Origin of the sequence: Actinoallomurus sp. NPDC050550, assembly GCF_040655075.1 — a bacterium.
Lineage (GTDB): Bacteria > Actinomycetota > Actinomycetes > Streptosporangiales > Streptosporangiaceae > Actinoallomurus.
On record NZ_JBFAJC010000020.1, the window covers coordinates 1 to 56,665 of the forward strand.

The following is a 56,665-nucleotide window of genomic DNA, read 5'->3' on the forward strand; positions in this document are numbered from 1 at the left end:
CGGTTGAAGACGTTCGTGGTGCCGCCGTGTGAGCCGGGGGTCTTCTTCTCCGTCCGCTTCCAGAAGCCGGTCGACCTGTTCGTCCCGAATTCGTACTACGTCGATGGTCCGGGCGGTGACATGCAGGTCTGGATCAGGCGGGTGCATCTGGTCCGGCTCCACGTCGAGCTCGAGAAAGAAGTGGGCGTCGATTTCAACATTCAGAACTTCATCGCACGCATCAGGAAGAACCTCCGTCCGGAGATCGAAGAAGAACACTCCGTGGAAAGCGGTCACCAGTACACCACCCACGTCAGCAAGGGAATGATCGGGCATCTGCGGTACCGGGTGTTCGGTCTCCGGGTCGGCTTCGACCAGTGGCGGATCTTCCACAACTGCGGCCGGCTGCGGGTCAACTCCGGCGTCGCGACGTTCCCGACGATCCGGGAGGGGTGGATGTTCTGGGAGACCAAAGGCTGGCCGAAGGCTGAAAAGCACGCCGTAACGGGTGCTCCTAAGGCCCGTCAGAACCGTCTCTTCCGTGAGGTGACCCAGGGGCACCGCGGGCTGCTGCGCCGTCATATCGCGGGGGGCGCAGGCGCCCACCGGTGATCCGAGCCTGATGACCGTCGGTACGGTATTTCCCGGCGGGAAACCGCCTTTCACAGGAAAGATGCACCATGCGCAATTTTCGGATAAACGGCGCGGTCCCACCCTCGATGGCGAAGAGGGTGACGGTTTCGGTCGCGACCGGTTCTCTGGGCGTTATTGTTGCCGCGGCCGTCTCCTCGCTCGCCCCCGCGACCGCGTCCCCAGGGGGCCCGGCGGCCGCGGCCGGTCAGGACCCGTGGCCCGACACTCATGAGCCCGGTGCGAGCGCGTGGCCGAAGGTGCGCAAAGCGCTTCACCGCCATCATGGGGCGCAGGCGATCATCCCGAGCCGGACGAGGCGCGCGACGCCCACGCCGAGCCCGTCCGTGACCACGACCTCGACGGCCACCACCAGCCCGTCGCCTACCGTGACCGCGTCGCGTACCGTGACCGCGTCGCGTACCGTGACCGCGTCGCCCAGTGTGTCCGCGTCGCCCAGTGTGTCCGCGTCGCCCAGCGCGTCGGCGTCGGCCTCCAGTACCGCGGACGGGATCAATGTCGCGGTCGGTGCGTCGCCCAGTGGGACGGTGACGCCGACGCCGACGGCCTTCCCGATCCCTCATCGTCCGCGGTTGAAGACGTTCGTGGTGCCGCCGTGTGAGCCGGGGGTCTTCTTCTCCGTCCGCTTCCAGAAGCCGGTCGACCTGTTCGTCCCGAATTCGTATTACATCGATGGTCCGGGCGGTGACATGCAGGTCTGGATCAGGCGGGTGCATCTGGTCCGGCTCCACGTCGAGCTCGAGAAAGAAGTGGGCGTCGATTTCAACATTCAGAACTTCATCGCACGCATCAGGAAGAACCTGCGGCCTGAGATCGAAGAAGAGCACACGGTAGAGAGTGGTCACCAGTACACCACCCACGTCAGCAAGGGAATGATCGGGCATCTGCGATACCGGGTGTTCGGTCTCCGGGTCGGCTTCGACCAGTGGCGGATCTTCCACAACTGCGGCCGGCTGCGGGTCAACTCCGGCGTCGCCACCTTCCCGACCATCCGGGAGGGCTGGAGGTTCTGGGAGACCAGAGCCTGGCCGAAGACCGCGAAAGCCGCTAAGGGCGGCGCACAGGCCAGGGGCGCACCCTCGACCCGCGGCATGAAGGCACGCATGCCTTCCGTCGAGCATCAGGGCCCCGGAGCGCTGCCGACCACGAAGAAGTACCCGAGCGCCACCGCGGGTACCCGCCGCTGACCGTGGCCTGACCAACATCGATACGGCCCTCGCCGACGTCCTGTGGGCGAGGGCCGTATCCGTGCGAGGTGGTCGACTCCGGAGTCTGCTCACCGCCCGGACGGCAGCAGCCTGACGATCAGCGCGGTCACGCAGCAGATCGCCGCGGCGATGACGAGGCTCACGGTGAAGGCCGCCGTGTGATGGCCCGCGCCGAGCACGCCGTAGTACGCCGCCCCGACGACCGCCACCCCGATCGCGCCTCCGGACTGCAGGGCGGTCGACACGACGCCCGACGCGGAGGCGGCGTGCCGGTGACCGACCTCCGACAGGGCCACGGCGGCCAGCGGGGAGAGCAGCAGTCCCATGCCGACGCCCGCGACGACCAGCCCGGGGATGAGCCATCCGGCGTTCCCCTGGGTGCCGGTCTCCGCGGCGGTCGCGGCGAGCAGGCCGTATCCCGCGGCCATGGTCAGGGCGCCGACCGCCAGGACCCGGTGGCCGAGCCGGGCCGCGGCCCTGGCCGCCAGGCTGGAGGACGCGAAGTAGCCCACGCCGAGCGGCACGAAGATCAGACCCGATCGGAGGGCGGACAGGCCGTGGCCGTCCTGCAGGTAGAGCGCCAGCACGAGGAAGAACGACGCCACCGCCAGCTGGCTGACCAGCGCGAGGCCGGCCCCGACGGCGAAGGACCGCCCGCGGAACAGTGGGAGGTGGATCAGGGCCCGTTCGCCGATCCGCCTCTGGTGGAGGACGAACACCGCCAGCACGACCGGCGCGGCGCCCAGGCAGAGCCAGGTCCACAGCGGCCAGCCCTGCTGCCGGCCCATCACCAGGGGAAGGACGACCAGGACCAGGCCGGCCGTAACGAGCGTGGCGCCGACGGGGTCGAGACGGGTGCCGTTTCCGGCCCGCGACTCGGGCACCATCCGAAGGGCGGCCGGCACCGCGACCGCGCCGATCGGCACGTTGATCAGGAAGATCGTCCGCCAGCCCAGCCCGGCGACGTCGGCGTGGATGAGCAGCCCGCCGATCAGCTGCCCGAACACTCCGCCGAGGCCCATCGCCAGCCCGTACGCGTTGAACGCCCGGGCGCGGTGCTCCCCGACGTAGACCGTGTTGACGATGGCCAGGACCTGCGGCATCAGCAGGGCGGCCGCCGCACCCTGCACGACACGCGCGCCGATCAGGAGGCCGGCGGTCGGGGCGAGGCCGCACGCCAGCGACGCGAGCGTGAACAGGCCGAGGCCGAGGACGTACATTCGCCGCCGCCCGTACAGGTCGCCGAGGCGCCCGCCCGTGATCAGGCCCGCTGCCAGCGCCAGGCCGAACCCCGCGACGATGAACTGGATCGCGGCCGGTCCGGCGTGCAGGTCCCGCTGGGTCGCCGGGATGGCCACGTTGACGATGAAGAAGTCGAGGGTGGTGATGAACGTGCCCGTCAGCAGGACCAGCAGGGGCGCCCATCCGGGGGCCGCCGTCCTGTGGTGGACCGGGCGTTCCAAGGTCGTCGTCATGCGGCAACCTTCGCGTGCGGGAGGTCATCTGGTCGATTACCTGACAGGTAGCGGCGTTGACAGCGGTTCGACGGCTCCTTACGCTCACCAAGCGGGCGCTAGGTTGGGTGGAGGTTCTGCGTGGCGGCACTGGCCAGTGACATCGGAGGCACCTTCACCGACGTGGTCCTGGTCGCGGACGGCCGCGTCCACGTCGCCAAGACCCTGACGACCCCGGACGATCCGACCGAGGGACTGCTGCGCGGCGTCCGCCGCGTGCTCGCCGACGCCGGGGTCGCGCCCGGGTCCGTCGACCGGTTCACGCACGCGACCACCCTCGCCACCAATGTCATCCTCGAGCGCCGGGGCGCCGCCGTCGCGTTCGTCACGACGCGCGGCTTCCGCTCGATGCTCGCGCTCGGCCGCCAGGCGCGCGTCGAGGAGGAGCGGTACGACCTGGCGTTCTCGCCGGGCGAGCCGCCGGTTCCCCTGACGCACACGTTCGAGGTGCCCGAACGCCTCGCCGCCGACGGCACCGTCCTCACCCCGCTCGACGAGGATGCCGCGCGGCGGGTCGCCGAGCGGATCGCGGGACTCGGTGTCGCGGCCGTGGCGATCTGCCTGCTGCACTCCCACGTCGATGACGTGCACGAGCGACGGCTGGCGTCCCTCATCGCCGAACGGCTCCCCGACGGCACGCCCGTCGTCATCTCCTCGGAGGTCTGGCCGGAACTCGGCGAGTACGAACGAGCGACGACCACACTCATGTCGGCGTACGTCGGCCCCGTCATGGCCGCCTACCTCCGCCGCCTGCGCGACCGCCTGAGCGAGCTGGGCATCACCGCGCCGGTGCACGTCATGGAGTCGGCAGGCGGCGTCCTGCCCGCCGAACTGGCCGCCTCCCGCGCAGTCTACACGATCGAGTCGGGCCCGGCGGCCGGCGTCGTCGCGGCGGCCCGGGAGGGCGCGCGCCGCGGGCTGACCGACCTGATCTCCTTCGACATGGGCGGCACGACCGCCAAGGCGGGCCTCGTACGGGGCGGCCGCCCGGGCGTCACCCACGAGTTCCAGGTCGGCGGCACGGGCAGCTTCGGCGGACGGCGGCCGGGCACCGGCGTGCCCATCAAGGTCCCGGCGATCGACCTGGCCGAGGTCGGTTCGGGCGGCGGCTCGATCGCCTGGGTGGAGTCCGGCACGCTCCGGGTCGGACCGCGCTCCGCCGGCGCCGCACCCGGCCCGGCGTGCTACGGGCGGGGCGGCACGCTGCCGACGGTCACCGACGCCGACCTGGTCCTCGGATACCTCGACCCGGAAGGCCTCGGCGACCTCCGGCTCCGCCCCGACCTCGCCGAGGAGGCCATCGCCCGGCACGTCGCCAAGCCGCTCGGCGTGGAGGTCGTCGAGGCGGCCGCGGCGATCCACGACATCGCCGGCGCGCAGATGGGCACGGCGGTGCACGTCGTCACCGTCCGGCGCGGCATCGACCCGCGCGGCTTCACGCTCGTCGCGCTGGGCGGCGCGGCCCCGACCCATGCCGTCGGCCTCGCGGAGCGGTTCGGAATCCGCCGGGTACTCGTGCCCGCCCGCTGCGGCGTCGGGTCGGCCGCCGGACTGCTCCACGCCGACCTGGCCATCGAGCGGTCGCGGACCTTCCTGGCACGGACGGCCGACGCCGACCCGGCGGCGCTCGAGGCCGTGCTAGCCGACCTGGAGACGGCCTGCCGTGCCGATCTCGGCGTGCGTGATGCTGGCGGCCGTGCCGATCTCGGCACGTGCGGCGCGGGCGGCCGGGTCGTGCGCTCCGTCGGGCTCCGGTTCGCGGGGCAAGCGCACGCCTTCACCGTCGAGCTGGTCCCCGGACCGGTCACCCGCGAGACCGTCGACGCCGCCGTCGCGGAGTTCTACGCGCGGTACCGCGAGTCGTACGGCATCGACCTGCGCGACCCGGCGGAGCTCACCGTCGCCCGGGCGCGCGTGTCCCTGCCCGCCGGCGCGGCGGACGTCCGCGCGGCGGACGCGCCACGGCCGGCTCCGGACCGCGTCCGGCGGGTGTGGTTCGAGGGAGCCTTCCGTGACGTCCCGGTGCGCGAACGGGCCGCCTGCGCCGCCGGGGAGCGGTTCACCGGGCCGTGCGTCATCACCGAGCCGCAGGCGTCGCTGCTCGTGCCGCCCGGCTGGACCGGCCTGGTCGACGAGCACGGCGCCGTGTCCGTGGAGAAGGGAGACCGTAGGTGACCGATGACCTGACCGCGGAGATCCTCCGCAACGCCCTGCGCGTCGCCGCCGAGGAGGCGAGCATCGTCGTGGTCCGCTCGGCGTACTCCACCTTCATCGTCGAGGGCGCGGACGCGGCGGCGGCCGTCCTCGACGCGCGCGGGCGCCTGGTCGCGCACTCGCTGTCCACCGCGCTCATCCAGTGCGCGAGCCTGCGCAGCGCCCTCCCGTACGTCATCGACGCCTACCCGCTCGACACCATGAGCCCGGGCGACGTCTTCTGCCTCAACGACGTGTACCAGGGCGGGGTCCACGCCAACGACCTGCTGGTCTTCCGGCCGGTTTTCCTCGACGGGACACCCGCCTACTTCACCGGCACGCTCATCCACGTCGCCGACCTGTCGGGCCTGTCTGCCGGCGGCATGGCCAGCGACGCCACCGACGTGTTCCTCGAAGGACTGCAGCTGCCGCCGGTCCGGATCGCCACCGCCGACGGCTGGGACGACGGCCTGACGCGGGTGCTCGCCGCCAACAGCCGCACCCCCGACAGGCTGCTCGGCGACCTGCGGGCACTCGTCGCGGGCGTCAACGTCGCCGCCCGCCGCCTCGAGGAACTCGCCACCGGACCCGGCCTCACCGCAGGCCAGGACCTCAGCGACGGACAAGACCTCCGCGACGGTCGGGGACCCGTCGGAGGCCAGGACCTCGCCATCGGCCAAGGACTCGGCGGAGGCCAGGGCCTCAGCGACAGACAAAACCCCCCTGACGGTCAGGGACCCGCCAGAGGCAAGGGCCTCGCCATCGGCCAAGGACTCGGCGGAGGCCAGGGCCTCAGCGACGGACAAGACCTCGGTGACGGTCAGAGACTCGGCGATGGTCAGGACCTCGTAGCAGGCAGGGGCGTCGGCGACGGTCAGGGCCTTGCGGCCGGTCAAGGGATCGGTGCCGGTGAGGGCCTCGCGGCCGGGATCGACGCCTATCTCGCGCACACCGAGAAGCGGATGCGCGCGGAGCTCGCGCGGCTGCCGAAGGGCACCTACGAGGGCGAGTACGCCGTCGAGGACGGGGACGAGCGGCACTGGATCCGTGTCGCTGTGACCGTCCACGGGGACGGGGTGCTGGTCGACTTCACCGGTACCGACCCTCAGGTCCCGAAGCCGGTCAACTCGGGCTTCTCGCAGACGCTCGGCGGCGTGCTGTACGCGCTGCGCTGCTTCGTCGACCCGTCGCTGCCGATGAACGAGGGCTGCTTCGCGCCGGTCGACGTGCGGATGCCCGAGGGAAGCCTGGTCAACTGCACGAAGCCGTACCCGGGCGGGGGCCGGTGGGGGACGGTCGCCGCCGCCGAGGAAGCGATCTTCGCGGCGCTCACGCAGGCGCTGCCCGGTCGCGGCGCGGCAGCCTCCGGCATCCTGCAGGCCTTCAGCCTCAGCGGCGCCACGAGCCCGTGGCTGCACATGGCGTTCGAGCTCGGCGGCATGGGCGCGCGGTACGGACGGGACGGGCCGGACGCGACAGGCGCGCTGTTCGGCGGCGGCCGCAACATCATCCCGCAGGTCGAACCGATCGAGGCCCGGCTGCCGGTTCGGGTCGAGGAGGTCACGCTCATCCCCGACTCCGGGGGACTCGGTCGCCGACGGGGCGGGCTCGGCACCCGTACGGTCATCCGGGTGCTGGAGGACGCGCGGGTCGACACGCGCGGCGACCGACTGCGCCACCCGCCCGCCGGAGCTGCGGGCGGCGGGCCCGGCCGGGCGGGCGGCTACCACCGCGAGCGCCTCGACGGGACCCGAGAACCGCTCCCCGCCAAGGCGACCCGCTCACCGTTGCGCGCGGGCGAGGCCCTGGTCGTCGAGACGTCCGGCGGCGGCGGATACGGCGACCCGGCCGAACGCGACCCCGAGGCCGTACGGCGGGACCTCCTCGACGGCAGGGTCACGCGGTGAGGTTCGGTGTCTCGCTCGGTCTCGTGCACGTGGGCGTCCGGTGGGAGCTGTTCGACGGGAGGGTCATCCGGTGAGATTCGGCGTCCCCCTCGGTCTCGTGCACCCGGGCATCTGGCGGGACCTGACCGTCGAGGCCGACCGGCTCGGCTTCGAGTCGGTGTGGATGCCCGAACACCTGGTCTTCGCGACCGATCTGTCGACCGCGACGTACCCGGGGACGGACCGGCCCGGCATCGTGCCGTCCACGCCGCTGTTCGACGCGCCCGCCTATCTGTGCGCGCTGGCCGCCGTCACCGAACGGGTCCGGCTCGGCACGGCCGTGCACCTGTTCGCGCTGCGTCATCCGTTCGTGAGCGCACGGGCGTTCGCGACGCTGGACCACGTCTCCGGCGGGCGTGCCATCGCGGGGGTGGGCGCCGGATGGTACGCGGGGGAGTGGGACGCGGCCGGGATCGACTTCGCGAGCCGGGGGCGGCGGCTGGACGAGGCCATCGACGTGGCCCGCCGCCTGTGGACGGAAGACGTAGTCGAACACCACGGAGATTTCTACGACTTCGACGAGGTCGCCTTCGAGCCCAGGCCGCACGGCATCCCGATTCTCGCGGGCGGCGAGTCACTCGCCGCGCTGCGCCGCGCGGCCACGCGGTGCGACGGGTGGATCAGCATGCCGCACACCGTCGAGTCGATCCGTCCGCAGCTCGACCGGCTCCGCAGTCTCCTCGCGGAGCGGCCGCACGACCGCCCCTTCGAGATCACCGTGCACGCGTACGAGCTGTCCGGCCCGGACGAGGTCCGTGCGTGGGCCGAACTGGGCGCGGACCGGCTGATCGTACGGCCCTGGACGCGCACCGGCGAGGCCCTCGGCGCCCTGAAACGCTTCGCCGAGCAGTACGAGCTCGGCGGCCGCTGATCCGCCGAGGTAGGCGGCGCCAGGGCGCCTGGAATCGCGTCAGCCGCTCTTCGGGCGCGACCAGCCGGTCGCCTTCCACGTGAGCGCGTACGAGGAGGCCGACCTGCCGACGAGCTTCATCAGGACGACATGGTCGTCGTTCATGAAGCACATCTCCGCGCCCTGGTGCAGGCCGCTGAAGGAAGGCCCGCCGCTCGCGGGCTGCCGGGTCACCGCCGTCTCGCAGGCGGCCCCGTCCAGGTCGCCTGTGACCATGGCGACCTCGCCGGAGTGCACCTGGATGTAAGGAGAGCCCAATCCGCAACCGAGGTACTCCAGCGGCATGCCGGCAGCGCCGGCCACGTCGGTCGTGACCGTGGGCCCCTCCTCGTCGAAGTCGAAGCCGTCGCTGAAGCAGCCCCCACCGGGCAGCGTGAACCGGACGTCGGTGAACTCCCGGCTGTATCCGGGCGTGGGCGCCGGGGTCGGGGCGGCCGCCGGGGAGCCGCCGCTCCCGATGACGGATGCGCCGGAGGCGGGCCCGCGTGCGGTCGTGGGGCTCATGCCGGGGTGACCCGACCCTGATGCGAGCGCGCCGACGACGACGGCGGTCAGGACGACGGACGCCGCAGCGATGCCGACGGCCGCCGCCGTGGGCATCCCACGTCTCGGCGGGGGACTCGCCACCGGCAGGGTGGCGGGCGACGCGTGCAGCGTGACCGGCGACGACGCGGGCGGCATGACAGCCGACGACGCGGCCGGGGCGGCAGGCGATGACGTGTGCGGGGCGGCAGGCGACGACGCGTGCGGGGTGGCGGCCGACGGCTGGGGTGAGGCGAACGGAGCCGGGCGTCCACCGGCCGCCCCGGGGACGGGCGTCGCCGGGCGCTCCTCCGGCGGCCGTACGGGATCATAGGCCGGGAGCGTCGCGGCGAGCGCGTCCGGCAGCCAGGATCCGGCGAGATCCGGTGTCGGATCGCCGGACTCGGCGCGCGCCACCTCCATGATCTCCGCCAGGTCCGGGCGCGTCTCCGGATCCTTGGCGAGGCAACGAGCGGCCAGGTCGCGAAGCGCGGGAGGGCAGCCGTCGAGGTCCGGAGGCTCGTTGAGGATCCGGTACAGCAGAGCGGCCTCGAGACCTTCGCCGAACGCCGGGCGGCCGGTCGCCGCGTACACCGCCAGCTGGCCCAGCGCGAACACGTCGGTGGCGGGCGTCGCGGGCCGGCCCCGGACCTGTTCGGGGGACATGAAGGCCGGAGTCCCGACACGCACCCCGGGGCGTGTCACCGCCGTCACGTCGGCGGCCCAGGCGATCCCGAAGTCGATCACCCGGGGACCGTCGCTGGCGAGGAGGACGTTCGAGGGCTTGAGGTCGCGGTGGATGAGGCGCGCGGCGTGGATCGTGGACAACGCCTCGGCGACCGCGCCGGTCAGCCGGAACACCATGGGCGCCGCGAACGGACCCTGCCCGGCGACGGCCTGCTGCAACGAGGGGCCCGCGACGTAGGCGGTGGCCATCCACGGTGTGGGCGCGTCGGCGTCCGCGTCGACGACCGTGGCGGTGTACAGGCCCTGGACGCGTTGCGCGGCGGCGATCTCCTGCCGGAACCGGCGCCGGAACTCCTCGTCCGCGGCGAACTCCGGGCGGACGACCTTGATGGCGATGGCCCGTCCTCCGGGCGTGAACGCCAGATACACGTTTCCCATCCCGCCGGCGCCCAGTCGCGCGTGCAGCGGATAGGAGGCGACCATCCGAGGGTCGCCCGGCCCCAACGGGGAGAATCTGGAATCCACGCGCGCCTTTCAACTGGAGTCGGGGTCACGGGCGTGACCGCACGCCGGCGTTCGGTTCTAAGGATCGTGAGAGTGGGCCGTCGCGTCATGTCCCCAATTTGGGGGACATGACGGTCCGCCGTACGTGCGCCATAGTGAGCCGGGCCGTCATGTCCCAAGATCTTGGGACATGACGGCCGGTGCGCCGTGCGTCACGGTGGGTCGATGCGGTCCGGCGTCGGCGGCGGAGTGGGCACGATCTCGAAGGCGTCCCGTGAATGGATGAGGAGTGCCGCATGGTCCCGGATCCCGTCGGCGCGCAGCAGGCCGATCGGCTGGTGTCCCACGCCTGCGTGGTGATCCGGGCGGCACTGCTGGCGCAGTTCTGCCTCGCGGTGCTCGTCGAGGGCCGCGGGTTTCATTCCGTCCAGGGGCTGCTCATCGTGGCGGCCGTCGCGGAGAGCGCGTGGCTCGCCTGGGTCCTGCTGACGGGCCCCGGACGGCCGAGGCCGATGGTCGCCGTCGCCGACGTCGCCTTCGGCGTCGCCGCGTTGGTGTTCGGAGCCTGGTCGGCACCTCCGAACGCCTCGCACTTCTGGGGAAACGCGATGTATCCCTTCACACTCGTGTCGAGTGGCGCGGTCCTGGCCGCGATGTGCGCGACCATGCGCGGCACCATGGCCGCGAGTACGACGCTGGCGTTCGCGTACGGCGCCGGCATGGCGTGGTTCCACGAGATGGACCCGGCCTACGCGGTCAACATCTCCATCGACATGCTGACCTACGTCCCCTTCGCCTGGGTCGCGCGGTGGCTCGGCACCGAGGCGGGGGCGCTCGGCGCACGCCTGGACGTCATGCAGGAGGAGGCCGTAGGCAAGGCGGAACAGCTCACCCAGGCCCGGGAGCAGGCGAGGCACGAACAGGAGGTGGCGGCGCTTCGGCTGACCGCCACCGAGACGGCGCTGGCGGCCGAGCGCGAACGGCTCGAGAACATGGCCTCGTTGCACGATCGGGTGTTGCAGACCATGGAGACCCTCGCACGGGAAGGCGTCCTGCCCGACCCGCGGCTGCGCTCACACGTCGCCGTGGAGGCGCGCTGGCTCCGCCGGTTGATCGAGGAGGGCGGCCGGCGTGAGGACGGTTCCCTGTCCGACCGGCTGTGGTCCGTGGCGGAGGAGTTCGAACGGCTGGGGCTGCGAGTGGAGTTCTCCGCACGCGGTCCGGCGGTCGCCATCGCCGAGCCATGCGTCCACGCGCTCACCGAAGCCGCCCGCGAGGCCCTCAACAACGTCGCCAAGCACTCGGGCGCGGCGTATGCGGTGATGCGGGCGGTGGTCGAACGGGATCGCGTCCTGGTCACCGTCGTCGACACGGGCCGCGGCTTCGACCCGGACGCGGTGCCGTGGGGCACGGGCCTGACCGACTCCGTCAAGACGCGCCTCGCGACCGTGAACGGCGGCCTTCTCATCGAGTCCGCTCCGGGCGAGGGGACACGGGTCGAATTGTGGGTACCGACATGATCCGCGTCGCGATCGTCGACGACCATCCGATCGCCCGCTGGGGCATCGAGCACGTCTTCGCCTCCCGCGACCTCCTCGACGTCGTCGCCGCAGTGGCGGAGCCCGCGGAACTGGCCGGGCCGCCCACCCCGGACGTGGTGCTGCTCGACCTCTATCTCCGGGAGGGCCGGCCGGCGCTGGAGGCGATCCGCGACCTGTCGGGACGCTGCCGCGTGCTGGTCCTGTCGGCGTCCTCCCGTCGCTTCGACGTGCTGGCGGCCCTGCGCGCGGGGGCGTCCGGCTACCTGACGAAGGACGCGCCTGAGGACGTCCTGGTGGAGGCGTTGCGGACGGTGCACGACGGGGGCTTTTACCTCTCGCCGCATCTGGCCGACATGCTGGCCGAGGCCCCCCACGACGCGCGACCGCGGCTGACGGCGCGCGAAGAAGAGGCGCTGCGCTGGGTCGCGGAGGGATTCACCCACGCCCAGGCCGCCCGGCGGATGGGTATCAGCGTCTGGACGTTCGAGACGCACCTGCGCCGGGTGCGCGCCAAGTTCGGCATCGGCAACACCGCCGAGCTGACCCGTTTCCTGCTCGAACGGGACCCGAGGGAGGACTGACCGCCCCCTGCGCCGCGCGACGGCGGTCCGTCGTGCACCGGTCGGCTCCAGGATCACGGTGGTGGGCCGCCGCGTCATGTCCCTTTTTGCGCGACATGACGCGGCGGCCATGTCACGCGCGGCTCGGCCGGTCTCTCCCGTCGGCGGGCGAGGTCACCAGGATTTGGTGCACTTGGTGCTGAGCGTGTCGGTCGTGGCGCATGACCAGGCCTTGTAGCCGGAGTCCTTGTGCCATCCGCCGTAGACCCACACGTTCTGTCCTTTGTCCGCGTAGTGCCAGGAATAGCGCTTGCCGTGCCGCTGGCGGACGAGTGCGAAATAGCACGTCGAGGACTTCGGGTACCGGTAGTAACGGCCGCGGACGTACCAGAAGCCCTTTGACTTCTCGGCGTCCATCGCCGCGTAACAGCCGTAACTCGTGGCGCCCTTGACGATGTTGTAGTGGATCGCTCCGCTGGCCGCGACGCCGTCGGCTCCGGCCTTCGCGCTCGCGGACGCCGGCGTGCCGAGAACGGCGACCATCGCCGCGCCCGCCAGCGCTCCGGCCGAAAGAATCCGCCTGGTCGACCTCATATTCCGCGTACCTCCGTCGAATACTCGACTGGCTTATTCGAGACCAAGGGATGGTAGCGGGATTACAGGCCGGGTTTTGTGACTTTCTCCACGAGAGTGGAAAGGGAGGGCGGGGCGGCCTCGCTGCCACTCGAGGCCGCCCCGCCGACCGTCTCATTCGACCGGACGCGCGAAGTCGCCGAGACGGTCCCAAGACCAGCCCGCGATGGCTGCCGCAGGAGCGCTGGTCGTATTTCCGACTATACCAATAGGAAATCCTGTGTAAAGGGCCTGAGGGATCTCGCCACCTCAGGTCGTCCGGAGGGCGGCCAGGACCGTCTCGTACATCACCGTGCGGATCTTGGCGACGGTACCGCCGTCCTTGCCGGCCAGCGGGGTGGCGAGGCCGACGGCCGCGGCCAGGACCTCGGCCTCCGGGGCGGCCCGGTCGACGATGCCGGCCGCTTGCGCCTCCTCGGCCGTGTACCGCCGGCCGGTGACCATGGCCTCGTGCGCGGTGGCCTTCGGCAGCCGGCCCTGGATCAGGGCGGCCATGCCGGGGGTGAAGGACAGTCCGAGGTCGACCTCGGGCAGGCAGAAGTACCCGCGGTCGGTCCGCATGACGCGGTGGTCGTGCGTCAGCGCGAGCATGGCCCCGGCCGCGAACGTGTGGCCGTTCAGCGCCGCGACCGTCGGCATCGGCAGGGTGAGGAACCGCGCGAAAAGGGCGTGGACCCGGTCCAGGTAGGGCCCCCACTCGTCGGGGTTGCGCCCCAGCCAGTCGAGGTCGAGGCCGTTCGAGTAGAACTTGCCGGTGCCGGTCGTCACCAGGGCCTTCGGCCCCTCGGTGGCCTCGAGCTCGTCGAGGACCTTCTCGAGCTCGTCGAGGAAGACGGGGCTGAAGCGGTTCTCTCCCTCGTCGAAGCGAAGGATCCGTACGTCCCCGTCCCGGCGCAGCTCGATCATGCCGTCTCCCCTTTGCTACTGGCGAGTAACTGTTGGGATGAGCATCTCATCTCCGTGCCGTCGGGTGAAAGACGGGGATCGTCCGCGGACGGCACGCCGAGGCGTTTGCGGGCCGCAGCATCGCCGGTATTCGGACCCCCGCCGACACGCCCGCCCGATAGCCTGGGGTGCGTCGCCTCCCGGCGGCGGCACGAGCGTTCCCCCGGAGCAGAAGAAGGACGGCATGAGCGAGGAATCCGGCTCCGTCGAGATCCTGTTCGTCGACGGCGCAGACGTGCCGATCAAGCACAAGCACGCCGACCGCATGGTCGTGATGCGGGACGCCGCCAAGCCCGACGGCGACGCGCTGTACTACACGCCCGCCGAGTGGGAGGCGTTCATCCTGGGCGTCAAGGACGGCGAGTTCGACGACATGGTCGAGGACGCGCCGAGCCCGTCCGAGCCGGCCTCCTGACGGAGGTCCTCACCGGCCTCCTCACGGCAGCGGCCGGTCTGCTTCTGCTCTGGCTGCTCCTCGTCGGCTTCCTGGCGCTGGCGCGGCCGAAGGGCGCGACGCTGGGCGACGCCGTACGCCTGCTGCCCGACCTGCTCCGGCTCGTCGCCCGGCTCGCGCGCGATCCCGTGCTGCCTCGCGGCGTACGCCTCCGGCTGTGGCTGCTGCTCGCCTACCTGGCGATGCCGATCGATCTCGTCCCCGACTTCATTCCGGTCCTCGGCTACGCCGACGACGCGATCCTCGTCGCCGTCGTGCTGCGCTCGGTGATCCGCCGGGCCGGACCGGACGCGGTCGCCCGCCACTGGCCCGGCGACGAGAAGGGACTCGAGGCCGTCCGCCGTCTCACCCGCACGTGAGCCGGCCGGTGCGGGGCGGTGTTCAGTCGTCGCGCAGGGCGCGGTCCCATCGGAGCTGCGCGGAGACCCGGCGCGGATCCCCGGGCGGCAGCACGCACGCCAGCTTGGCGAGGACCTCCAGATCGTCGTCCGCCACCTGCGCGTAGCACCACAGTGCCTCGGCGTCGCCGCGGTGCAGGACCTGCCTGCGCAGCTGGGCGGTCAGCTCGTCCCGCTCGGAGTGGACGGCCGGTGACTCGGAACGGGGGAGCAGCGGCCCCGGATACAGGCGTACGGCCGCCGCGACGTCACCGGCCGCCAGCAGCCGCCGTACGGTCAGGAAGTCGGCCTCGACGTCGCAGTCGAGGCGGTAGGGCTTGGCCCGGACGATGTTCCCGAGCTGCCCGCGGAGCCGATGGATCTCCGCCCGGACGGTCACCGGATTGCCCTCGTCACCGTAGATGTACAGCGACGACTGCTCGCCCGTCAGCCCGCTCGGATGAAGTGCGAGCAGCGCGAGCAGCTCCGCGTGCCGCAGGGACAGCGGGATGCGCCGGCCGTCGAGGAAGGCGCAGGGCTGTTCGTCGCCGAGCAGCCGCAGGGTGAGCGAGCACCGGTCCTCCGAGCCGGTGGCACGCAGCAGGTAGGCCTGGCCCAGCGTCTCCGCCACGGCGGTCCGGCCGTCGGGCAGCGCCACCCGGGCGCCGGCCTCCGGAACGACGACCCGCCCGCCGCGCCAGCCGTCGGGGACGGCCGCCAGGATGCGCCCCGTCGTCGTCACCAGAGCCCGGGTACCCCCGCGTACGTGGCGCATGTACCGGGCGCGCAGGCACTCGTCGCGGTGGTTCATCTCCAGGGTCAGCCAGGCCTCGGTGAGGCGGGCGGCGGCCTTCACCAGCGCGACGACCGCCGGGTGCAGGGCGTCGACCGTCGCGCTGATGTCCACACAGGCGATCACCTTGCCGGTGTCCGGGTCGACGATGGGCGCGCCGGCGCACGACCACGGATGGAGCACGCGGACCAGGTGCTCGGTGGCCCGGACGTACGTCGGGGCGCCGGTGCTCAGCGCCGTGCCGATGCCGTTCGTCCCGATGACCTCCTCCGACCAGCGGAACCCCTCGATCAGCCCGACGGCGTCCGCGCACCGCCGTACGTCGCTCGGGCCCTCGCTCCACAGCACCCGCGCGTCGCCATCGGTGATCACCATGAGGTGGGTCGTGGCGTCGGCCATGCCGCGCAGCGTGTCGCGGAGCTGCGGCAGGTACCGGTCCAGTGGATGGGCGGACCGGACGTCCGCCACCCTTGCCGCGTCGATCGCCTGGGGCGCCGCGCACATCTCCGGGTCGACGCCCGCCGCCAGCGAACGGCGCCACGACTCGCGGATCGGCGCGCGGCCGGTGAGGACCGATGCCGTGACCGCCGCCTCGCACAGCACGGCGGTCCGGCGATCACAGTCCGCGGGGTTGTCGCACACGTGGCTGCTTCGCATCGTGCTTCTCCATGGGGGCGTGTCTGCCCCGAGCATTGGGGCTGGAGACCCCGGCCGCAAGCGGTTCGGCCAAACTGACGACCTGCGATCATCGCCTTCGGTCATCGAGTCGTTGCAACCTGTTTGCAACCCTGGCTCGTCTAGCGTGCGTTCTGCGACCGCAACGGGGCGTCACCTTTCCGCTCCGGGACGCGGTCGCACGTGCAGGTTCGCCCGGACCCGTGAGAGGGGACGGATCCGGTGCACCGCGCACGCGCCCGCCGCCGTTGGGCTCGCCGGGAGAGGAGGCCCCGGCGGCGGGCGGCCCACCTTCGGTCCATCCGATCGGGGTGCGGCCCATCTTCAGCCTGTCCGATTGGGGTGCGCTTCACCTTCGGCTGCCGCCCGCCTCCTGTCAGTCCGATCGGGGTGCGGCCGCGCCGTACAGCAGGAGGCGGAGGGCCTCCGCGGTTCCCGAGGAATCGCCGGTGGCCAGGCGGCGCACCGCGAGGCCGTAGAGCAGCGCGACGACGGTGGGCGCCTTGGCCTCCGGGCCGGGGATGTCCAGGGCGGTCAGGATCGCGGTCGCCAGCCGGTCGTACGCCTCCATCGAGCGGACGGCGGCCTCCCGCACCAGCGGGTCGCGCGAGGCGTGCAGGTGCAGCTCGAGGGTAGCGACCTCCTCGGGACCGCGCGGCAGGTCGGCGATGGCGCGCTCGGCCTCCACGACGGCCTGTTCGGGGGTGATGCCCTGGAGTCGCGCGGCGATCTCGCTGATCCGCTGGATCTCCTCGTCGACGTAGCGGCTGAGGGTCTCCCGCAGGAGCTCGGCCTGGTTGGGGAAGTGGTATGTCAGCGACCCCAGCGCGACGCCCGCGGCCGTCGCGACCCGCCGGTTGGTGACCGCGCCGACGCCGTGTTCGCCGATCAGGCGGAGGGTGGCGAGCAGGATGCGTTCTCGTGTGTCTTCCATCTCAGAACAAGTCTGGCGTATCGGGCCCCTTTTCACCGAAGCCCGTTCGGGATTATCGTTCGTTCGAACGAACGATAGCGAACCTCGGGGGGTTCCTGTGATCGAAGGACTCACCAAAGACGCCGCGCGACTCGCCGCGGGCGAGGTCTCCTCCCGTGAGCTCGTGGAGTACTCCCTCGAGCGGATCGAGCGCGACACCCTCGGCGCCTTCCGTGTCGTCTGCGCCGACCAGGCACTGGACGACGCGGACCGGGCCGACCGATGGCGCGGGGAGGAACGCCCCGCGCTGCTCGGGGTCCCGGTCGCGATCAAGGACGACACCGACCTGGCCGGGCACATCACTCCCTTCGGCTGCCGCGGCAGGCACGAGCCGAAGACCGCCGACAGCGAGGTGGTCCGCAAGCTCCGCGCGGCCGGCGCGATCATCGTGGGCAAGACCAACACCAGCGAGCTCGGGCAGTGGCCGACCGGGGAGACCATCGGCTTCGGGATCGTGCGCAACCCCTGGGACTCCGAGCGCACGCCGGGCGGGTCGAGCGCCGGTTCGTCGGCGGCGGTCGCGGCCGGCCTGATCTCCGGAGCGGTCGGCTCCGACGGCGCGGGCTCCCTGCGCATCCCCGCCGCCTGGACCGGGCTCGTCGGCCTCAAACCCCAGCGCGGCCGCGTCTCCGTGTGGCCGCACGTCGACCCGTTCTACGGCATCGCGGTCGCCGGCCCCCTCACCCGTACGGTCGAGGACGCGGCGCTGCTCCTCGACGTGCTGACCGGAAACCACCCCGACGACGTCTACCGCCCGCCCGCGCCCGCCGAGCCCTACCGTGAGGCCGCCGCGCGGGAGCCCGGACGACTGCGGATCGCCGTCTCGTTCCGTTCGCCGTTCGGCGTGCCGTCCGCGGTCGACCCGGAGATCCGGGCGGCGGTGCTGCGCCTCGCGGGCGTCCTCGCCGACCTGGGACACGACGTCTTCCCGGCCGACCCGGACTACGGCCTGATCGGCCTGGCCTTCCTGCCGCGCGGGACCGCCGGGGTCGCGGACTGGCTCGACGCCACCCCGGATGCCGACCCCGAACCGGCCACCCGCACCGAGGCGCTCCTTGGCCGCCACATCGGACGGCGGCTCGTACCCGCCAGCCGCCGCGCCGAACCCCGCATGGGCCGCCGGATCGGGAAGATCTTCCAGCGCGCCGACGTCGTCCTGACCCCGGCCACCGCCCAGCTCCCGTTGCGCATCGGCGCGCTCAGCGGCCGCGGCTGGTGGGCGACCGGCAAGCTCGCGGCGGCGGCGTGCCCCTTCTGCTGGGCCTGGAACGTCCTCGGCTGGCCGGCCATCGGCGTACCCGCCGGGCTCAGCACCACCGGCCTGCCGATCGGCGCGCAGTTCCTGGGCCGGGAGAACGACGAGGCCACCCTCCTGTCGCTCGCCGCCCAGCTCGAGGCCGCCGAACGCTGGCCCGACCGCCGCCCGGCGGAAGCACCGAGCAGCGTCGGAGGGCTCGCCTAGCCGACCCTCACCCGGCTGATCATCGGCGTCCCCCGCTCATGGGAGGCAGCACATGCCGGTGATCAGCTCGGCGTTCGAACGTCAGCCGTCGACGCGCTCGGCGATCACGGAACCCTTGGGTGGACGTTTAGGTGATCTGTTCTCTTTGCGGATAATCGGCGGTCGCGGGGCCGCGTAGCTTGGCGGGTATGGCGGCGTTCGGGCAGTTCAGGGGCCATGTCGGTGTGCTCGCCTCCCTGTCATTCGTCGTCGGTGCCGCCGGGTGCGGGTCGTCGCCAGGCGCGCGGACGGCGGCGTACGGGGCGACGGCCAGTCCGTCGCCGGCGGGTGCGCAGCGCACGATCAAGCTTCCGGACTCCTTCGCCGACTACACCAGGCTGACCAGCGCGGACGCCCAGCGCGTCATCCAGGACATCCGCAAGGCCCAGGCCCAGCAGAACCCGGTGTTCGCCGCCAAGATGAAGATCGCGGTGTTCCAGCGGCACGGAGACGCCCACCAGCGGATCGCCTTCATCGGCCTGGCGGCCGGCGACCACCCGACCATCGCCCAGGAACTGCGTTCGAACCCGCCCTCGCGCGAGGTCGACTCCGCCCTCGCGGCCATGCCGCTGTCCGGCCCGAAGGACTACCCGGCGGGACCCCTCGGCGGCACGCTGCGCTGCGCCCCCGGATCGCGCGGCGGAGCCGGGTGCGCGTGGGCGGACGGCTCCACGGTGGGCGTGGTGGCGGGCTCCGCCCCCTCCGCCGACGAACTGGCGCGGACGACCCTCGCTCTCCGCAACGCCGCCGAGCGCTGAGACCCGCGCCTGACGAAAGTCAGGGGCGACCACCACCGATCGTGCGCTGTGGAGGCTCCCCGGTGATTCCTAAGTGATGCAGGCTGCGGTCCGTTCGTCACCGTCACGACGGTCTCGTTCGCCGATCGCGCCAGGTGGACGGTCACCGCCGCGCCGGGGGCGTGCTTGGCGGCGTTGGTGAGCGACTCCTGAACGACCCGGTGGACGGCGTGGCCGGCCATGTCCGGCAGGGGCACGGACCCGCCGTCCCCGCGCTCGTCCCGCAGTTCGACCGGCAGGCCCGACGCGCGGGCGCGTTCGACCAGGTCGGTGACGCTCTCCCGGGCCGGGGTCAGCGGCATGGCGGGATCCCCGCCGGGCCCCTCACGGAGCACGCCGATGATCTCCCGGAGCCGCTCGGTCGCCGACGCGGTGCCCGCGCGGAGCTCCCCGGCGGCGGCGCGATGGCGTTCGGGGAGATCGGGCGCCATCTCCAGGGCGCCCGCGCGCAGGGCGATCAGGCTGAGCTCGTGGCCGAGCGAGTCGTGCATGTCCTGGGCGATGCGTGCGCGCCCGCGCAGCCGCTCACGGTCGGTGACGATCAGCTGTTCGCGTTCGAGGCGTTCCGCGCGCTCCCACCCGGCCCGTACGAGCTCCTGCTGGAGCCGCCGGTAGCGGCCGATCAGCCATGGGCACATGACCAGGAACACCAGCGCGAGGGTCAGGTCGAACCAGGTCACCACCCACCGGGTCGCCGAGCCCTCGACGGTCCCGACGGCCACGGCCAGGGCGAGTTCCAGGAGGGCGATCGCGACGAACGACAGCAGCACGGGCCGGTCGCGCGGCAGGCGGCGGCCCGCCAGGTAGCCCATGACGGGCAGCGCGACGACGTACGACAGCGAGAACGGGCCCGGGCGCACCGCGAGGTACGCCCACTGCAGGAGAGAGAGGGCCGCCGCCCCGTACAGCGCGGTGAGGGGGCGGGACCGCGCGGTCGCGACGATGACGCCGAGGGCGGCCGACGCCGCCGCGACCATGGGCCAGGGCGCGCCCACGCCGCCCTGGGCGGCCCTCTCCGCCAGCACGGTGAGCGCGAAGAACCCCCAGAGCAGCCCGTCCCTGACCGACCTGCGCACGGGCGAACCGTACCTGCCGTGGCTCCCCGTCGATACCGACGAAAGTCAGGTCCTCGATCAGTAGCCCGCGCCGGTACCGACAAAAGTCGGGTCAGTAGCCGGCGCCGGTGAGCATGCCGCCGTCGATGAGGATCTCGCTGCCGGTGCAGTAGCCGGACTCGTCGGAGGCGAGGAAGACGACCAGCGCCGGCACCTCGTCCGGTTTGCCCATCCGTTTCAGCGGCAGGGCGTTGAAGAACGCCTCGGCGCTGTCGGCGGTCGCGGCGACCACGTCCGGGTCCATCGACATCGCGGTGAGGATGGCCCCGGGGTGGATGGAGTTCACGCGGATGCCGTACGCGCCGAGCTCGCGCGCCGCCGCCTTCGTCAGCCCGCGGACGCCGAACTTGCTGGCGGAGTACGCCGCGAGCCCGGACGCGCCGATGAAGCCCTCGGTGGAGGAGACGTTGACGATGGACCCGCCGCCGGCCGCCTTCATCGGCTCGATGACCGACTTCACGCCGAGCCACTGCCCGATGAGGTTGACCTCGATGATCCGGGTGCACTCCTCCAGGGTCATCTCCTCGATCGTCCGGTGCCTGATGATCCCGGCGTTGTTCACCAGCACGGTGAGGCCGCCGAAGGCCGTGACGGCGGTGTCGACGGCGGTCCGCCAGTCCTCCGGCCGGGTGACGTCCATCGGCACGAAGCGCACCGCGTCCCCGAGCTCGGCGGCGAGCTTGCCGCCCTCTTCCTCCAGGACGTCGCCGAACACCACCCTGGCGCCCTCGGCGACGAACCGCCGTACATGGGCCTTGCCCATGCCCCGGGCGCCACCGGTGATCAGCGCCACCTTCTCGTCGAGCCTGCCCATGGCCACCTCACGCTCTCCGCCGCTGGTCGCGGACCTTGGCCACCGCCACCGCCGTGGCGGCCGCCTCCACGCTCCGATAGGTCGGTACCCCCGCCGCCCGGGCGATCGCCCGTAGCTCGTCCTCGACGCCGGCCGGGGCGTACTCGGCGTTGCGCAGCACGAGGATCACCCGCGTGCCGGTCAGCTCGCGCTGCAGCTCCCCGACGCCGCGCGCGTAGGCGAGGAGCGGGTCGGCGCTGTCGCCGAAGGTGAAGAAGCTCTGCACGTTCACGTGCGTGATCACGTCCGGGTACGGCCGGTCCGCTTCCCGCTGGATCGCCGTGACGACCTGCCCCACGAGGTCCGGCTTGCCGCGCGGGCCCACCGGGATCTCCAGGGGGTTGCCGGGGACGGCGCCGACGGGCAGGCCGAGGTCGACTCCGGGCAGCGGGGCGAGCCGCAGCCCGGCCCGGTCGAGGGCGTCGGCGGCGAGCACGCTGGCCCCGCCGCTCGGCCCGACGACGAGGACGTCGGGGGAGACGGGCACCTCCCGCCCGGCGTGCAGGTCGAGCAGGTCGAGGGCGCCGATCAGGTCGTCCTGGGCGGTGACCAGCGGCAGCACGGCCTGCATTGCCAGGGCCTCCCAGACCCGGGCGTCGCCGACCATCGCCCCGGTGTGCGACGCGGCGGCCCGGTGGCCCTGCGCGGAGCGCCCGCCGACGAGGGCGACCACCGGCTTGGACACCGCGCGCAGCGCGTCGAACAGCGCCCGGCCGTCGCGCGGGTCCTCCAGGTACAGGCCGATCACGGACGTGTCGTCGTCGGCGGCGAAGTAGCGCAGCAGCTCCGCGGGGCCGACGTCGGCGCTGTTGCCGACCGTGGCGACCTTGGAGAAGGCCAGGCCGCGGTGCTCGCCGACCTTGATGACCTCCCCGGCGAGCCCGCCGCTCTGTGAGATCAGCGCGATCCGCCCCGGGCGGCCCGGCCGCCCGCCGATGAACGTCTGGCCGCCCGCCGGGGAGTACACGCCCATGCAGTTGGGACCCAGTAGGCGCACGCCCGCGTCGTGCGCGGCGGCGAGGAGCTCATCCTCCAGGCCCGCGGCGCCGGTCTCCCGGAAACCGCCGCTCATCACCTGCACGAAGGGGATGCCACGGGCCTCGCGCACGACGTCCGGGCAGCGCTCGGCGGGGACCGCCACCAGGGCGTAGTCCACGTCGGCCCCCTCCAGGGACGGCACGCAGGGCACCCCGTCGATCTCGTCCGCCGTCGGATGAACGGCGACGAGACCGGTGTGGCCCGCCGCGCGGTAGAAGCCGAGGAACATGTTGCCGAAGTTCGGCCGCTTGGTGGAGGCGCCCACGACCGCCACGCCGCGCGGCGCGAACAGCAGGTCGAAGTTCTGCGAGAGAGGCTCCGCGCATTCGCGGGGCGTCACGTCGGCGGGGCCCAGGAGACGGGCGTCCACCGCGACCGCCCCTTCCGGCGTGCAGATGACCGGGTTCAGCTCGAACTCGGTGAACCCCTCGCCGAGGCTCTCGACCACGCCGCCGGGGCCGCCGACCGCGAGCAGTAGCTTGACGAGCGCGTCCCGGTCGACCGCGGGCGACCCGCGGAAGCCGTCGAGGAGGGCCGCGCCGCGCAGCTCCGCCAGCATCCGCCGGGCGTCGTCCTCGGTGATGGGGCACAGGCGCAGCGCGGTGTCGCGCAGCACTTCGGTCCAGACCCCGCCGAGGCCGACCAGGAGCACGGGCCCGAACGACGGGTCGCGGACCGCCCCGACGATCACTTCGACGCCGGGCGGCGCCTGCTCCTCCACGAGATAGCCCTCGACCGTGACGCCGGATCCCGTCAGCGCCGCCCGGATCTCGGCCGCGGCCCGCGCCGCCTTGACCGGAGAGCCGAGCCCGAGCCGTACGGCACCGGCCTCGCTCTTGTGCACCAGCCCGGGACCGTACGCCTTGACGACGAGAGGCGGCGTCAGCCCGCCCGCCGCGACGGCGACGTCCTCGGCGGACCGGGCCGTCGCCCCACGCGGCACGGCGATCCCGAAGCCGGACACGAACTCCTTCACCACATGCTCGGCGGTCGCCACAGGCAACTCCATACCGTTCCTCACAGGCGCTCCAGCAGGTCGGCGTATCGGGCGCGGATCTCGCGGCGCAACAGCTTGCCGGGGCCGCCGGACGCGTCCTGGGTGTGCGGCAGTTCGTCCGCCACGACGACGAGGTCGGGCACCTGGTGTGCGGGCAGCCGGCCGGCGAGCCGGGCCTTCACCTCGTCGGCGGCGAGGGCGGCTCCGGCACGGGGGACGATCGCCACGAGGATCCGCTGCTCGACCGCGTCCTCGCCGTCGGCCTGCGCCGGGACGCCGACGACGCCCGCCTCCGCCACGCCGTCGAGCTCGATCGCCGTGTCCTCCAGGCCGCTCGGCTGGGACCAGACGCCGCCCTTGAGGATGGCGTCCTCGCGCCGGCCGAGCACGGTCAGGAAGCCGTCGTCGTCGACGGTCCCCAGGTCGCCGCCGACGTACCAGCCGTCGCGAAGGACCTGCGCGGTCTTGTCCGGCAGCTTGTCGTACCCCTGCATGAGGTTCGGCCCGGTCAGGTTGATCTCGCCGACCCGGTTCACGAGCCGCTCGCCGTCCGGGCCGGTGACGCGCACCGCCGTGGAGGTGCGGGCCCGGCCCACGGAGGAGATGTCCTGGCTGCCGTCGTCCTGCCGCCCGATGCAGGTGTACGGCGCCTCGGTCTGGCCGTAGTAGCTGAAGATCGCTGCTCCGGGCAGCCGCTTCATGATCCTCTCGCGCAGGGACGGGAGCAGCGGCTCGCCGCCGAGCACGATCGCCGACAGCGACGACAGGTCCACGTCGGCATGGTCGTCCGACCCGAGCAGGGCGGAGAAGAAGCTGGGGATGAGGCTGACGTGGGTCACGCGTTCGCGCGGCACGACCTTGAGGAAGTTGGCCGGGCCCCAGTCCTGCTCGAGCACGAGCCGCATGCCCGCGTAGAACGCCGGGCCGACCAGCGCGGGGAACCCGATGCCCCAGATGATCGCGCCGGTGCCCATGACCGAGTCGGCGGCTTGGGGGATGTCCAGCCAGATCTGCGCCGAGGCCAGGCTGGAAGAGTGCGTGTGCCGCACGGCCTTGGGCAGACCGGTCGTGCCCGAGGTGTAGAACAGCGCCATCAGGTCGTCGCCGTGCCCGCCGAGCGTGGGCTCGTCCTCGGTGGCGGCGGACGCCAGCGCGTCGAGGTCGACGGCGTCCTCGGCCGGCCCGCCCACCCGGAGCCACCGGCGCACTCCCGGAAGCCGGGGACGTACGGCCGCGACGAGCTTCTCGACGCTCGCGTCGTAGACGAACGCGGCGCACTCGGAGTGCTCGACGACCTGGGCGAGGGTGTCCTCCGGCCAGTACGGGTTGAGCGCGCAGACGACCGAGCCGAGCTTCATCTGCGCCAGGTACACCTCGGCGACGTTCAGCGTCTCGTTCATCAGCGAGGCGACGCGCTGCCCGGGGCCGATCCCCGCCTCCAGCAGCGCGTGCGCCACCCGGTTGACCTTCCGGTTGAGCCCGTCGTAGGTGAGGCTGGTCTCGCCGCAGTAGGTGAGCGCCACCTTGTCCGGGGTGCGCAGCGCGCCGGCGGTGAGGATCGCGTAGGCGTAGTTGCCGAATGGTGATCGCGCCACTGGAGTCTCCTGGTGCGGGGGAGGGGGCTGATCGATGGGAGCGGTCGTCCGTGGCCTGGTCGAGGGTGGGCGTCGGGGTGAGCGATCAGCGCGGTGCGTAGACGACGAGGGGGTTGTCGTCGGGATCGCGGAGCACGGCTCTGGTCTCGTGCGGTCCCTCGTCCGGACCGGCGACGAGCCGCGCGCCCGCGGCGGTGAGCCGCTCGACGGCGGCCGCCACGTCGGGGACCTTGAACGACGCGGCAGGGTCCCCGCCGGTGACGTCCTCGGCCGGTCCGGCCAGGGCGAGCGTCGTACCGCCGGCGTCCAGCGCGGCGAATCGCCCGCCATCGGTGAACTTCACCGCGAGCCCCAGCCCGTCGCGGTAGAAGGCGACGGCCCGGTCGACGTCGCTCACCGGATACAGGACGTTGCCGATCTTCACGCTGGCCTCCAGTTGGGGATGCGGCCGAATCCGGGGAGCTCGTCGAAGCTCGCGCGGACGGGCATGCCGACGCGCACCTCCTCCGGGGCGATGTCGCCGACGATGTCACCGAACGCCCGGACGCCCTCCTCGAGGTCGATCCAGGCGAGGACGTACGGCGTCGTGAGCCCGGGCAGGAACGCCCGGTGGACGACGCTGAAGGTGTGCACCGTGCCGCGCCCGGACACCGGCTCGTACGGCAGGTCCGTGCCGCCGCAGTGCGGGCAGGCGGGCTCGGGGAGGTGGACGCGGCGTCCGCACGCGCGGCAGCGCTGGACGGCGAGTTCTCCGCGCTGGCACGCCTCCCAGTAAGGCGCGGTCAGCGCGCTCGGCCGGGGCAGCGGGCGCGGGTCCATCGATTGCCAAGCTAGCGCACGCTTGGTAGGCGGGCAAGACATGGTGATCTTCGATGTCGGGCCTGCTTTGACGGCGGCCATTACGATTGTCCGGGCGGGGGACGTTAACGTAGGGGAAAATCGGGGCTGATGAGACAGCTGATGAGACAGAAGAAACTCTGGCTGATCGTCGCCGTCGTCGCGGTGGTGCTCGTAGGGGCCGCGGGGGGCGGGGCGTACGTTCTGCTGCGCACGAAGGGGAGCCCGGAGGCGACTGCCGAGGAGTTCCTCGCCGGGTGGCGGCGCGGCGACCTGACGGCGATGCGGACCGCGACGGCCACGCCGCCGGCCGACTTCGACCAGTACTACCAGGGCCTGCGCACCGGTCTGGGCGCGACGAAGGTCGAAGCCTCACTCGGCACGGTCACCAAGCACGGTAAGGAGGCGACCGCGCCCTTCACCGCCGTCGTCACCCTGCCCGCGGGGACCTGGAAGTACCAGGGACGGTTCCGTCTGGTCACCACGCACCGTGAGTGGAAGGTCGCGTGGAGCCCGGAGGCGATCCACCCCGACCTGCACGCCGGCCAGCACCTGACGACCGCGTCCAAGTGGGAGAAGCGCGGCAAGGTCGTCGCGGCCGATGGAACCGCCATCGACGGCACCGACGTGTCCGGTTCGATCCAGCAGCTCGTCGGTTCGACCGCGCCCCTGACCGCCAAGCAGGCCAAGAAGCTCGGCACGCCGTACGCCAAGGGGGACGTCGTCGGGCAGTCGGGCATCCAGCAGCGGTTCGACAAGCGGCTGGCCGGCACGCCCGCCACGACCATCTCGACCGCCGACGCGTCCGGCCGCACGGTCAAGGCCATCGGCGGGTTTACCGGCAAGCCGGGGCAGGACGTCAGGACCAGCCTCGACATGCACGTCCAGCAGGCGCTCTCGAATGCGCTCCAGGGCCAGAAGAAGCCGACGTCCATGGTGGCGATGCGGCCCGCGACCGGGCAGATCCTGGGGGTCGGCAACATCCCGGGCGGCTTCGACCGGGCGATGCAGGGCATCTATCCGCCCGGATCGACCTTCAAGGTGGTCACGGCGTACGCCCTGCTCCAGGCCGGGCTCACCCCCTCGTCGAAGGTGCAGTGCCCGAAGAAGGCCAACATCGGCGGGCAGGTGATCCACAACTCCGAGGACGAAGGTGGCGCCGCCGACATGACCTTCAAGGACGCGCTCGCCCAGTCCTGCAACACCGCCTTCTCCCTGCAGACCCAGAAGCTGCTCACCGCGCCGAAGCTGGCGAGCGCGGCGAGTACTTTCGGGTTCAACCAGAAGATCGATCCCGGGGTCACCGTGCGGCCGGGCAGTTTCCCCACGCCGACGAGCGACGCCGAGAAAGCGGTCGCCGGCTTCGGTCAGGGCCGCGACCTGGCCAACGCCCTCTCGATGGTCGGCGTGGCGGCCGGTGTCGCCGACGGCAACTGGCGGCCCCCGGTGTTCGTCACCCAGCCGGCGGTGCCGCAGAAGGTCAAGCCCTCCCGGCTCGACTCCTCGGCCAGGAGCAGCCTGGCGGACATGATGCACGCCGTGGTGACCTCCGGCACCGCCAAACCGGCCGGGCTGCCCGCGGGCACGGCCGGCAAGACCGGCACGGCCGAGTACGGCTCCGCGCAGGGCAAGGACAAGAAGCCGAAGACGCACGCCTGGTTCATCGGCTTCCGCGGCGACGTGGCGTTCGCCGTCGTCGTCGAGGACGGCGGCTTCGGCGCCAAGGCGGCGGCCCCCATCGCCGCCCGCTTCCTCAAGACCCTCTAAGCGGACGAGGGCGTCTCGGCGGCGGGGATACGGGCTCGCCCGTCCGCCGCCGAGACGCCCTCGTCGGCTGGCCCTCGTCGGCCGGCCCTCGTCCGCCGGGCCTCGGCGCGGGGTTCGGTCGCCGGGCGGACGTGCCGTCAGCGTGCGGCGAGCGCGCGGCGGGAGAGGCGGTCGGCGCGCCGGGTGCTCTCCGGCAGGCGGTAGCGCGGCGTGAGACGCAAGGTCACCTCGCAGGCCGTCTCCAGGTCGGTGAGGTGACCGACGGAGACGAAGATCGGCCGCACGCCCGTCTGGGTGCGCAGCGCGCGGCCGACGACCTCGTCGCCGTCCGTCACGTTGCTCCAGGAGCCGCGGTCGGCGCCCGGCTCGTCGTACGCGCCGACCAGCCGCGTCTTGCCGATCCCGATCGCCGGCAGCCCGGTGAGCACGCCCAGGTGGCAGGCGAGACCGAAGCGCTTCGGGTGCGCGAGCCCGTGACCGTCGCAGATCAGCAGGTCGGGCGTGACGTTCAGCCGGCGCAGCCCCTCGATCAGCGCCGGCAGCTCGCGGAACGCGAACAACCCCGGCACGTACGGGAACGACGGCCGGTCGAGGACGACGATCTCCTCGACCACGTCGAGGCCGTCCAGGTCGAGGACCACCACGGCCGCGGCGAGCCGGTCCTCCGCGTACGCGACGTCGAGTCCCGCGACGGTCCGTACGGACGCCGGGCCCGGCGAGGTGAGGTCGACGCACGAACGCAGCCGGTCCTGGACGGCCTCGGCCTCGCGGACCGAGGTCGGCCAGGAAGGGAGATCCGGAAGTTCCACGCTGCTCCGCTCAAGTCCGATCAACGAGCGTAAAACTATAGTTCCGTCGCCGCGAGTCCGGACGCTCGAATGGTCACCGGTGACCGTGGAGAACCGGCAGAACCCGTCGCAGCATCTCGACGACAACGCAGCGTGCGCTGTCGCAAGCGGGTGGCCGTGGTCAGAGGACCGCGAGAGGGTTGATCGGGCTGGCCGTGCCGCCCTCGATGGCCAGGGGCGCCGCCACGAACAGGAAGTCCGTACGGCCCGTGGCGGCCAGCTCCTCCAGCCAGAGCATCTCGGCCAGGTGAATGCCGTGCCGCCACAGGAAGATCAGGTGGAGGTCGTCGTCGAGGCCCTCGTCGGCGAGCTGACGTTCGTTGAGGCCGCCGATCGCGGCGTTGTCGCACGCCACCATCGCCACGTCCCACTCCGCCAGCCGGCGCCCGCCGTCGGCCGACAGGCCGGGCTGCCCGGCCCAGTACGTCTCCGGCGAGTCCTGCCACGTCAGCGGCCATCCGGTGCGGATCACGGCGATGTCCCCGGGCCGTACGTTCACCCCGCACGCCGCGAGCTCGTCACCCGAGATCCGGTCCCCGGCGGCCAGGTGATCGACGCCCCGCAGGCGAGGAACGTCGAACAGCACGCCGCGCCCGACCACCGGGCCCGCCTTGTCGATGCCGCACCGCGTCGCGCCGTACGAGCGGACCCGCCCGGCCGGATGCCCGTTGAACAGCTCGTCGCCGGCCCACATGTGGCACAGCGCGTCCATGTGCGTGGTGGTGCCGTGCGGCGTGACGACGATCGCGTCGTCGGCCATCTTCAGGCCCGCGCCGATCGGCCGGGCGCCGGCGGCGTAGTCGCCTGCGTCCACCGACATGAAGTGCTGCGGCAGCGGACGGCCGCGTAGGTGCGGAACGGTGGTCGGCGCGGGCGAGGAGGTGGCGCCGCGGATCGGCAGCGACAGGCTCAGCGGCCGGCCCTCCCGTACGCAGGACGCGGCGGCCCGTACGACGTCGGGGGTGAGGAGGTTCAGCGCGCCGCGCTCGTCGACGTCACCCCAGCGCCCCCAGTTATTAGACTCGTTCACCTAGTCCTCCGGAGGATGCCCCGGCCTTCAGGCCGGGGAGGAATTTGGGCTCTGCCAGAACCGTCCAGACTCAGCCGGGACCGTCCAAAAACAGAATTTACCGCAATTCGACAAACTGCTTTACGCGTGTGTGTGTTATCTGTAATTTCTCGGTCATGCGAACGGCGTACAAGTGCCGGGCCTACCCGGATCCCGAACAGGCGGCGGTGTTCAGCCGCACGTTCGGGTGTGTGCGCCTGGTGTGGAACATGACCCTGGCCGAACGCCACGTGGCCTACCACGAGCGGGGCGAGAAGACCTCTTACAGGCAGACCGATGCGGCGTTGACCGGGTGGAAGAAGACCGAGGACCTGGCGTTCTTGTCCGAGGTGTCGTCGGTCCCGCTGCAGCAGACGCTGCGGCATCAGCACGCGGCGTTCGCGAACTTCTTCGCCGGCCGCGCGAAGTACCCGCGTTTCAAGAACCGCACCTCCCGGCAGACCGCGCACTACACCCGCTCGGCGTTCCGCATGAAGAGCGGCGAGCTGTACATGGCCAAGACCACGACGCCGCTGAGGTTCGTGTGGTCCTTCGACGACGTTGATCTGCTCACGCTGAACCCGACCATGGTCGTCATCTCCCGGGATCCGGACGGTCGCTGGTACGTGACGTTCGCCATCGACACCGACGCGCCCGAGCCCATGGACGAGGCCGGGCACGCCATCGGCGTCGATCTGGGGGTGAAGAACTTCGCGGTCACCTCCGACGGAGATCGCATCGCCAATCCGCGACATCTGGAGCGCAAGGCCCGCAATCTCGCTCGCTATCAGCGGCGTATGGCCCGCTGTCAGCGTGGGAGCGCCAACCGGCGTAAGGCCAAGGCGAAGGTCGCCCGCGCCCACCGCAAGGTCCGCAACGCCCGCGCCGACTTCCTGCACCGCACCAGCACCAACCTGATCCGCAGGGCGGACACCATCGTGATCGAAGACCTCGCGGTCACCAACATGGTCAAAAACCGTAGGCTGGCGCGGGTGATCAGTGATGCGGGGTGGGGTGAGTTCCGCAGGCAGTTGGAGTACAAGGCCGAACGCGTCGGGCGCACCCTCGTGGTGATCGATCGCTGGTACCCCTCTTCCAAGACTTGCTCGGCTTGCGGGCACCTGCTGGCCAAGCTGAGCCTTTCGACCCGGCGCTGGACATGTCCGGGTTGCCGCACCCGGCATGACCGGGACATCAACGCGGCCAAGAACATCCTTGCGGCTGGTCGAGCCGTAGCCAGGCAAACCCCTGGCGATGCCTGTGGAGCTGATGTAAGACGGCAAGGGTCCTCCCTTCCGCAGTCGGCGCTGAAACAGGAACCCCGCGCCGCGAGGCGCCCGGCCTAAGCCGGACCGGCCACACGGCCGATGGGACTCCCCCTTCTTCAGAAGGGGGGGAAGAAGTCAAAATTTCGTCCCTCCAGGAGTCAGGCACATGATCGAAGGTCACTGCGATCCGGCGTTCGAAGAGGTCCGGACGGCGTTCGCCGACGGCTTCGCGCGAGGTGAGGAGTTCGGCGCCGCCGTCGCGGTCTACGTGGGCGACCGGTGCGTCGTGGACCTGTGGGGCGGGCTCGCGGACCGCCGCTCCGGCCGGCCGTGGCTGCGCGACACCCCGTGCCTGGCGTTCTCCTGCACCAAGGCCGTGACGGCCACGGCGGCGCTGCTGCTCGCCGAGCGCGGCCTGTACGACCTGGAGGCACCGGTGACGTCGTGGTGGCCGGAGTTCGGCGCGGCCGGCAAGGCGGACGCGACCGCCGAGCACCTGCTGTCGCACCAGGTGGGACTGCCCGCCCTGCGCCGCGACGTGCCGGTCGCCGAGGCCCACGACCCGGCGGCGATGGCGGCGCTGCTCGCGGCGCAGGAGCCGGAGTGGAAGCCCGGCACCGGGCACGGGTACCACGCGATCACCTTCGGGTGGCTGGCCGGCGAGATCGTCCGCCGTTGCTCCGGCCGTACGGTCGGGGAGTTCGTCCGCGACGAGATCGCCGGGCCGCTCGGCCTCGACCTGCACATCGGCGCACCGGACGACGTGATCGAGCGGGCCGCCCGGCTCAGCGCGGGCCGGAAGGCCGACAAGGGCGGTGCCGCGCGTAAGGGCGGGCCCAGCGGGACCGGCGAGGTGCCCATGCCCCTCAGCCCCGAGGACCCCCTCGCCAAGATGACGGCGGGGTTCCGCGACCCGAACAGCCTGCTCAACCGGACGTTCGACAACCCGAACATCAACAGCCTGCCCGGCGGCAACAACAACCCCGAGATGCTGCGGGCGGGCTGGCCCGCGCTCGGCATGGTGACCACGGCGCGGGCGCTCGCCGAGTTCTACCGCGACCTGCTGGCCGCCCGGATCGTCGGCCGTACGACGCTGCGCGACGCCGTCGTACGGCGGGTGGCCGGACCGGACCGCGTGATGTACATCGACAGCTCGTTCGGCCTCGGCTTCATGCGGCCGTCGCTGGTGTTCCTCACGCCCAGGGCGGGCTGGGACTCCGCGTTCGGGCACACGGGTCTGGGCGGCTCGATCAGCCTCGGCGACATCGAGAAGGGCCTGGCCCTCGCGTACATCCCGAACCGCATGGGCGACGAGGTCTCCGGCGGCGTCCGCGCCTACCGCCTGCTGGAGGCGGCGTACGCGAGTCTCTGACATGGTCAGCACATCGTGATGCCGCCGCTGACGGACAGGGTCTGCCCGGTGATGTAGCCGGCCCGGTCGGTGCACAGGAACGCGACGAGGCCCGCCACGTCGGCGGGACGGCCGATGCGGCGCAGCGGGATCTGCCGGGCGAGCTTCTCCAGCAGCCCGGGGTGGCGTTCGGCGACCGCGTGCTGCATCGCGGTGTCGGTCGGCCCGGGGCACACCACGTTGCTGGTGACGCCCTGCCGGGCGGCCTCCCGCGCCAGGGTCTTGGCCAGCCCGAACAGCCCGGCCTTCGTCGCGGCGTACGCGCCCTCGCCGCCCGACCCGGCCCGCGCGCCGTCGGAGGAGATGAAGATGAGGCGGCCCCAGTCGCGCATCCCGGGCAGCAGCAGGCGGGTGAGGTACATGGGCGCCCGCAGGTTGATCCTCCACATGAGGTCCCAGGCGGCGGGGTCGCTGTCGGTGAACGGCTCGACGATGCTGATCCCCGCGTTGTGCACGAGGATGTCGGGGGAGCCGACCCGGCCCGCCAGGTCGTCGATGCTCGCCGGGTCCGCCAGGTCGACCCGCTCGGCGACCGCGTCCGGAAGGGCCGCGGCGGTCTTGCGCGCCGCGCCCTCGTCGAGGTCGGCGACGATGACCCGGGCACCGAGCGCGGCCAGGTCCGCGCAGATCGCCGTGCCGATCCCACCGGCGCCTCCGGTCACCAGCGCGGTGCGCCCGGCGAGCGACAACCCTTCCATCCCAACCTCCGCCAAAGAATGTCACCTACGACCAATTTGTCAGTTATATCTCTAGGACCTTTTTTCTTGTTTCTCTAGCCATCAGACAACTGATCCCCCAATAATGCTTCACATGGATCGTCGTATGCGTGTCGCCATGCTGGCTTGGTTCCGGCTGTCGCGCCCGATTCGGCGGTTCGATGACCCCTTCCCGGAAGGGGTCGAGATGAGGTTGTTTCGTGCTTCCGAGGCGAAATTCGGGCAAATGCCCAAGGGTAGCGTTTATGCGTAGGTCTTATAAATTCTTGATCCGCCCTACGAGTAAGCAGGCCGCTACGCTTACCGCGTGCCTGGAGGATCATCGCCAGCTGTACAACGGCGCCTTGGAACACCGGCGTATCACATACCGCAAAGCGGGTGTGACGGTCCGATACAGTGACCAGTCGGAGGAACTGAAGCACATTCGCGCCGACGACCAAACCGGGCAAGGTCGGTGGTCGTTCTCCTCCCAGCAGGCAACGTTGCGTCGCCTGGAAAAGGCGTTCGCGGCGTTCTTCGCTCGGCTTCGGGAAGGTCGCACCCCGGGGTTTCCGCGCTTTAAGGGGCGTGGGTGGTTTGACTCGGTAACTTGGCCCAAAGACGGTGACGGCTGCAGATGGGACTCTCAGCCCGAGCATCCGACCGCCACTTTCGTCCGCCTGCAGGGCATCGGGCACGTTCGGGTCCACCAGCACCGGCCGGTGCAGGGCCGGGTAAAGACGATCAGCGTGAAACGGGAAGGCACCCGCTGGTACGTCGTGCTGTCGTGCGACGACGTACCCGCTCGGATGATTCCCGCCTCTGGCGTGGCGGCCGGGATCGACATGGGCGTCGCCTCGCTTGTCACTACCAGTGACGGTGAACACTTCGCTAATCCACGTCACCTGGCCGCATCCGCCGACCGCCTCGCGACCGCGCAGCGCGACCTTGCCCGCAAGAAACGCGGTTCCAACCGGCGACGTAAGGCTGTGGTCCGGATCGCCGCGTTGCATGCCAAGGTGCGTCGCCAACGTCTCGACAACGCGCACAAGACCGCTCTTCGATTGATCCGCGACTACGACGTCATCGTCTGTGAAGACCTGCGCATCGCGAATATGACCGGTTCGGCATCCGGCACCGTTGACCGGCCAGGGCGGAACGTCGCGCAAAAGACCGGATTGAACCGAGGCATCCTTGACGCGGGTTGGGGGGTTTTCTTGGCGATCCTCGCGTACAAGGCTGAAAGCGCCGGTCGTGAACTGATCGCAGTGAACCCCGCCAACACCTCCCGCACTTGTGCCCGCTGCGGGCACTGCTCTGCGGACAACCGCACCACACAAGCCGAGTTCTGCTGCCGGGCGTGCGGGCATACAGCGCACGCCGACGTCAATGCGGCCACCAACATTCTCAGGGCAGGGCTTGCCCTTCGCCGGGCTGCGCAAGCGGCTTAGCGAGAAGCCGCTCCCTTCACGGAGCGGAGGAGTCACCCGGCCTCCTAGATCCATGCTCGGACGAGTTCGCCCGCGGTGGCGCGGGCGGCGAGCAGGCCGACCGTGTGGGTCAGGACCGCGTCGGCGTATTCGGCGGGGACGCCCGCCATCGCGTCGGTGACGGCCACGACCCGGTAGCCGAGGTTCACGGCCTCCAGGCACAGGCCCGGCACGCCGAGGTTGAGGGACACCCCGGTGGCGACGACGGTGCGGACGCCGAGGGAGCGGAGCGTCTGGTCGAGCGAGGTCCCGGTGAACGGCGAGAAGCCGTGGTACCGGCGCGACTCCAGGTCCGCCGGATCGGACACCTCGGGGACGACCTCGATCGCCGGCGTCCCGTCGAGCATGTGCGCCGGGTTCCGCAGGAGCCTGCGGATGAACGGGGCGTTGTCGGTGTGGCTGCCCGCCCGGTCGGCCCGGAACGCCGCGGTGCACTGCACGACCGGGACGCCGGCGGCCCGGGCGGCGGTCGCGACCCGGGCGGTGTTGGGGATGACATCGCGCTTCGCGCAGGCCTCGGCGAGCTCGGGAAAGCCGGTGAGATCGCCCACTACGCCGCGCTGCATCTCCATCACCAGGATGGCGGTGTGCCGCGGGCCCGCGAGGTCCGCCAGGGTGATCGACATGCCGCCACGATAAGCGAGCGAGCACTTGCTTGGGTAGTGCGGGCGTGGCGGACTCGGGCGCCGGCTCCCTCAACGCGACCGCCCGCGACCGAGCCGTCCGCCCGCCGCACGCCGATGCGAGGGAAGCAGGAGGACGCAGACCAGGACACCGGTGGCGAGGAGCGCCAGGCCCGCCGTCCAGGCGGCATGGTGCAGACCGTCGACGAACAGTGCCCGTTCCGCGGTGGGGAGCCGCCTGCCGGAACCGTGCCGTGGCAGCCGTGCGTACACGAGCGCGCCCAGGACGGCCACGCCGAGGACCTGGCCGAGCTGGCGCATCGCGTTGTGCACGGCCGAGGCCATACCGGCCCCGGTGGTGTCCACCGCGGACAGCGCGGCGGCGGTCATCGGGGGCAGGCACATTCCGATGCCGAAGCCGCCGAGCGCGAGGTCCCACCAGATCGCGCCGATTCCGGTGCCGGTGCCGAGTCGCAGGAGCCCGAGGACGGCGACGCCGCCGACGGCCAGTCCGCCGACCATCGGCGGGAGCACGCCGTACCTGCCGACCAGACGGCCGGACACCGGGGCGGCGAGCGCGAAGGCGACCCCGATCGCCGCGATGTCGACCCCCGCGGTGTCGGCGGCGTCTCCGTGCACCTGTTGGAAGTACGCGCTCAGGTAGACGATCAGGCCGATGAAGGCGAAGAACACGACCAGGCCCGCGACGTTGGCGGCGGTGAACGCGGGTCGCCGGAAGAGCGACACGTCGATCAGCGGTTCGGCCCGGCGACGCTCCCAGACGACGAAGACGATCAAGAGCGCGATGCCCGCGGCGAACGAGCCCACGATCAGCGGCGAGGCCCATCCGTGGCCTTGACCTTCGATTAGGCCGAACGCGACGGCCGCGAGGCCGGCCGTCGTCAACAGCGCACCGAGCAGGTCGAAGCCGTGCCAGGCCGTCGTACGGGCCGGTCGCGGGATGACGCGGCCCGCCAGGACGACCAGCGCGGCCGACAGCGGGACGTTCATCAGCAGCACCCAGCGCCAGCCGAGACCGGCGACGATGACGCCGCCGAGCACCGGCCCGACGGCCAGCGCCAGCCCGGAGCTCGTGGACCACAGCCCGATGGCGATGGCCCGCCGGCGTTCGTCGGGAAACGACGACCGGATGAGCGTCAGGCTGCCCGGGACGAGGAACGCCGGTCCCAGGCCCTGGATCACCCGGCCGACGAGCAGTACCGGCACCGAGGGGGCGAGCCCGGCCAGCAGCGAGCCCAGCCCGAACAGAGCGACACCGCCGATGAAGGCGCCTTTGCGGCCCCACCGGTCGCCGAGCGTTCCGCCGGTCACCAGCAGACTCGCGTAGACGAGGACATAGGCGTCGACGATCCACTGCAGTTCCGTCGCACCGGCTCCCAGATCGGCTCCGATGGATGGCAGCGCGACGCTGATGACCGTCGTCGACATCACGGCGAGGAAGAGCCCTCCGGCCGTGGCCATGAGGGTCAGCCAGGGGTCCGCCGAGCCTGCCGCGGACGTCCGTGCGTGCGCTGGAATGGGGGGAGAGAACGTCATGTCGACGACGCTAGGAAGACTCTCCTCATAACGTCCAAGTCCAGTTATGCCATATATTCATGCCTATGGAGGCATGAGTGGACCTGCTGCAGCTGTCCTACTTCCAGACCGTCGCCCGCCATGAGCACATCAGCCGGGCCGCCGAGGAACTGCGGGTGGCCCAGCCGTCGCTCAGCCGTACGATCGCCCGGCTCGAGACCGAACTCGGCGTTCCGCTCTTCGACCGGACCGGCCGCAGGATCAGACTGAACCGCTTCGGCGCGCTGTTCCTCGCCCGAGTCGACCGGGCGCTCGGCGAACTCGAGGACGCCCGGCGCGAACTCGCCGACGCCGCGGGGCTGGACCTCGGCAGCGTGTCGATCGCCGCGGAGAACCTGCAGACGCTGAGCGACCCGCTCGCCGCCTTCCTCCGTGACCATCCGGGAGTGAACGTCAGGCTCAGCCAGTCGTCGGCGCCGGTGATGCTCCGGCAACTGGCCGCAGGCGAGGTCGACGTCTGCGTCGCGTCGCAGCCGCTACGCGGGCCGCATCTGCGTTCGGTGGAGATCCTGCGGGAGGACGTCCTCCTCGCCGTCCCCACGCACCACCCGCTGGCGAGCCGGTCCCAGGTCGATATTCCCGCACTGGCCGGCGAGCCGTTCGTCACGACGCGGCCCGGCTACTGGCAGCGCAGTCTGATGGACCGCCTGTTCGCCGACGCCGGGCTGGAACCCACCATCGCCTGCGAGAGCGACGACCCCACCGCCATCCGGAGCCTGATCAGCGCCGGACTCGGCATCGGGCTCCTACCCGCCGTCGCGTACGAGTCGGCCGCGGGTCCGTACGTCGCCTGGCTGCGGGTCGACGCCCCGGACTGCCATCGCGTCCTGCGTCTCGTCCACCGCGACGACGGCTACCTCTCCGCCGCCGCACGCCGTTTCCGCGACGTCGCCACCGAGCACTTCCGCACCGCCAGCTGAGGGACGCACGGCCGGCGCGTCCGCGGTGTTTCAGGCGGCCTTCAGCTTTCGTTGAGTGCGTTCACCCTCGCTCACGCACCCCTGGCCCCGTCGATGCGTTCGCGGAGCAGGTCGGCGTGGCCGTTGTGCCGGGCGTACTCCTCGATCATGTGGATGAGCACCCAGCGCAGCGAGACCGGCCCGCGCCAGGCGTCGTGGCCCTCGACGTCGAGGTGCGGCGCTTCGGAGACGTAGGTGTCGGCGAAGGCGACCTCTTCCCGCCAGGCCTGCCAGGCATCAGCGATCACTTCGGGGTCCGGCGTGATGCCGTCGAAATCGCCGTCGGGGTCCTCGGCGGAGGAGAAGCGGGCCGGTGCGTCCTGGCCGGCCAGGACCGCCCTGAACCAGCGGCGTTCGACGTCGGCGAGGTGCCGCACCAGGCCGAGCAGCGACAGCGTGGACGGCTCCACCGAGCGCCGGGCCAGTTCGGCGTTCAGGCCCGCGCATTTCAGCTCCAGCGTCGCCCGCTGCGCCGTGAGGACGTCGGCGAGCATCGTCCGCTCGGCCCCGACGGCGGGGAAGGTGAACCGGCTGTCCTCCTCGCCGCCGAGGATCTCGCTTCTTCTGCGGCGGCTCGTGGTGTCCACGCGCCCATTATGGTCGGCGCCCGGCGAGTGACGAAAGGCCGTCGGCCGGGGGCGACCGGGTCACATGCCGGGGTAACCGCCTCCGCCGTACGCCGCGTCGAGGGCGTCGTAGTCCGGCGTGTAGCCCTTCTTCGGGATGGACTCGGTGAACTCGACGTGGCGCGGCTTCTTGTACGAGGCGATCTGGGACCGTACGTGCTCGACGACCTCCTCGGGCGTGGCGACGCGCTCTCCTCCAGGACGATGATTGTTTTTGACGTTCTGCCCCCATCCGGGGTCCGGCACGCCGATCAGGCCGTAGCCGCGGCTAGTCGCGCAGCTGCCTTTCGCTGAGTACGTTGACCAGTTCGGTGATCTCTTCTCGAGGAAAATGGATCTGCGTGGACCCTGCCATCCGAAATCCGTAGCCTGATTCGTAGACCAACGGCGCATGTATGCGCCAGGAGCCTGGTCTCCAGCGTAAAGTCACACGAGCATGAAATGCTGTGCCTAGTAAGGCGTTGACTAGGTCGACCGCGTTGGACGTCGGCATCTTGAGCCAGGCGTATCCCCTATAGAACTCAATGAAAGCATCTCCGCCGTATCGAGGCGGCCCTTCTCGAAACCGGCGTTGACCCTCTGTGCCTTCACCGAAGTCCTGGCAGCACGCCGTGGTTACGAGTCCCATCGACCACAGCGTCTTGATCAGCGGAACCATGTCGATGTCGATATCGGCCTGGACGCCATCCGGTGCGGTCAGTAGGGACGTCGGATGGATGTTCGGCGTCGATTCGATGCTCACGATGACCTCCGGTCATGCGCCGCGATGCCTCGCCCATAGCCGGGCTGCCTCCGCGACGCCTTGTGTCCATGAATCCGGTGAGTCGTCTGCGATCCCGGTCCACATGTCTGCCTGAACCTGAGCGAAGGCGTCCAGTGCCTCCGTGGGTGCGGTGTTCCACGATGGGATTTTGGATGCCCATGCTTCGGCGCTCTGAGGATCGTGACCGCCGGCAATGAGCCATACCGTCCAGCACGCCGGGTCGATCCAGCCAGCCCCTTTCGTGGGCCAGGCCCAGTCGACGAGGTAGGCGTGACCATCGTTGACGAGGACGTTTCCCTGCGTCCAGTCCGTATGAAGAAGCCGGTCACCGGCGAACAACTCGGGAGCGCTGGTATAGGCCGCCCAGCGTTGCTCGGCTTGCTTCATCTCGATGTCGGGGCAGGGGACCTCCTGGAGTCGGTGGAGCATCCGTACGACTGTGGGAAGGTCTGCCGACGTCGGGGCGTAATCGACATGGTGCCCCGATATGAACTCGAACCCGAGCAGATTCCAGCCACCGTCCTCGACGGCCCAGCGGAGGCGCGGGGATATCTCGGCGACGAAGGGGTTGACGGCGCGTTCGCGGCCCCGCGGAGGCGCGGGGATATCTCGGCGACGAAGGGGTTGACGGCGCGTTCGCGGGCCTGCGTCCAGACGCGGGGATGGTCTTGGCGAAGACCCTTAACGAAGAATGTTTCGTCCTGAGCGTGTACGACGACTGCGATTTCAGAATTGAATCCTTCATTCACCTGCATTGCGGTGTGAATTGGCCCGGTCTGCTGTTCGATGAACGGCCGGGCATCTTCCCAGTCGACTCTCGTCGTCATGACGGCACCTTACTGAGGTGGTCCCGGGGCGGTCCCAGACATCGGGAGCCGCCCCGGTAGATCGTTTACTTGTACGGGTTGTCGTCACCGCAGCCGAGCATGACGGTAGCGCCGGCGACGTCGTCCAGATCGGGGATCGGGACGACCTCGTCGTCCGTCGGCTTCTTCCGTATCTGTACGGGCACAGGCGACATGGTTCACCTCCTCTCCTGGTGCTGGCAGTACGCGGCCAGCGGTGCGCTGGCACGCCGGTAGAGGGTGACGAGCGGCATGCAGGTGCTGCAGCTCTTGCTGAGGGTGCAGCCGGTGCATCCGCCTTGTCGGCGCAGGAGACCGTTGGCGATATCGCCGAGGCGGTCCAGCCCCTTGATGCCTTCGTCAAGCAGTGAGATGTTCGGTTCGCGCCCGATCTTGCAGATGCTGGCCTTGCCGTGTGGGTCGACGTGCAGGGATGTGTGGCCGGCATCACATCCGGTGAACGGCGGCCGTGGCGCCAGTTGCCCGGTCGATTGGGAAGCCAGACTCTCGGCACCGCCGTAGATCGTCGGGGACATGTGATCGTAGTCACGGACCTTGAGCCCGCGTTCAAGGCCGATGGCGCGCATGGCCTCCGCCTCGTGGGCGTTGTCCCGAGTGATCACCACGTGAAGCTCCAGTGAGATCCCTGCCTCGTAGGCGGCGTCCAGCCCGCGCAAGAACTTCTTGTACGAGCCAGGTCGCTGTGTCAGCCCGTCATAGCTCTCCTCGGTCGCCCCGTAGACGCTGAGGGTGACGCGGTAGGGCGGCAGCGACGTCAGAAGATCCAAGACCAGGGGATGGAAGAGGCGCGATCCGTTCGTGAGAATTTCGAGTTGTATGCCAAGGCCGAAAGCGTGGCTGTACGTGGCCGCGAACAGCCTGTCGACAGTCGGCTCTCCGCCGGTCAGCTGGAGCCACAGCACGCCCGCGTCGCTCAGGATGCGCAGAATCTGCTCGCGGTCTGCCCACGGAAGGCCCTCGAACGTCTTCAGGCCCAGGTAGCAGTGCTTGCAGTCGTAGTTGCAGCCGAGGTTCAGTTCATAGGACGCACGTCCGTAGCCGAGGAGGCCTGGCTGCCGGACGATGGCGACCTGTCCGAGTGGGCGATTCGCGATATCCAGGCCCCATGCATGCCTGGCGGCGTCGACCAACCATGCGGGGCAGAGCATTTCTGGATTGGCCAGAGCGGCGTATTTGGTTTGAGAGATCTGAAAGCCATTCGGCTTCCCGGGGCTGACCACTATGAAACTCTGCAAGAAGGGACTGATGATCAGCTGGTGCATGATCCCACCTCCCAACGTTTGATCGATCGTGATTAATGGCGGACCTCTATGAGTTGGCGTGTGTGTCGACGATGGGCCAACGTCTCATGGCCGGCCTCGTGACCTGGAGACATCGATCAGTTGTGCGGGGATATTGATCTCCGCCCACACGACCTTGCCGCCTGCCGGGGCATCGGAGGGGTAGTAGCCCCATGCTTTGGTCAGGGCCGTTACCAAGACGAGCCCTCGTCCGTTCTCGTCCAGCTCGGTGGCCTCGGCCGGGCGGGGTGGACAGGGGCTGGCGTCCCAGACCTCGACGAAGAGGCTGCGGCTGATCAGTCGCAACCTCACGATGATCGCGGCCGGTCTGGGCGCTTGCCGTCCGGCGACGGGCAGCTGGACGATGCCAGTGGCCCTCAGGCCGTTGGTGACGAGTTCACTGGTGATCAGCTCGGCCGTGCCGGGCAGGTCGTAACCGGTCGGTTCGTCCAGGTGCCAACGGTGTACTTGGTCGCGGACGAACGAACGCGCGAGGCCGACAGAGGTGGGAAGCGCGGCCAGCCGCAGATCGCCCGAGACGAGCTCAGGGCGAGGGCGAAATGGTGAATATGTGGCGATCGGCCTTTCGGCTGGGAGCGCAGACATGCCTACTCCTGAAGGTCGCTCAGGCCGGTGTCCATACCGGTCCGTTGGAATGGGTGATAAGACCAGGCTCGGCGGGTGCATGAGTCCTGACGAGCGCGCCCGGCTCGGGCGCGCTGATGCCGTGGGGCTCACCGCGTCGGGCTCTGCGGCGGTTCGGCGGGCCGGTCGAACGACACCACGCGGACACGGGGCAGGCATTGGCTTCGGTGGTGGTGGCGGGGCATCGGGGGCTCCTGGTCGGGTCTCTCGGTTCTCTTCCAGGGAAGCCGACCGGGTCCCTTCGGCCCCAGAGCATCCGTGGCGCGGTGTTGGTGCAGTCGTGGGGCATCTCTGATGCATTCGCGCTGCATCGCCGACTCACGCCTTACGCTGACGTTGGCAAACCCCGACGACGGCGAGTCGGCTTCATCGCGCGGAGGACCTTCGATGACGGCAGGACGACGGCCCCGGCTGGCCAAGCGCCGAAGAACGCGTGGGTTCACTCAGGAGTCGCTTGCCACCGCGCTCGGGGCCGACCGGTCCACCGTTGCCCGATGGGAACGCGGGCAATGTGACCCCCAGCCCTACCACCGGTCTAAGCTCTGTTAACTCCTCCAGGTCAGCCCCGACGAGCTGGACGAACTACTGACAATCGACGCGGCAAGGATGCAGGTTCACGCGTCGCCCGCTCAGAGACGGGTACTCCAGGGCTGCGTTATCGCCCCCACGGTGGTCACACCCGATGTGGGCTCTGATGGACTGGAGGACATGAACCGTCGGGAGTTGCTTCGTCTGCTGAGCACCGCGGGAACGCTGACCGCGGTGCCTAACCTCGTCACCGATGGGCATGCCGATGACTCCGAACAGATCAGCCAGTACGAGCAACTGAACTCCCACCTGTGGCAGGTGTATGCCCTCTCAGAGTCCAAGCGGACCGTGTACCCGGTCGTACGCCAACAACTCGACTTGCTGACCGGAAGTCTCGACCGTGCGCACTCGTCCGCCGCGCACAAGCGACTCTGCGTCGCAACCGGGGATCTCCTCCAACTCGCCGGAGAGATCTTCTTTGACTCCGACCGGTATACCGACGCCGCCCACTGTTACAAGCTCGCGGCCGACGCCAGCAAAGAGGGTGACGCGTTCGACCTGTGGGCGTGCGCCTTGACTCGACACGCCTACCTCGGCATGTATGAACGCCGGTTCGAGGATGTGACGCCAATTTTGGAAGGGGCCGCCCGGGTCGCCCGACGTGGTGACGGGCAACTGTCCACCCGGCATTGGGTCGCTGCGGTGCAGGCGGAAGCGTACGCCGGGCTGGGAGACATTGACGCGTGCCAACGTGCCCTCGACGAAGCCGAGCAAGTGAAGGCGCTGACTGGGCCTGTGATGCCGGGCGGTTGGCTCCGCTTTGACGGCTCGCGATTGGCCGAAGAACGCGGTTCCTGTTACGCCGCTCTGGGGCGAGCTGACTTGGCCTCGGAAGCGCTGATCAGGGCTCTCGACACGGCCACATCGCCACGCCGACGCGGAAGCATCCTGACCGACCTTGCCGTCCTGGGCGTACAGACCAGAGACCTTGATCGGGTCTTTGATTACGGCGTGCAAGCGGTCCAACTGGCAGAACAGACCCGATCGTCGGGGTACATCGGGCGCAAGCTCCAAGGATTGCGTGCCCAGCTTGCCTCATTGTCGTCCGACAATCGGGTGGCTCAACTCAGCGGCCGGATCGCCCAACTCTAAGGAGACGATATGCAGGCACAGCCGGACACTCAGCAGAGCGAACACGGCCGTATCTTCCGGGAAGCGTGGATCACCGGAGTGCGCAGGCACTATCCAGGCGACCCCAAACCCGGATACGTCGCTCCGTGGAACGAGACCCCCGAGTGGGAACGCCAAGCCGCAAGCGCTGTCTACCGGCAAGTGGCTGATTTCGTCGCGGTGTCCGGCGGAGCAACCGCCAAACTTACCCGAGAACAAAAGGGCCGCTTTGTCGCGCTGTGCTGGATCGCCCAGATTCACAAGCACATCCCCGAACCGAAACCATCCTACGTCGCGGATTGGGACGCGCTTCCGGAATGGCAACGACAGACCGACATCGACATCTTCGAAAAGATCGAAAATCACGCTTGACTCGTGTATCCGATCATGGTGAACGGCGATCGCGTCGGCCTCCGGGAATTCGGCCCCGAAGACATCGATGCCGTCCTGGCATCTACGGTGACCCGATCGCCACCCGTCATCTGAGCTTCGAGCCCCGCACCCTGAGCAGGTCCAGGCCACCATCACCGCGGTGACTACGGCCGCCAAAGTCGAGCCGCGGATCGAGTACTCCCTTGCCGCCGCTCTCCCGTCCACCGGTGAAGTGATCGGGTTCGCACGACTGGCCGTGGACACCCAGCACGCCGGTCCGAACAGCGGCCAGATCGGCTTCGCGCTACGGCCCGACGTCTGGGGGCGTGGCTTCGGCACCGAGACCCGTACGGCTGCTGCTGACGCTCGGGTTCGGCCACCTCGGCTTGCACCGTATCTGGGGAGCCCGCGCCCCCGACGACGCCGTCTCCGATCATCTCATGAGCGAGCTCGGCATGGTCGTCGAAGGCCGTATCCGCCATCGCCTGCGAGGGCGACGATCCCGCCGCGATCCGAAGCCTGATCAGCGCCGGGCTCGGCATCGGGCTCCTTCCCGCCGTCGCGCACGAGGCGGCCTCGGGCCCGCCCGTCGCCTGGCTGCGGATCGACGCCGTGGACTGCCATCGCGTCCTGCGTCTCGTCCACCGCGACGTCACCACCGGGCACTTCCGAACCCCGTAGTACGTCACATACCCGGGTAGCCGCCTCCGCCGTACGCCGCGTCGAGGGCGTCGTAGTCCGGCGTGTAGCCCTTCTTCGGGATGGACTCGGTGAACTCGACGTGGCGCGGCTTCTTGTACGAGGCGATCCGGGAGCGTACGTGCTCGACCACATCCTCGGGCGTCAGTGCCGCGTCGTCCTTCAGGACGATGATCGCCTTGACGTTCTGGCCCCATTCGGGGTCCGGCACGCCGATCACGGCCGCGTCGGCGACGGCCTCGTGCGACTTGAGGGCGCGTTCGACCTCGGCGGGGTAGATGTTCTCGTTGGCCGACTTGATCATCCGTAGCCGCGGTCCGATGAACGTGAGGGTGCCGTCCGGCTCCCGGCGGCCGAGGTCGCCGGTGTGGTGCCAGCCGCCCGCCGCCTTGGCCGCGTTCAGCTCCGGCCGGTTCCAGTAGCCGCTGAACACGCCGGCTCCGCGGGCGCAGATCTCGCCGGTCTCGCCGGGTGACACCTCGTTCCCGGCCGGGTCGAGGATCCGTACGTGGGCGAGCGGGGAGGGCCGGCCGGCGTACCCCTCGCCGCCGGGGGCCAGCCCCAGGAAGGTGAGCATGCCGCCGACCTCCGTCTGCCCGTAGCCGCCCATCTTCGACGCGCACCAGGGGCTGTCGTCGACGGTGATCATGGCGTCCCACTCGGGGGAGTGGGAGACGAAACGCAGCGACGACAGGTCGTACGTGCCGCCGGAGTTCGCCTCGACGAGCTGGTCGATCATCGGCCCGAACAGGAACGCCTGCGTGCACCGCTCGGCCTCGATCAGCCGGCAGACCTCCTTCGGGTCGTACGCGGGCGTGAAGACGTTCGTGCCACCGAGTTGGAAGGTGGCCAGGCAGAACATCATGGTGCCGACGTGGAAGAGCGGCCCGCAGTCGAGGTAGGTGAACCCGTCCTCCATCTGCCGGACATGCAGGAGCGCCATCGAGTGCGCGATCAGCGCCGAGTGGCTCAGCAGCGCCGCCGCCGGCCGCCCGTCGAACGCCGCCGTGTAGAGGGCGAGCACGGGCCGGTCGGGCGTGACCTCCACGGCCGGCTCCGCCGGCGTCCCCGCCGCGAGGTAGGACTCGTACTCCTCGCCGGCGGCGATCCACCGGACCTCTGTGCTGGTCCGGGCCCGCGCCTGCCCGGCCGCCTCGGACTCCTCGAAGACGACGACGGCGGGCCGCAGGTCGTCGAGGACGAACGCCAGCTCGTCGGCGCTCTGCCGCCAGTTGGCCGGGCAGCAGATCGCGCCGAGCCGGGCGGAGGCCAGCAGCAGCTCCAGGATCCGGAAGGAGTTGCGCCCGAGCCACAGCACGCGCTCGCCCGGGGTGACCCCGTCGGCGGCCAGCGCGGCGGCGAGCCGGTTCACCCGCTCGTCCAGCTGCGGGTAGGTCAGGCGCACGTCCGCGTCCACGACCGCCGGGCCGTGGGGACGGCCGCGCCGGTGCTCGCCGAGAACGTCGCCGAGGGTCACCCCGTGTACGGACATCGCGTCCTGCCTTCCAGCTCGTCGGATCTCTCCGTCTGCGCGCGGGTCACCGGAAGGCGGGCATCACTTCGGCGGCGAAGAAGCGCAGGACCTTCTTCATGTCCTCGATCGGTACGGGCCGGGTGCTGCCGAAGTCGCACAGCAGGTTGCTGAACCCGAACTCCTGGATCATCTTGATCTGGTTGATGACGCGGTCGGGGTCGCCGATGACCTCCAGCTGCTCCCAGCGGAAGTCGGCGCCGACCTCGCCGCCCTTGAGGTAGCGGTCCTGCCAGTACTCGAACCCCTTGGCGACCTGCCCGGTCCGGGAGTCGATCGGCGCGCTCTGCCGGTTGAAGATGCGCGACCGGTCGAAGGAGCTCTCGAAGCGCGCCTGGTCGGCGCGGGCCTGTTCGACGGTCGGCGCGACGTACACCGACCGGCTGGCCACGAGCTCGATCCCGTCGGTGTCGACGCCGTTGGCCCGGGCCGTCTCGTGCCAGGTCTCCGCCGCTTTGGCGATCTTCTTGAACGGCGCGGCGGGGTCGGCGAGGATCGGCAGTCCGCGCGCGGCGTACATCTCGACGGTCTCGGGGCTGACCGCCGCGACGTGCAGGGGTGGGTGCGGCTGTTGCACCGGTCGCGGCATGAGGGTGACCTCGTTGCCCGTGCCGTAGAACTTGCCCTGGAAGTGCACGTTCTCCTGGGTCCACAGGGCGGTGATCATGTCGAGGGCCTCGTTGAAGCGTTCCCGGGCCTCGCCCAGGTCGATGTCGAAGCTCTCGAACTCGACGCTCTGGTAGCCGCGGCCGATGCCCATCTCCAGCCTGCCGCCGGACAGCAGGTCGACCATTGCCGCCTCTTCGGCGACGTGGACCGGGTTGTGCAGCGGCAGCACGACGATCCCCGTGCCGAGGCGGAGCCGATCGGTCCGCGCGGCGAGGTACGACAGCAGCGTGAAGATGTTCGGGACGAGGCCGTAGTCGCGGAAGTGGTGCTCGGCCACCCAGATCCCGTCGAAGCCGAGTTCTTCGCAGAGCTCGGCGATCTCGAGCTGGTAGTCGTACACCTCCTGGGTGGTCTGTCCTTCGAACCGGTGAAAGAGGTGGAAGGTGGAGAACTTCATGACGAATAGGGCTCCTTCTCCCGCTTGACCGCACACTGTCGTACCAAGCGCTCGCTTGGTAGCGTAGCAGGCATTTCGCCTGCGATGGAGTCCTCTGCGAAGTCGGCTCTCAGGGGCGGCGTCGCCGGATACCGGCCGTGAATTGCCGCATACGTGTAGTGGTGCCTACAAAATATGTCAAACTACGTATTTGCGTGAAGTGATCGTTTCTCTAGCCTCTATGCCGGGAGCGGCGACCGCGATCGGTCCGGGGGAAGGAGGCTGCGATGGGCGGCGTGTCCTGGGCCTGAGGGGCTCCGCGGAGAGGGCGGCCGGGTAACCCGGTCGCCCTCGTGCTTGATCGCGCTCGCTCCGTGAGCGCTTTTCGCGGTGCCCAGCGCGCGCCGCTCACGCTGGTCAGGGCGTGTTCGGTGGGTCGTCGCCGAAGGTGAGGAGCACCTCGCGCATGAGGTCCGCCAAGGCCTGCCCGGTCTCCTTGGGGACGTGCTCGAACAGCGCTTCATGCGCCCCGCCGGTGGCGGCGACGATCCGGTCCGTCAGCTCGAGGCCCTCAGGGGTGAGGCACACCCATGAACTGCGCCGATCGTCCGGGTCCGGATCGCGGCACACCAACCCGGCGGCGCTCAGACGCTGCAGGATGTTGCTGGTGCCCCCGGTCGTCAGCATGGACGACTCCGCCAGCCGACTGGGTTTCAGGCGGTACGGCCGGCCCGAGCGCCGGAGCGTCGCGAGCACGTCGAACTCCGCGTAGGTGACGCCGAAGCCCTCCAAGGCCCGCTGGGAGGCCTCCGCGCAGAAGGCGTGCAGGCGCCCGATCCGCTTGGTCAGCTCGAGGGTCAGGGTGGCGACCTCGGGCCGCTCCGCCCGCCAGGCGGCGAGCATCGCGTCCACGCGATCCGGGCGTTCCATGGGCTTGAGCGTAGTACCTCATCCTGATAGCTTTCAAAAAAGCTTTCCTGAAAGGAATATTCATGTCGCGCATCCTGATCCAGGGTGGGGTCGTCGTCGACACCGACCCCACCCCGCACGCCACCCCCGCGACCGACCTGCTCGTCGAGGACGGCGTGATCGCCGCGGTCGGCCCGCACCTGCCCGCCGAGGGCGCCGAGGTCATCGACGCACGGCACCACCTCGTGCTCCCCGGCTTCGTCGACACCCACCGACACACCTGGCAGAGCGTGCTCCGGGCCACCGCCCCGTACGCCTCTCTCGAGGAGTACCTCCAGGCGATCGTGTACGGGGCCGCGCCCCGGTTCCGGCCCGAGGACGTCTACGCCGGCGACCTCGCGGGAGCCCTCGAATGCCTGAACGCCGGGATCACCACCCTGCTCGACTGGTCCCACATCCAGCGCTCGCCCGAGCACACGGACGCGGCCCTCGACGCGCTGCGCGACTCCGGCATCCGCGCCGTCTTCGGCTACGCCCACCCCGCGCCGGGCCGGCACCGGCCCGACGAGGTGCGCCGCGTCCGCGACGCCGTCGGCGGCCGGGTCGCGATGACGCTCGCCGCCTGGGGCCCGGGCATCGAGAGCATCGAGGACGCCGAGGCCGACTGGCGCCTCGCCCGGGAACTGGGCCTGCGGATCAGCGTCCACGTCAACGGCCCGGGGCCGATCACGCAGTTGCGCGACCACGGCCTGCTCGGCCCCGACACCACGTACATCCACGTCAACGGCGTCACCGACGACGAGTTCAAGCTGATGGCCGACAGCGGCGGCACCGCCTCGGTGGCCCCGATCCTGGAGGCGCAGATGCGGCTCGGGCGCCCGGAGGTCGACCGTCTGCGCGCCTTCGGCGTCCGGACCAGCCTCGGCGCCGACGCCGTCACCAGCGTCGCCGGGGACATGTTCGGCCTCATGCGCGCGGCGTTCGCGTTCGGGCGCGCCGGGGATCCGGCGATCTCGGCGGCGGACGTGCTCCGGATGGCCACGATCGACGGCGCCGCCGCCCTCGGCCTCGAGGACCGCATCGGGTCGCTGCGCCCGGGCAAGCAGGCGGACCTCCTGCTCCTCCGGACGGACACCCCCAACCTCGTACCGCTCCGGGACCCGATCACCGCGGTGGTGACCGCGGCGGACCTGAGCAACGTCGACACCGTGCTGGTCGCCGGTGAGGTCGTCAAGCGGGCCGGCCGGCTGGTGCGCGCCGATCTCCGGCGCGCCTTCGACCTGGCCGAACGCACGGCGACGTATCTGGCGGGATGAACGGGGTGCCGACCGGTTCCGGGCGGGGCCCTTCTCGTATCGTCTCCTGCGAAGCATCGATCGAGGAGGCGACATGGCCGGATTCCGGCACGTGGTGATATTCCGCTGGAACGAGAACGCGACGGACGAGCGGAAGCGGGCGATGGTGGACCGGCTGAACGCCCTGCCTGGCGTCATCCCCGAGATCGAGGCCTACCACGTGGGCGATGACGCGGGGGTGAACCCCGGCAACTTCGACTTCGCCGTGGTCGCCGACTTCGCCGACCGGGACGCCTACCTCGTCTACCGCGACCACCCGGTGCACCGCGCGGTCATCGACGAGTACATCAAACCGATTCTCGCCGAACGCGCCGCCGTCCAGTACGAACTGTGACCGGCTGACCGTCTGTGGCCCCTCCCGCGCGCCGGGAGGGGCGCCCGGGGAGCGAGACGACGGCCAGCCCGCCGAGCAGCAGCACGGAGCCGGCCGCCACCGGCACGGACATCCGTTCTCCCAGGAACAGCATGGCCAGCGCCGTGGCGACGAGCGGCTCGGCCAGGGAGAGCGTGCCCGCGGTCGCCGCGGCGACCCGGCGCAGCCCGGCCACGAAGAACGAGTACGCCAGCGCGGCGGTCACCGGCCCCAGCCAGCCGACGAGCAGAAGCGAGCGCGCCGTGCCGAGGGCCGGCAGCCGCGACAGCGTCCAGGGCGCCAGGAAGGTGCCGCCGATGAGGAGGGTCACCGCCACCGCCGCCGTCATGTTCACGCCGTCGCCGGTGAGCCGTTTGGCCGACACGGTGTACACGCCGAAGCAGCAGCCGCCCACGACGCCGAACAGCACGCCGTACGGGTCGACGTGGACCGGTCCGTCCGGCGTCATCACCAGGGTGCAGCCGGCGATGGCGGTGGCGGTGCCGACCGCCCACCCTCGCGTCAGCCGGGTGCCGAGCGCGATCCGCTCGACGACGCCGGTGCTGACCGGGGCGATCCCGAACGCGACCGCGGTGGCCACCGCGGCGCCGGTCCGGGCGACCGACGTCATGAAGGCCGCCTGAAAGATCCCCGTGGCGCACGAGGCCGCCAGCAGGGGAGGCCACGACGGCCGGGTGAGCGTACGGAACGCGCCCGGCCGCGCCAGCAGGACCGCCACCGCCAGCACCAGGCCGCCCGTGAGGATCCGGGAGCCGCCCAGCGCCACGGGCCCGGCGGACGAGTCGGCGAACACCTGCGCGGGACCCACCGTCCCCCAGAGAACTCCGGCCGCGAGCACCAGCGCAACGCCAGAGAGGTCGTTTCGTTGATCCATGCCCTCGACGCTAGGAGAACATGCGGTCGGCAGAGCGTTCAGCCGACGATCGTTCGGGCCAACGGAGTCAGAGCACCGTTCGTTCGGCCGGACGTCGGCTCGCGGCCGCTCAGGCGTAGGGGCTTCGGCGATACCGGTCTTCGGACGCCGGAAGTTCGGACTGCTCCACCGGCTGGACGTAGTCGAAGACGACCGTCGTCCGCACGTCGACGAACTCCTTGCGCCGGGCCAGCCGGTCGAGCACGAAGTCGCGCAGGTAGGCGGTGCTCGGGACCGCGACGTGGACCAGGATGTCCTCGTTGCCGGTCACCACGAACACGCCGAGCGTCTCGGGCAGCGCGGCCATGCTGTCGCGGGTGTTCTCGATCGCCTCGCGGGACTGCGGACGGATCCGGATCGAGATCAGCGCCTGCACGCTGCGGCCGAGCGTCGCCGCGTCCACCGCCGCGTGGAAGCCGGTGATCACCCCTCGCGTGCGGAGCGCCCGCGTCCGCTCCAGCGCGGTCGACGGCGCGATCCCCACCGCCTCGGCCAGCTCCCGGTTCGTCTGCCGGCCGTCTCGTTGCAGCCGGCGCAGGATCGCCTGATCCACCGCGTCCATCGGAGATCTCCGTTCGTCGCCACGAGCCGAACACCGTACGCGGCGCGTCGGCTCATCGCCCTCTTAGCCGAAGAATATTCGACGAGCGAGGGCACGGCTCTCAGGAGGCGCGGCGGCTTACGAGGAGGGCTTGCGGGCGACGCCCGCCAGGCCGCCGGCGATCTCCGGCCCGTCGGCGCGCCAGGCGGCCATGTTCGCCAGTCCCGGGGAGACGAACTCGAGACCCCGGAAGAAGCGTTCGATCTCGGCGCGCGTGCGCGGGACCAGCGGCGTCGTGGCGTTCTTGTAGGCCGCGGTGACCTTCTCGGCGCTCTCGGGGTCGACTCCGTCGCTGCACGCGGCGGAGAGCGCCAGGTGGCTCCCCGGCGTGACGTGGTCCCGGAACCGCGCGACGATCCCTGCCGGGTCCTCCTCGTCGGTGACGAAGTGCAGTACGTCGATGAAGAGGATGCCGACCGGTTCGGCGAAGTCGATGACGCCCTTGTCCTCGATCCGGGACAGGACGGTGTCGGGGTCGCGGATGTCCGCCTCGATGACGGCGACGCCGCCCCCGTCGGCGCGGAGCGCCCTGCTGTGGGCGGCGACGATCGGGTCGTGGTCCACGTACAGGACACGGGCGTCCGGGTGGACCTCACGGGCGATCTCGTGGACGTTCGGCGAGGTCGGGATCCCGGCGCCCAGATCGACGAACTGCCGCACGCCCTGTTCGGCGATGAACCGTACGGCCCGGGTCAGGAAGCCGCGATTGGCCACCACCAGCTTGCGCAGGTCGGGGAACGCGGCGAAGATGCGCTCCGCGGTCTCCCGGTCGACGGCGTAATTGTCCTTGCCGCCGAGCGCGTAGTCGTACATCCGCGCCGAGCTCGGGATGGTCACGTCGAAAGGGGGAGGGGTCGTCTCGTCGCCTGCCACGGGAGCCAGTATGCCCTGACAAGATCGTCAATGTGGGTAATAGGGCGTGTGTCAGCTGCCGAACAAGCGCTTGCCTGTGAAACACTGGCGCGTGCCGATGGGAGGTGCGATGCAGGGATTCTCCGGGAAGGCGGCGATCACCGGAGTCGGCATGACGGACCTGTCGCGGCGGTCGGGCCGGACCGAGCTGCAGCTCGCGGTCCAGGCCTCCCGCCAGGCGATCGAGGAGGCCGGACAGCGGCCCGACGCGATCCTCAGCTACCACCTCGGCGACTCCGCCCCGGTGATCCACGTGGCCCGCGAGCTGGGCATCGACCTCGGCTGGCACAACGAGATCTACGGCGGCGGCACGCAGTCCGCCTCGATCCTGGGCGACGCCGCCATGCTCATCGACGCGGGCCTGGCCCGCACCGTCCTCGTCTACCGCGCCCTCAACGGCCGGTCCGGGCGGCGGATGAACACCCTCTCCCTGAAACTGGGGGAGGGCGTCGAGGAGCAGTTCACCCACCCGTACGGCCTCGCGGGACCGGTGCCGCAGTTCGCGCTCGCCGCCCAGCGGTACCTGCATGAGACCGGCCTGACCGAGAAGGACCTGTGCGCGGTCGTGCGCAGCTCCCGCGCGCACGCCGCCGCCAACCCGCGGGCACTGCGCCGCGAGCAGGAGGACTACTGGGCGAGCCCGCCGGTGGCCTCGCCGCTGCGCCGCGCCGACTGCTGTCAGGAGACCGACGGCGCCTGCGCCCTCGTCATCACCGCCGCCGACCGAGCGCCGGGAGCACCGCGCGTCCACGCCGTGGTCCGCGGCGGGGGACCGGGCGCCTCGGCGATGGACAAGACCGACGACGTGACGAGGATCTTCTCCGCCCACGTCGCCGGCCCGCTCTACGCGGCCGCGGGCATGACGCCGGCCGACATCGACGTGGCCCTGCTCTACGACGCGTACTCCTGGCTGGTCCCCCGGCAGCTGGAGGACTTCGGGCTGTGCGCCCGGTCCGACCTGGCCGAGACGCTGCACCACGACCTCGGCACCGTCAACCCGCACGGCGGACTGCTGTCGGAGGGCTACGTCCACGGCCTCAACAACGTCGCCGAGGCGGTGCGCCAGCTGCGCGGCGACGGGGTGAACCAGGTCGCCGGAGCGGAGGTCGCCCTCTGCACCGGCTTCGGCGGCTCCTACGGCAGCGCCGCCATCCTGGTGTGCTGACGTTCCTCACACGGCCGTCGGCCGCCAGGCCGCGACGAGTTCGTCCGACCCCCAGGCCGCCCCCAGCGGAACCCCGTCCGTCACCCCCGACCGTGATACGGCGACCAGGGGGGTGTCGCGGTTCGCCCCGGGCACGAAGAGGACGTCCCGAACCCGTAGTCACGCTGTGAGAACGGCCGCTCCTCGAGCCACTTGATCGAGCCCACGAAATGGATCCGGCCTGCGACCGATGAGCGATCGGTTCCCACCAGATCGATCTCCGGGTTGTTCTACCGGTTCCACCAGCCGCCGACCGCCTCGGTATCCGGCCATTCATCGGTCGGGAGCAGCCTCCCCAGCGACTCTCTGATCACCGGCTCGACGGCTCGCCCACGCCAGAGGCACCATGATCGTTCGATGCGCCGGAGTACCAGGTCGCCCCTCCCGCGCTCGTTCTCCGCGATCCCGCGCTGGCTCTTCGTTGACTGGATATCCGGGTGGTCAACCAGTTCGTCTCCGAGATCGCATAAGTGTGCGTACGAACGATTGAGCGCGCTGGCTGTCCGGGGCGAATCTGGGGGGATATGCCGGAAGCACGTGCGGTGTCGGAAATGCGGGTTCTGCCGGTTGACTAATTGAGGGCTTCCTGCCGATATCTGCCGCGTGCACGATTAGTTAGAACACCCCGCTAACTCATCGGATCTGAATGACTGCTTTGGGTTGACATTATTGTCATGATGTCACTAGCTTTCGAACATGCGTTCAGCGCCTTGTCCTGTTCCGTCCCCGGCCGGTGGCCCTGCCCGTGGGTTCGCCGCGCCGTTCGTTGTTGTGGGTCCATCTGGTGTGGCGATCCGTGACCGGCTCAAGGATCTGACGCCGCAGGATGTGAAGGTGCTGCGGCTCATGGGTGACCACCTCGGGTCGCTGGCCTCCTCCGATTTGAAGGCATGGTGCGCGGCTGGGCTCGATCATGACACCAGCCAATGGGCGGAACGCAAGCGGGCTTTGACCGGGGAGTCATCGTCACGCTGGGCCGGTTCGATTACCAAGGCCACGCATGACCAGTGGGCGTTAGCACGTCGTAGCCAGCTCGCCTATATCCGCAGTCTCGAGGCCGGGATCGCCACGATCACCTACCGGCTGTCCCTGCCGGTGGGTGAGAAGGGCACGAAGAAAGCACCGGGCGGTTACCGCAGCCGGGAGGAGCGGTTCGCCAAGACTCGCCGTCTGCATCTGCTCCAGGATCGGCTCGAAAAACAGCGGGCCGACCACGAGGCAGGACGGGTTCGTGTCGTGCGTGGGGGCAAGCGGCTGCTACGCACCCGGCACAACCTGGAGGCCGCTCAGCTCACCAAGGTGGAATGGCGGGAACGCTGGCGAGCCGAGCGCCGGTTCCTGGCCGCTGACGGCGAGTCGGGCAAGCCGTACGGGAACGAGACGATCCGCGTCACCCCTGATGGCCAGGTCACCATCAAGCTCCCGGCACCGTTGGCGCACCTGGCCAAGACCGCACACGGCCGGTACGTCCTGACCTCGAAGGTGTCGTTCCCGCACCGGGGCGACCAATGGCGCGACCGGGTAAGCACGAACCGGGCCGTCGCCTACCGCATCTGCGAGAACGTCGAGCGTGGACGCTGGTATCTGACCGCGTCCTGGACGATCCCGCCGGTTAAGACCGTCCCCTTGGAAGCCGTCCGGGCCGGGGGTGTGATCGGGGTGGACACCAACGCCGACCACCTGGCCGCCTGGAGACTCGACACCCACGGCAACCCCGTCGGCGAGCCTCGCCGATTCGACTACGACCTGACCGGCAGCACGCAGCACCGCGACGCCCAAATCCGCCACGCCCTCATCCGCCTCCTGCACTGGGCCGAACGATACGAACTGGCCATCGCGATCGAAGACCTCAACTTCCAAGCAGAGACGACGCGCGAAAAACACGGACGACGAAAGCGGTTCCGCAACCTGATCTCCGGCATGCCCACCAGCAAGCTACGCGCCAGGCTGGTGGCGATGGCCGCCGAACTCGGCATCACCATCGTCGCCGTCGACCCCGCCTACACCTCCAAATGGGGAGCTCAGCACTGGCAAAAACCCCTAACCAGCAAGAATCGGAACGCCACCCGCCACGACGCGGCAGCGGTGGCGATCGGACGACGCGCCCTGGGACACCCGATCCGGCGACGGACGGCATCGCCCCCTGCTCACCAGAGCGATGAGCAGGGGCATCGGACCGTCCAGGCCGCACCAGGTGGCCCGGGGCGTGAGGAATCCCGCCCCCGCATCCCCGGACCACGGACACGATCCGTCGGGACCGGACGCGGAGCGAACGCGGGGGACCAGTGTGTCCAAGACCGTTCGGGACACGCGGCTGAGCACCTACAACTCATGCTCAGTCTTTAGGAACGGTTCTCCCCGGCGTACGCTCGCCGCCCTCGTGATCCTAGGGATCAAGGACGAGTTGGTGATACAGACGCACAGTGACTTCCTGCCATAGGTCACCCCGCTGCCCGCCCTACCCGGCGGACGGCCGGGCGCGGACGGTACCGCCCGCGCCGTACGCCCCGGGGAGTACGACCGCCTCCGCAGTGTCATCGCCGGACGGACGCGCCACCGTACGGTTCGCCGTCACTCTCGGGACGCCATTAAAACGTTCACGAGGTGATCCCCATGTACGACGGACCGCTCGCGCGGCTGGCCCGTTTCTGTTACCGCCGGAGGCGCCTGGTCCTGCTCGCCTGGATCGTCGGGGCCGCGGCTGTCCTCGCCGTCGGTTTCAGCTTCGCCGCGGCGGCCGACAACGACTTCTCCGGAGGCAAGGCCGAGTCCTCCCAGGCCCAGGATCTGATCAAGAAGCACTTCCCGACTCAGGAAGGCGACACGCTCACCCTCGCCATCCGCGCCGACGGCGGGATCGACGCCGTACGACCCCAGGTGGAGAAGGTGCTCGGCGAACTCGCCCACGCTCCGCACGTCACATCGGTGAGCTCGCCGTACCGGGCGCCGGGTCAGGTGTCGCCGGACCGCCGGACGGCGTTCGCCCCGGTCCAGCTCGACAAGGGGTCCGACGACGTGCCGAAGCAGGCCGTCACGGCGATGATCTCCGACGTGCGCAAGGGGTCCGGGGACGGGCTGACGCTCGCCCTCGGCGGCAGCGCGGTGGTGAGCGCCGAGACGCCCGGGGGCGGGCCGACCGAAGGCGTGGGCCTGCTCGCCGCCGTCATCGTGCTGCTCATCGCGTTCGGGTCGCTGCTGGCGATGGGCCTGCCGATCGTGACCGCGATCTTCGGCATCGGCACCGGGCTGGCCGGCATCGAGCTGCTCGGCCACCTGCTGCCCGCCCCGGGTTTCAGCCCGATCGTCGCGGGCCTCATCGGCCTCGGCGTCGGCGTGGACTACGCGCTGTTCATCGTCACCCGCTACCGCG

Annotated in this window: 55 protein-coding genes (1 of these 55 cut by a window edge); 24 read left to right on the forward strand and 31 right to left on the reverse strand. The window is 70.5% G+C overall.

What is annotated here, in order from left to right:
• On the forward strand, positions 1–591 hold a 591-nt coding region (locus AB0I04_RS26170), incomplete at its 5' end, for a hypothetical protein (protein WP_360889473.1).
• 301 nt (positions 592–892) lie between these two features.
• Here the strand turns inward: AB0I04_RS26170 and AB0I04_RS26175 are convergent.
• Positions 893–1,126, reverse strand: coding sequence for a hypothetical protein (locus AB0I04_RS26175; RefSeq protein ID WP_360889476.1), 234 nt, complete (start codon positions 1,124–1,126; stop codon positions 893–895).
• Between the two features lie 76 nt (positions 1,127–1,202).
• On the opposite strand from AB0I04_RS26175, the gene AB0I04_RS26180 reads away from it, so the two are divergent.
• Positions 1,203–1,817, forward strand: coding sequence for a hypothetical protein (locus tag AB0I04_RS26180; protein ID WP_360889478.1), 615 nt, complete (start codon positions 1,203–1,205; stop codon positions 1,815–1,817).
• An 89-nt stretch (positions 1,818–1,906) separates the two neighbouring features.
• On the opposite strand, the gene AB0I04_RS26185 is transcribed toward AB0I04_RS26180, so the two are convergent.
• Positions 1,907–3,313 carry an MFS transporter gene (locus AB0I04_RS26185; RefSeq protein ID WP_360889481.1) on the reverse strand — a complete coding sequence of 469 codons (1,407 nt, stop codon included), beginning with the start codon at positions 3,311–3,313 and terminating at the stop codon, positions 1,907–1,909.
• A gap of 120 nt (positions 3,314–3,433) precedes the next feature.
• Between AB0I04_RS26185 and AB0I04_RS26190 the strand changes: the two genes are divergently transcribed.
• From AB0I04_RS26190 to AB0I04_RS26200, 3 genes are all read left to right on the forward strand, one after another.
• Positions 3,434–5,527, forward strand: coding sequence for a hydantoinase/oxoprolinase family protein (locus tag AB0I04_RS26190; RefSeq protein WP_360889484.1), 2,094 nt, complete (start codon positions 3,434–3,436; stop codon positions 5,525–5,527).
• The gene (locus AB0I04_RS26195; RefSeq protein ID WP_360889487.1) at positions 5,524–7,452 is read left to right on the forward strand and encodes a hydantoinase B/oxoprolinase family protein; all 1,929 of its coding nucleotides are present in this window, start codon (positions 5,524–5,526) and stop codon (positions 7,450–7,452) included. Before AB0I04_RS26190 ends, AB0I04_RS26195 begins: the two co-directional genes overlap by 4 nt.
• A gap of 70 nt (positions 7,453–7,522) precedes the next feature.
• A complete protein-coding gene (locus AB0I04_RS26200; protein ID WP_360889489.1) occupies positions 7,523–8,362 on the forward strand; it encodes a TIGR03619 family F420-dependent LLM class oxidoreductase in 840 nt (279 codons plus the stop codon).
• 39 nt (positions 8,363–8,401) lie between these two features.
• On the opposite strand, the gene AB0I04_RS26205 is transcribed toward AB0I04_RS26200, so the two are convergent.
• The gene (locus AB0I04_RS26205; RefSeq protein WP_360889492.1) at positions 8,402–10,135 is read right to left on the reverse strand and encodes a protein kinase; all 1,734 of its coding nucleotides are present in this window, start codon (positions 10,133–10,135) and stop codon (positions 8,402–8,404) included.
• A 275-nt stretch (positions 10,136–10,410) separates the two neighbouring features.
• On the opposite strand from AB0I04_RS26205, the gene AB0I04_RS26210 reads away from it, so the two are divergent.
• Positions 10,411–11,634: an ATP-binding protein gene (locus AB0I04_RS26210; protein WP_360889495.1), complete on the forward strand. Its 1,224-nt coding sequence runs from the start codon at positions 10,411–10,413 to the stop codon at positions 11,632–11,634.
• A complete protein-coding gene (locus AB0I04_RS26215; protein ID WP_360889498.1) occupies positions 11,631–12,236 on the forward strand; it encodes a response regulator transcription factor in 606 nt (201 codons plus the stop codon). Before AB0I04_RS26210 ends, AB0I04_RS26215 begins: the two co-directional genes overlap by 4 nt.
• 153 nt (positions 12,237–12,389) lie before the next feature.
• On the opposite strand, the gene AB0I04_RS26220 is transcribed toward AB0I04_RS26215, so the two are convergent.
• Positions 12,390–12,809, reverse strand: a complete 420-nt coding sequence (locus tag AB0I04_RS26220; RefSeq protein WP_360889501.1) for a hypothetical protein — start codon at positions 12,807–12,809, stop codon at positions 12,390–12,392.
• A gap of 288 nt (positions 12,810–13,097) precedes the next feature.
• Positions 13,098–13,754, reverse strand: a complete 657-nt coding sequence (locus AB0I04_RS26225; RefSeq protein WP_360889503.1) for an enoyl-CoA hydratase/isomerase family protein — start codon at positions 13,752–13,754, stop codon at positions 13,098–13,100.
• 223 nt (positions 13,755–13,977) lie between these two features.
• Between AB0I04_RS26225 and AB0I04_RS26230 the strand changes: the two genes are divergently transcribed.
• On the forward strand, positions 13,978–14,208 hold the full coding sequence (locus AB0I04_RS26230; RefSeq protein ID WP_360889506.1) for a DUF397 domain-containing protein: 231 nt from the start codon (positions 13,978–13,980) through the stop codon (positions 14,206–14,208).
• On the forward strand, positions 14,121–14,606 hold the full coding sequence (locus AB0I04_RS26235; RefSeq protein WP_360889509.1) for a DUF1232 domain-containing protein: 486 nt from the start codon (positions 14,121–14,123) through the stop codon (positions 14,604–14,606). The genes AB0I04_RS26230 and AB0I04_RS26235 overlap by 88 nt, the downstream gene beginning before the upstream one ends.
• 22 nt (positions 14,607–14,628) lie before the next feature.
• On the opposite strand, the gene AB0I04_RS26240 is transcribed toward AB0I04_RS26235, so the two are convergent.
• Positions 14,629–16,074, reverse strand: a complete 1,446-nt coding sequence (locus tag AB0I04_RS26240) for a GAF domain-containing protein (protein WP_360889512.1) — start codon at positions 16,072–16,074, stop codon at positions 14,629–14,631.
• 394 nt (positions 16,075–16,468) lie between these two features.
• Complete coding sequence (locus AB0I04_RS26245) at positions 16,469–17,026, reverse strand: TetR family transcriptional regulator (RefSeq protein WP_360889515.1); 558 nt, start codon at positions 17,024–17,026, stop codon at positions 16,469–16,471.
• 97 nt (positions 17,027–17,123) lie between these two features.
• Between AB0I04_RS26245 and AB0I04_RS26250 the strand changes: the two genes are divergently transcribed.
• Positions 17,124–18,527, forward strand: coding sequence for an amidase (locus AB0I04_RS26250; protein ID WP_360889518.1), 1,404 nt, complete (start codon positions 17,124–17,126; stop codon positions 18,525–18,527).
• A 625-nt stretch (positions 18,528–19,152) separates the two neighbouring features.
• Here the strand turns inward: AB0I04_RS26250 and AB0I04_RS26255 are convergent.
• The 6 genes from AB0I04_RS26255 to AB0I04_RS26280 form a co-directional block, all read right to left on the reverse strand.
• Positions 19,153–20,439, reverse strand: coding sequence for a histidine kinase (locus AB0I04_RS26255; protein ID WP_360889521.1), 1,287 nt, complete (start codon positions 20,437–20,439; stop codon positions 19,153–19,155).
• Between the two features lie 91 nt (positions 20,440–20,530).
• Entirely contained in the window at positions 20,531–21,292 is a 762-nt protein-coding gene (locus tag AB0I04_RS26260; protein ID WP_360889524.1) for a glucose 1-dehydrogenase, read from the reverse strand.
• Positions 21,293–21,299: 7 nt separating this feature from the next.
• Positions 21,300–23,378, reverse strand: a complete 2,079-nt coding sequence (locus AB0I04_RS26265; protein WP_360889527.1) for an acetate--CoA ligase family protein — start codon at positions 23,376–23,378, stop codon at positions 21,300–21,302.
• 8 nt (positions 23,379–23,386) lie between these two features.
• On the reverse strand, positions 23,387–24,961 hold the full coding sequence (locus tag AB0I04_RS26270) for a class I adenylate-forming enzyme family protein (RefSeq protein ID WP_360889530.1): 1,575 nt from the start codon (positions 24,959–24,961) through the stop codon (positions 23,387–23,389).
• Positions 24,962–25,046: 85 nt separating this feature from the next.
• The gene (locus tag AB0I04_RS26275) at positions 25,047–25,385 is read right to left on the reverse strand and encodes a VOC family protein (RefSeq protein WP_360889533.1); all 339 of its coding nucleotides are present in this window, start codon (positions 25,383–25,385) and stop codon (positions 25,047–25,049) included.
• Positions 25,382–25,780, reverse strand: a complete 399-nt coding sequence (locus tag AB0I04_RS26280) for a Zn-ribbon domain-containing OB-fold protein (RefSeq protein WP_360889535.1) — start codon at positions 25,778–25,780, stop codon at positions 25,382–25,384. The genes AB0I04_RS26275 and AB0I04_RS26280 overlap by 4 nt, the downstream gene beginning before the upstream one ends.
• 141 nt (positions 25,781–25,921) lie before the next feature.
• Here AB0I04_RS26280 and AB0I04_RS26285 point away from each other — a divergent pair, with 141 nt between their 5' ends.
• Positions 25,922–27,565: a penicillin-binding transpeptidase domain-containing protein gene (locus AB0I04_RS26285; RefSeq protein ID WP_360889538.1), complete on the forward strand. Its 1,644-nt coding sequence runs from the start codon at positions 25,922–25,924 to the stop codon at positions 27,563–27,565.
• Between the two features lie 137 nt (positions 27,566–27,702).
• Here the strand turns inward: AB0I04_RS26285 and AB0I04_RS26290 are convergent, their stop codons facing one another.
• Together AB0I04_RS26290 and AB0I04_RS26295 are read right to left on the reverse strand one after the other, a co-directional pair.
• A complete protein-coding gene (locus AB0I04_RS26290; RefSeq protein ID WP_360889540.1) occupies positions 27,703–28,374 on the reverse strand; it encodes an endonuclease V in 672 nt (223 codons plus the stop codon).
• Positions 28,375–28,534: 160 nt separating this feature from the next.
• Positions 28,535–29,443: a cyclase family protein gene (locus tag AB0I04_RS26295; protein ID WP_360889543.1), complete on the reverse strand. Its 909-nt coding sequence runs from the start codon at positions 29,441–29,443 to the stop codon at positions 28,535–28,537.
• 155 nt (positions 29,444–29,598) lie between these two features.
• Here AB0I04_RS26295 and AB0I04_RS26300 point away from each other — a divergent pair, with 155 nt between their 5' ends.
• Positions 29,599–30,807, forward strand: coding sequence for an RNA-guided endonuclease TnpB family protein (locus AB0I04_RS26300; protein WP_360889546.1), 1,209 nt, complete (start codon positions 29,599–29,601; stop codon positions 30,805–30,807).
• A gap of 88 nt (positions 30,808–30,895) precedes the next feature.
• Positions 30,896–32,101 carry a serine hydrolase domain-containing protein gene (locus AB0I04_RS26305; RefSeq protein ID WP_360889548.1) on the forward strand — a complete coding sequence of 402 codons (1,206 nt, stop codon included), beginning with the start codon at positions 30,896–30,898 and terminating at the stop codon, positions 32,099–32,101.
• Positions 32,102–32,106: 5 nt separating this feature from the next.
• Here the strand turns inward: AB0I04_RS26305 and AB0I04_RS26310 are convergent, their stop codons facing one another.
• Positions 32,107–32,838, reverse strand: coding sequence for an SDR family oxidoreductase (locus AB0I04_RS26310; RefSeq protein WP_360889550.1), 732 nt, complete (start codon positions 32,836–32,838; stop codon positions 32,107–32,109).
• A 263-nt stretch (positions 32,839–33,101) separates the two neighbouring features.
• Here AB0I04_RS26310 and AB0I04_RS26315 point away from each other — a divergent pair, with 263 nt between their 5' ends.
• Complete coding sequence (locus AB0I04_RS26315) at positions 33,102–34,286, forward strand: transposase (RefSeq protein WP_360889553.1); 1,185 nt, start codon at positions 33,102–33,104, stop codon at positions 34,284–34,286.
• A 44-nt stretch (positions 34,287–34,330) separates the two neighbouring features.
• Here AB0I04_RS26315 and AB0I04_RS26320 read toward each other — a convergent pair whose 3' ends face one another.
• Positions 34,331–34,951: an isochorismatase family protein gene (locus AB0I04_RS26320; protein ID WP_360889555.1), complete on the reverse strand. Its 621-nt coding sequence runs from the start codon at positions 34,949–34,951 to the stop codon at positions 34,331–34,333.
• Positions 34,952–35,020: 69 nt separating this feature from the next.
• Complete coding sequence (locus AB0I04_RS26325) at positions 35,021–36,505, reverse strand: MFS transporter (RefSeq protein WP_360889559.1); 1,485 nt, start codon at positions 36,503–36,505, stop codon at positions 35,021–35,023.
• Positions 36,506–36,582: 77 nt separating this feature from the next.
• Here AB0I04_RS26325 and AB0I04_RS26330 point away from each other — a divergent pair, with 77 nt between their 5' ends.
• Positions 36,583–37,464: a LysR substrate-binding domain-containing protein gene (locus AB0I04_RS26330; protein WP_360889562.1), complete on the forward strand. Its 882-nt coding sequence runs from the start codon at positions 36,583–36,585 to the stop codon at positions 37,462–37,464.
• A gap of 71 nt (positions 37,465–37,535) precedes the next feature.
• Here the strand turns inward: AB0I04_RS26330 and AB0I04_RS26335 are convergent, their stop codons facing one another.
• The 7 genes from AB0I04_RS26335 to AB0I04_RS26365 all read right to left on the reverse strand — a co-directional run bounded on the left by AB0I04_RS26335 (position 37,536) and on the right by AB0I04_RS26365 (position 41,644).
• On the reverse strand, positions 37,536–38,090 hold the full coding sequence (locus AB0I04_RS26335) for a DinB family protein (RefSeq protein WP_360889565.1): 555 nt from the start codon (positions 38,088–38,090) through the stop codon (positions 37,536–37,538).
• Positions 38,091–38,150: 60 nt separating this feature from the next.
• Complete coding sequence (locus AB0I04_RS26340) at positions 38,151–38,375, reverse strand: hypothetical protein (RefSeq protein ID WP_360889568.1); 225 nt, start codon at positions 38,373–38,375, stop codon at positions 38,151–38,153.
• A gap of 22 nt (positions 38,376–38,397) precedes the next feature.
• Positions 38,398–38,871: a hypothetical protein gene (locus AB0I04_RS26345; protein WP_360889570.1), complete on the reverse strand. Its 474-nt coding sequence runs from the start codon at positions 38,869–38,871 to the stop codon at positions 38,398–38,400.
• A 12-nt stretch (positions 38,872–38,883) separates the two neighbouring features.
• A complete protein-coding gene (locus tag AB0I04_RS26350) occupies positions 38,884–39,321 on the reverse strand; it encodes a hypothetical protein (RefSeq protein WP_360889573.1) in 438 nt (145 codons plus the stop codon).
• A 463-nt stretch (positions 39,322–39,784) separates the two neighbouring features.
• Complete coding sequence (locus AB0I04_RS26355; RefSeq protein ID WP_360889576.1) at positions 39,785–39,913, reverse strand: hypothetical protein; 129 nt, start codon at positions 39,911–39,913, stop codon at positions 39,785–39,787.
• 3 nt (positions 39,914–39,916) lie between these two features.
• Positions 39,917–41,020, reverse strand: coding sequence for a radical SAM protein (locus tag AB0I04_RS26360; RefSeq protein ID WP_360889579.1), 1,104 nt, complete (start codon positions 41,018–41,020; stop codon positions 39,917–39,919).
• Between the two features lie 84 nt (positions 41,021–41,104).
• Positions 41,105–41,644 (reverse strand): ATP-binding protein, encoded by a 540-nt coding sequence (locus tag AB0I04_RS26365; RefSeq protein WP_360889582.1) that lies wholly within the window; start codon positions 41,642–41,644, stop codon positions 41,105–41,107.
• 426 nt (positions 41,645–42,070) lie between these two features.
• Here AB0I04_RS26365 and AB0I04_RS26370 point away from each other — a divergent pair, with 426 nt between their 5' ends.
• From AB0I04_RS26370 to AB0I04_RS26385, 4 genes are all read left to right on the forward strand, one after another.
• Positions 42,071–42,232: a helix-turn-helix transcriptional regulator gene (locus tag AB0I04_RS26370; protein ID WP_360889585.1), complete on the forward strand. Its 162-nt coding sequence runs from the start codon at positions 42,071–42,073 to the stop codon at positions 42,230–42,232.
• 120 nt (positions 42,233–42,352) lie between these two features.
• Complete coding sequence (locus AB0I04_RS26375) at positions 42,353–43,363, forward strand: transcriptional regulator (protein ID WP_360889588.1); 1,011 nt, start codon at positions 42,353–42,355, stop codon at positions 43,361–43,363.
• Between the two features lie 9 nt (positions 43,364–43,372).
• The gene (locus AB0I04_RS26380) at positions 43,373–43,753 is read left to right on the forward strand and encodes a hypothetical protein (protein WP_360889591.1); all 381 of its coding nucleotides are present in this window, start codon (positions 43,373–43,375) and stop codon (positions 43,751–43,753) included.
• Positions 43,754–43,913: 160 nt separating this feature from the next.
• Entirely contained in the window at positions 43,914–44,276 is a 363-nt protein-coding gene (locus AB0I04_RS26385) for a GNAT family protein (RefSeq protein WP_360889594.1), read from the forward strand.
• Positions 44,277–44,438: 162 nt separating this feature from the next.
• Here the strand turns inward: AB0I04_RS26385 and AB0I04_RS26390 are convergent, their stop codons facing one another.
• From AB0I04_RS26390 to AB0I04_RS26400, 3 genes are all read right to left on the reverse strand, one after another.
• A complete protein-coding gene (locus AB0I04_RS26390; RefSeq protein ID WP_360889597.1) occupies positions 44,439–45,944 on the reverse strand; it encodes an AMP-binding protein in 1,506 nt (501 codons plus the stop codon).
• 46 nt (positions 45,945–45,990) lie between these two features.
• Complete coding sequence (locus AB0I04_RS26395; RefSeq protein WP_360889599.1) at positions 45,991–47,049, reverse strand: LLM class flavin-dependent oxidoreductase; 1,059 nt, start codon at positions 47,047–47,049, stop codon at positions 45,991–45,993.
• Positions 47,050–47,445: 396 nt separating this feature from the next.
• Positions 47,446–47,958, reverse strand: a complete 513-nt coding sequence (locus AB0I04_RS26400; protein WP_360889602.1) for a MarR family transcriptional regulator — start codon at positions 47,956–47,958, stop codon at positions 47,446–47,448.
• A gap of 62 nt (positions 47,959–48,020) precedes the next feature.
• On the opposite strand from AB0I04_RS26400, the gene AB0I04_RS26405 reads away from it, so the two are divergent.
• Both AB0I04_RS26405 and AB0I04_RS26410 read left to right on the forward strand, forming a co-directional pair.
• Positions 48,021–49,253, forward strand: a complete 1,233-nt coding sequence (locus AB0I04_RS26405) for an amidohydrolase family protein (protein WP_360889604.1) — start codon at positions 48,021–48,023, stop codon at positions 49,251–49,253.
• Between the two features lie 73 nt (positions 49,254–49,326).
• A complete protein-coding gene (locus AB0I04_RS26410; RefSeq protein WP_360889607.1) occupies positions 49,327–49,626 on the forward strand; it encodes a Dabb family protein in 300 nt (99 codons plus the stop codon).
• On the opposite strand, the gene AB0I04_RS26415 is transcribed toward AB0I04_RS26410, so the two are convergent.
• From AB0I04_RS26415 to AB0I04_RS26425, 3 genes are all read right to left on the reverse strand, one after another.
• Positions 49,580–50,539, reverse strand: a complete 960-nt coding sequence (locus tag AB0I04_RS26415) for an EamA family transporter (RefSeq protein ID WP_360889609.1) — start codon at positions 50,537–50,539, stop codon at positions 49,580–49,582. The two genes, AB0I04_RS26410 and AB0I04_RS26415, sit on opposite strands and share 47 nt — an antisense overlap.
• Before the next feature lie 109 nt (positions 50,540–50,648).
• Positions 50,649–51,140 (reverse strand): Lrp/AsnC family transcriptional regulator, encoded by a 492-nt coding sequence (locus tag AB0I04_RS26420; protein ID WP_360889612.1) that lies wholly within the window; start codon positions 51,138–51,140, stop codon positions 50,649–50,651.
• Positions 51,141–51,257: 117 nt separating this feature from the next.
• A complete protein-coding gene (locus tag AB0I04_RS26425) occupies positions 51,258–52,052 on the reverse strand; it encodes an SAM-dependent methyltransferase (protein WP_360889615.1) in 795 nt (264 codons plus the stop codon).
• Between the two features lie 97 nt (positions 52,053–52,149).
• Between AB0I04_RS26425 and AB0I04_RS26430 the strand changes: the two genes are divergently transcribed.
• From AB0I04_RS26430 to AB0I04_RS26440, 3 genes are all read left to right on the forward strand, one after another.
• The gene (locus tag AB0I04_RS26430; RefSeq protein WP_360889962.1) at positions 52,150–53,256 is read left to right on the forward strand and encodes an acetyl-CoA acetyltransferase; all 1,107 of its coding nucleotides are present in this window, start codon (positions 52,150–52,152) and stop codon (positions 53,254–53,256) included.
• 825 nt (positions 53,257–54,081) lie between these two features.
• Positions 54,082–55,641, forward strand: a complete 1,560-nt coding sequence (locus tag AB0I04_RS26435; protein WP_360889618.1) for an IS200/IS605 family accessory protein TnpB-related protein — start codon at positions 54,082–54,084, stop codon at positions 55,639–55,641.
• A 267-nt stretch (positions 55,642–55,908) separates the two neighbouring features.
• Positions 55,909–56,665, forward strand: the 5' portion of a protein-coding gene (locus AB0I04_RS26440; RefSeq protein ID WP_360889621.1) for an MMPL family transporter. 1,394 nt of this gene lie beyond the right edge of the window; only the first 757 of its 2,151 coding nucleotides appear in the window; its start codon is at positions 55,909–55,911; the stop codon falls past the right edge of the window.

Bases quoted from the DNA above. Each gene is read 5' to 3' on its own strand.
- AB0I04_RS26300 (WP_360889546.1), top strand. From the start codon at position 29,599: ATGCGAACGGCGTACAAGTGCCGGGCCTACCCGGATCCCGAACAGGCG.
- AB0I04_RS26210 (WP_360889495.1), top strand. From the start codon at position 10,411: ATGGTCCCGGATCCCGTCGGCGCGCAGCAGGCCGATCGGCTGGTGTCC.
- AB0I04_RS26285 (WP_360889538.1), top strand. From the start codon at position 25,922: ATGAGACAGAAGAAACTCTGGCTGATCGTCGCCGTCGTCGCGGTGGTG.
- AB0I04_RS26420 (WP_360889612.1), bottom strand. From the start codon at position 51,140: ATGGACGCGGTGGATCAGGCGATCCTGCGCCGGCTGCAACGAGACGGC.
- AB0I04_RS26410 (WP_360889607.1), top strand. From the start codon at position 49,327: ATGGCCGGATTCCGGCACGTGGTGATATTCCGCTGGAACGAGAACGCG.
- AB0I04_RS26405 (WP_360889604.1), top strand. From the start codon at position 48,021: ATGTCGCGCATCCTGATCCAGGGTGGGGTCGTCGTCGACACCGACCCC.
- AB0I04_RS26220 (WP_360889501.1), bottom strand. From the start codon at position 12,809: ATGAGGTCGACCAGGCGGATTCTTTCGGCCGGAGCGCTGGCGGGCGCG.
- AB0I04_RS26415 (WP_360889609.1), bottom strand. From the start codon at position 50,539: ATGGATCAACGAAACGACCTCTCTGGCGTTGCGCTGGTGCTCGCGGCC.
- AB0I04_RS26260 (WP_360889524.1), bottom strand. From the start codon at position 21,292: ATGGGCAGGCTCGACGAGAAGGTGGCGCTGATCACCGGTGGCGCCCGG.
- AB0I04_RS26360 (WP_360889579.1), bottom strand. From the start codon at position 41,020: ATGCACCAGCTGATCATCAGTCCCTTCTTGCAGAGTTTCATAGTGGTC.
- AB0I04_RS26265 (WP_360889527.1), bottom strand. From the start codon at position 23,378: ATGGAGTTGCCTGTGGCGACCGCCGAGCATGTGGTGAAGGAGTTCGTG.
- AB0I04_RS26280 (WP_360889535.1), bottom strand. From the start codon at position 25,780: ATGGACCCGCGCCCGCTGCCCCGGCCGAGCGCGCTGACCGCGCCTTAC.
- AB0I04_RS26245 (WP_360889515.1), bottom strand. From the start codon at position 17,026: ATGGAAGACACACGAGAACGCATCCTGCTCGCCACCCTCCGCCTGATC.
- AB0I04_RS26225 (WP_360889503.1), bottom strand. From the start codon at position 13,754: ATGATCGAGCTGCGCCGGGACGGGGACGTACGGATCCTTCGCTTCGAC.
- AB0I04_RS26395 (WP_360889599.1), bottom strand. From the start codon at position 47,049: ATGAAGTTCTCCACCTTCCACCTCTTTCACCGGTTCGAAGGACAGACC.
- AB0I04_RS26305 (WP_360889548.1), top strand. From the start codon at position 30,896: ATGATCGAAGGTCACTGCGATCCGGCGTTCGAAGAGGTCCGGACGGCG.
- AB0I04_RS26355 (WP_360889576.1), bottom strand. From the start codon at position 39,913: ATGTCGCCTGTGCCCGTACAGATACGGAAGAAGCCGACGGACGACGAG.
- AB0I04_RS26310 (WP_360889550.1), bottom strand. From the start codon at position 32,838: ATGGAAGGGTTGTCGCTCGCCGGGCGCACCGCGCTGGTGACCGGAGGC.
- AB0I04_RS26185 (WP_360889481.1), bottom strand. From the start codon at position 3,313: ATGACGACGACCTTGGAACGCCCGGTCCACCACAGGACGGCGGCCCCC.
- AB0I04_RS26380 (WP_360889591.1), top strand. From the start codon at position 43,373: ATGCAGGCACAGCCGGACACTCAGCAGAGCGAACACGGCCGTATCTTC.
- AB0I04_RS26215 (WP_360889498.1), top strand. From the start codon at position 11,631: ATGATCCGCGTCGCGATCGTCGACGACCATCCGATCGCCCGCTGGGGC.
- AB0I04_RS26315 (WP_360889553.1), top strand. From the start codon at position 33,102: ATGCGTAGGTCTTATAAATTCTTGATCCGCCCTACGAGTAAGCAGGCC.
- AB0I04_RS26400 (WP_360889602.1), bottom strand. From the start codon at position 47,958: ATGGAACGCCCGGATCGCGTGGACGCGATGCTCGCCGCCTGGCGGGCG.
- AB0I04_RS26325 (WP_360889559.1), bottom strand. From the start codon at position 36,505: ATGACGTTCTCTCCCCCCATTCCAGCGCACGCACGGACGTCCGCGGCA.
- AB0I04_RS26240 (WP_360889512.1), bottom strand. From the start codon at position 16,074: ATGCGAAGCAGCCACGTGTGCGACAACCCCGCGGACTGTGATCGCCGG.
- AB0I04_RS26390 (WP_360889597.1), bottom strand. From the start codon at position 45,944: ATGTCCGTACACGGGGTGACCCTCGGCGACGTTCTCGGCGAGCACCGG.
- AB0I04_RS26320 (WP_360889555.1), bottom strand. From the start codon at position 34,951: ATGTCGATCACCCTGGCGGACCTCGCGGGCCCGCGGCACACCGCCATC.
- AB0I04_RS26370 (WP_360889585.1), top strand. From the start codon at position 42,071: ATGACGGCAGGACGACGGCCCCGGCTGGCCAAGCGCCGAAGAACGCGT.
- AB0I04_RS26230 (WP_360889506.1), top strand. From the start codon at position 13,978: ATGAGCGAGGAATCCGGCTCCGTCGAGATCCTGTTCGTCGACGGCGCA.
- AB0I04_RS26430 (WP_360889962.1), top strand. From the start codon at position 52,150: ATGGGAGGTGCGATGCAGGGATTCTCCGGGAAGGCGGCGATCACCGGA.
- AB0I04_RS26350 (WP_360889573.1), bottom strand. From the start codon at position 39,321: ATGCTCCACCGACTCCAGGAGGTCCCCTGCCCCGACATCGAGATGAAG.
- AB0I04_RS26365 (WP_360889582.1), bottom strand. From the start codon at position 41,644: ATGTCTGCGCTCCCAGCCGAAAGGCCGATCGCCACATATTCACCATTT.